We start from the raw sequence: 57220 nt of genomic DNA, 5'->3' as shown, positions 1-57220 counted from the left end.
CTACGACGAGCAGTCGTTCCTCGGCCTGCCGCGCCGTCTGCGCGTGGGCCTGACCGCAGAAGAGCTGCGCATCGAAGACTACGCCGTGGCCTACCTCAACGAGCCGCTGCTGCTGTCGTTCGCCAAGGCTGCGTTACCGAGCCGTGTGCACCGCCCGGCCTACCCGGACTACGTGTCGATCCGCCAGCTGGACGCCGACGGCAAGGTCATCAAGGAACATCGCTTCATGGGCTTGTACACCTCGTCGGTGTACGGCGAAAGCGTGCATGCCATTCCGTATATCCGCGTGAAGGTGGCCGAAGTCGAGCGCCGCTCGGGCTTCGACCCCAAGGCCCACTTGGGCAAAGAGCTGGCCCAGGTGCTGGAAGTCCTGCCACGTGACGACCTGTTCCAGACCCCGATCGACGAGCTGTTCACCACGGTCATGGCGATTGTGCAGATCCAGGAACGCAACAAGATCCGCGTGTTCCTGCGCAAGGACCCGTACGGCCGCTTCTGCTACTGCCTGGCGTACGTGCCGCGGGAAATCTACTCCACCGAAGTGCGGCAGAAGATCCAGCACGTACTGATGGAGCGCCTGAAGGCCAGCGACTGCGAGTTCTGGACTTTCTTCTCTGAGTCGGTGCTGGCCCGTGTGCAGCTGATTTTGCGGGTCGACCCGAAAAACCGCATCGACATCGACCCGCAGCAGCTGGAACGTGAAGTGATCCAGGCCTGCCGCTCGTGGCAAGACGATTACTCGACGCTGGTGGTCGAGAACTTCGGTGAAGCGCAGGGCACCAACATCCTCGCCGATTTCCCCAAGGGCTTCCCGGCCGGCTACCGCGAGCGCTTTGCCGCCCACTCGGCGGTGGTCGACCTGCAGCACGTGGTGAACCTGTCGGAAAGCAAACCGCTGGCGATGAGCTTCTACCAGCCGCTGACCCAGGTGGGCGAGCGCATCCTGCACTGCAAGCTGTACCACGCCGACACTCCGCTGGCGTTGTCTGACGTGCTGCCGATCCTGGAAAACCTCGGCCTGCGTGTGCTGGGCGAGTTCCCGTACCGCCTGCGCCATGCCAATGGCCGCGAGTACTGGATCCACGACTTTGCGTTCACCTACAGCGAAGGCCTGAGCCTGGATATCCAGCAGCTCAACGACACCCTGCAGGACGCCTTCATCCACATTGTCCGTGGGGATGCCGAGAACGACGCTTTCAACCGCCTGGTGCTCACCGCCGGCCTGCCGTGGCGCGACGTGGCCCTGCTGCGTGCCTACGCGCGCTACCTGAAACAGATCCGTCTGGGCTTCGACCTGGGCTATATCGCCAGCACCCTGAACAACCACACCGGCATTGCCCGTGAGCTGACCCGGTTGTTCAAGACCCGCTTCTACCTGGCGCGCAAGCTTACCCAGGACGACCTGGACGACAAGCAACTGCGCCTGGAACAGGCCATCCTCAGCGCCCTGGACGACGTGCAGGTGCTCAACGAAGACCGCATCCTGCGCCGCTACCTGGACCTGATCAAGGCCACCCTGCGCACCAACTTCTACCAGCCGGATGCCAATGGCCAGAACAAGTCGTACTTCAGCTTCAAGTTCAACCCCAAGCTGATCCCCGAGCTGCCCAAGCCGGTTCCCAAGTTCGAGATTTTCGTCTATTCGCCACGGGTCGAAGGCGTGCACCTGCGCTTTGGCAACGTTGCCCGTGGTGGCCTGCGCTGGTCCGACCGCGAAGAGGACTTCCGTACCGAAGTGCTGGGACTGGTGAAAGCCCAGCAGGTGAAGAACTCGGTCATCGTGCCGGTCGGCGCCAAGGGTGGTTTCCTGCCGCGTCGTCTGCCGTTGGGTGGCAGCCGTGACGAGATCGCCGCTGAAGGCGTGGCGTGCTATCGCATCTTCATTTCCGGCCTGCTCGATATCACCGACAACCTGAAGGACGGTGGCGTGGTGCCGCCAGCCAACGTGGTGCGCCATGACGATGACGACCCGTACCTGGTGGTAGCGGCCGACAAAGGTACTGCGACCTTCTCCGACATCGCCAACGGCATCGCCATCGACTACGGTTTCTGGCTGGGCGATGCTTTTGCCTCCGGCGGTTCGGCCGGTTACGACCACAAGAAGATGGGCATCACCGCGCGCGGCGCCTGGGTCGGCGTGCAACGCCACTTCCGCGAACGCGGCATCAACGTGCAGGAGGACCCGATCACCGTCATTGGCGTGGGCGACATGGCGGGCGACGTGTTCGGCAACGGCCTGCTGATGTCCGACAAGCTGCAACTGGTGGCAGCGTTCAACCACCTGCATATCTTCATCGACCCCAACCCGGAGCCCGCTTCCAGCTTCGCTGAACGCAAGCGCCTGTTCGACTTGCCGCGCTCGGCCTGGAGCGACTACGACACCAGCATCATGTCCGAAGGCGGCGGGATCTTCCCGCGCAGTGCCAAGAGCATTGCCATCAGCCCGCAGATGAAAGAGCGCTTCGCCATCGAAGCCGACCGTTTGACCCCGACCGAGCTGCTCAATGCGCTGCTCAAGGCCCCGGTAGACCTGCTGTGGAACGGTGGCATCGGGACCTATGTCAAGGCCAGTACGGAGAGCCACGCCGATGTCGGCGACAAGGCCAACGATGCGTTGCGGGTCAACGGCAACGAACTGCGCTGCAAGGTGGTGGGTGAGGGCGGCAACCTGGGCATGACCCAGCTCGGTCGGGTCGAGTTCGGCCTGAACGGCGGCGCCACCAACACCGACTTCATCGACAACGCCGGGGGCGTGGACTGCTCCGACCACGAGGTCAATATCAAAATCCTGCTCAACGAAGTGGTGCAGGGTGGCGACATGACCGAGAAGCAGCGCAACCAGCTGCTCGGCAGCATGACCGACGAAGTGGGCGCCCTGGTGCTGGGCAACAACTACAAGCAGACCCAGGCGCTGTCACTGGCCGCCCGCCGCGCCCGTGAGCGGATTGCCGAGTACAAGCGCCTGATGGCCGACCTTGAAGCGCGTGGCAAGCTCGACCGCGCCATCGAGTTCCTGCCGTCGGAAGAGCAGCTTGCCGAACGCCTGGCTGCCGGCCAGGGGCTGACCCGCGCCGAGCTGTCGGTGCTGATCTCGTACAGCAAGATCGACCTCAAGGAGCAATTGCTGAAGTCGCTGGTACCGGACGACGACTACCTGACCCGCGACATGGAAACCGCCTTCCCGCCGTCGCTGGTCAACAAGTTTGCCGAGGCCATGCGCCGTCACCGCCTGAAGCGCGAAATCGTCAGCACCCAGATCGCCAACGACCTGGTCAACAACATGGGTATCACCTTTGTCCAGCGCCTGAAAGAGTCGACTGGCATGAGCCCGGCCAATGTGGCCGGGGCCTACGTGATCGTGCGTGACATCTTCCACCTGCCGCACTGGTTCCGTCAGATCGAGGCGCTCGACTACCAGGTGCCGGCGGAAATCCAGCTGACCCTGATGGACGAGCTGATGCGCCTGGGCCGGCGGGCGACCCGTTGGTTCCTGCGCAGCCGCCGTAATGAGCAGGACGCTGGCCGTGACACGGCGCACTTCGGGCCGAAGATCGCGCAGCTGGGGCTCAAGCTCGACGAGCTGCTCGAAGGCCCAACCCGCGAACGCTGGATGGTGCGCTACCAAGGCTTCGTCGAGGCTGGTGTACCGGAGTTGCTGGCGCGCATGGTGGCCGGCACCAGTCACCTGTATACCCTGCTGCCGATCATCGAGGCGGCCGACGTCACCGGGCATGACCCGGCGCAGGTGGCCAAGGCGTTCTTCGCCGTGGGCAGCGCGCTGGATCTGACCTGGTACTTGCAGGAAATCAGTAACCTGCCGGTGGAAAACAACTGGCAGGCACTGGCTCGCGAAGCGTTCCGTGATGATATCGACCTGCAGCAGCGGGCCATCACCATCTCGGTACTGCAGATGGCCGATGCCCCAGAGGACATGGATGCCCGTGTGGCCCTTTGGGCAGAGCAGCATCGGGTGATGGTAGAGCGCTGGCGCGCCATGCTGGACGACCTGCGCAATGCCACCGGTACCGACTACGCGATGTACGCGGTCGCCAACCGCGAGCTGGTCGACCTGGCCATGAGCGGGCAGGCGGCGGTGGTACCGTCCTGAGCCTTGTGGTGCGTTAAAACAAAGCCCCGGCAGTGATGCCGGGGCTTTTCTTTTGTCTGTAGTGGCCTCTTCGCGGGGCAAGCCCGCTCCCACAGGTGCTCTACTGAACCTGAAGGCAATGGAGCACCTGTGGGAGCGGGCTTGCCCCGCGAAGAGGCCGGTACAGGCTTACTTGAACCGCCGCTCCACACCTTTCTCGACCAGGATCTTGGCGGAAATTTCTTCCACCGAAAAATGTGTGGAGTTGATGTTGGGGATGTTCTCCCGGCGGAACAGGCTCTCCACCTCGCGCACTTCGAACTCGCACTGGGCAAAGCTGGAATAACGGCTGTTGGGCTTGCGCTCGTGGCGAATGGCGGTCAGTCGGTCGGGGTCGATGGTCAGCCCGAACAGTTTGTTGTGGTGCTTTTTCAGCACTGCCGGCAACTGCAGGCGCTCCATGTCGTCTTCGGTCAGCGGGTAGTTGGCAGCACGGATGCCGAACTGCATGGCCATGTACAGGCAGGTAGGGGTCTTGCCGCAGCGCGACACGCCCACCAGGATCAGGTCGGCCTTGTCGTAGTAGTGGGTACGTGCGCCGTCATCGTTATCGAGGGCAAAGTTGACCGCCTCAATGCGTTCCATGTAGTTGGAATTGCCGCCGATCGAGTGCGATTTGCCCACGGAATACGACGAATGGGCGGTCAATTCTTGCTCGAGCGGGGATAAAAACGAAGAAAAGATGTCGATCATGAAGCCGTTCGACGTCGCCAGGATTTCGCGGATGTCCTGGTTGACGATGGTGTCGAAGATGATCGGGCGCACCCCGTCACGCTCGGCCGCGGCGTTGATTTGCTGGACCATGGTCCGCGCCTTGTCTGGCGAATCGATGTAGGGGCGAGTGAATTTGTTGAACGGTATGCTCTCGAATTGCGCGAGCAGACTCTGGCCCAGGGTTTCGGCAGTGATACCGGTGCCGTCGGAGATGAAGAACGCGGTTCGTTTCATTTGCGATCTGGGCCTTAAGCTGATGACGATTCTTGGATATGATAGGTTCGGTTTGCCGAATGCGGCTGTTCGGCATTCTGCCACAATTGCAGACCCTATTTTCCAGGTACAGGCCACAAACGCCCGGCCAAGTCACCGAAGACAGGCGGGCGCCTTTTGAGCTTTTCCAACACAGTTAGTGGAGAGATCACCTTGGTAGAGTACGTAGTTTCCCTCGATAAGCTCGGCGTCCATGATGTGGAGCATGTGGGGGGCAAGAACGCATCCCTGGGCGAGATGATCAGCAACCTTGCCGGTGCTGGTGTATCGGTGCCGGGCGGCTTTGCCACTACGGCGCAGGCGTACCGCGATTTTCTCGAACAGAGTGGTCTGAATGACAAGATTCATGCCGCGCTCGATGCCCTCGACGTGGATGACATCAATGCCCTGACCAAGACTGGCGCGCAAATCCGCCAGTGGGTCATGGAAGCCGAATTCCCGCCACGCCTGGATTCGGAAATCCGAACCGCGTTCGCTGCGATGGCTGCCGGCAACGATAATATGGCCGTGGCCGTGCGTTCCTCGGCGACCGCCGAAGACCTGCCGGACGCCTCGTTCGCCGGCCAGCAGGAAACCTTCCTCAACATCCGTGGCGTCGACAACGTGATCCGCGCGGCCAAGGAAGTGTTCGCCTCGCTGTTCAACGACCGCGCCATCGCCTACCGCGTGCACCAGGGCTTCGACCACAAGCTGGTCGCCCTGTCCGCCGGCGTGCAGCGCATGGTCCGCTCCGAAACCGGCACCGCCGGCGTCATGTTCACCCTCGACACCGAGTCGGGCTTCCGTGACGTGGTGTTCATCACCGGCGCCTATGGCCTGGGCGAAACCGTGGTACAGGGTGCGGTCAACCCTGACGAATTCTATGTGCACAAGAACACCTTGCAGGCCGGTCGCCCGGCCATCCTGCGCCGCAACCTGGGCAGCAAGGCGATCAAGATGGTCTATGGCGACGAAGCCAAGGCCGGTCGCTCGGTCAAGACCGTCGAAGTCGACCGCGCCGAGCGCGCACGCTTCTGCCTGACCGATGCCGAGGTCAGCGAACTGGCCAAGCAGGCCATGATCATTGAGCAGCACTACCAGCGCCCGATGGACATCGAGTGGGCCAAGGACGGTGACGACGGCAAGCTGTACATCGTCCAGGCCCGCCCTGAGACGGTGAAGAGCCGTTCCAGCGCCAATGTCATGGAACGCTACCTGCTGAAGGAAAAGGGCACCGTGCTGGTGGAAGGCCGTGCCATCGGCCAGCGCATCGGCGCCGGCAAGGTTCGCGTCATCAACGACGTATCGGAAATGGACAAGGTCCAGCCGGGCGACGTACTGGTTTCCGACATGACCGACCCTGACTGGGAACCGGTGATGAAGCGCGCCAGTGCCATCGTCACCAACCGCGGCGGGCGTACCTGCCACGCGGCGATCATTGCCCGTGAGCTGGGCATCCCGGCGGTTGTCGGTTGCGGCAACGCTACCCAGGTGCTGAAAGACGGCCAGGGCGTGACCGTTTCCTGCGCCGAAGGCGACACCGGCTTCATCTTCGAAGGTGAGCTGGGCTTCGACATCAAGCAGAACTCGGTCGATGCCATGCCCGAGCTGCCGTTCAAGATCATGATGAACGTCGGCAACCCGGACCGCGCCTTCGATTTCGCCCAGCTGCCGAACGCCGGTGTAGGCCTGGCGCGCCTGGAATTCATCATCAACCGCATGATCGGCGTGCACCCCAAGGCACTGCTGAACTACGCGGGCCTGCCAGCCGACCTGAAAGACAGCGTCGACAAGCGCATTGCCGGCTACAACGACCCGGTTGGCTTCTATGTCGAGAAGCTGGTCGAGGGTATCAGCACCCTGGCGGCGGCCTTCTACCCGAAAAAGGTCATCGTGCGCCTGTCGGACTTCAAGTCCAACGAGTACGCCAACCTGATCGGCGGCAAGCTGTACGAGCCAGAAGAAGAAAACCCGATGCTGGGCTTCCGCGGTGCATCGCGCTACATCAGCGAATCGTTCCGTGACTGCTTCGAGCTGGAATGCCGTGCGCTCAAGCGTGTGCGCAACGAGATGGGCCTGACCAACGTCGAGATCATGGTGCCGTTCGTGCGCACCCTGGGCGAAGCCAGCCAGGTCGTCGATCTGCTTGCCGAAAACGGCCTGGCGCGTGGCGACAACGGTCTGCGCGTGATCATGATGTGCGAACTGCCGTCCAACGCCATTCTGGCCGAAGAGTTCCTTGAGTACTTCGACGGCTTCTCGATCGGCTCCAACGACCTGACCCAGCTGACCCTGGGCCTGGACCGTGACTCCGGGATCATCGCCCACCTGTTCGACGAGCGTAACCCTGCGGTGAAGAAGCTGCTGGCCAACGCCATTGCCGCGTGCAACAAGGCCGGCAAGTACATCGGCATCTGCGGCCAGGGCCCGTCGGACCACCCGGACCTGGCCAAGTGGCTGATGGAACAAGGCATCGAAAGCGTGTCGCTGAACCCGGACTCGGTGCTCGAAACCTGGTTCTTCCTGGCCGAAGGCCAAGGCGCGGCCTGACGCAATACAACGCGGGGGGACGTCTGGCGTACCCCCGCCTGGTTTTTTCCAGGGCGAGCTCCAGCAATGGATCCCGCCCTTTTTTGTGCACCAAGCAACCTTATGCAAAGCAGCAGCACTCTATTTCCCGTGGCCTTGCTCAGTGCCGAGCGCCGCGGCGACCTCAGCGAAGACGTGTACCGGATCAAGGCCGGCAACGGCCCTGACCCCAGCGTCGAGCTGGCCGTGACCCGACTGGGGCTGGCCGACCAGGGCGAGGCCCAGGGCGTGCCGGTCATTCTTCTGCACGGCAGCTTTTCCAACCGGCGCTTCTGGTATTCGCCCAAAGGCGTAGGCCTGGGTGCCTATTTGGCGCGCGCCGGTTTCGATGTATGGATCCCGGAAATGCGTGGCCACGGTCTGTCGCCGCGCAACCTTGCCTGGAAGCACAACAGTGTCGCTGCCTACGCCCGTGATGACTTGCCGCTGATCAACGCCTTCGTGCGCGAGCAATCGGGCCAGGCGCCGCACTGGGTGGGCCATTCGTTGGGTGGGACGACATTGGCGGCAGCGCTGGGTGGCGGTTTCCTGGAGCCGGGGCAAGTCGCCAGTGTGGCGCTGTTCGGCACCCAGATCAGCCGTGTGTACTGGCCGTTGAAAGTGCCGCCGCTGGCCTGGGGCGCGAAGCTGGTACTCAAGCGGTGGGGGCAGATTTCGGGCCCGCGCTTCAAGCGTGGGCCCGAGGACGAACCGATTGGGCTGGCCCTGGAAAGCATGCGCTGGCATGGCCTGTTCGGGCGCTTTGGCGACAAGCAGAACGATTGGTGGGCAGGGCTGGCTGAAGTGGACGTACCGCTGTTGGCAGTGGCCGGTGCAGGGGACTTCCAGGACCCAGTGTGGGCTTGTCGAAAGCTGTTCGAGCAGTTGGGTGGCGCGCGCAAGCAATTCCTGCGGCTGGGTCGTGAAGAAGGTTTCGACGCCTTTGGGCACGTCGACATGCTGGTGAGCAAGGCCGCGCAGGTGCAGGTGTGGCCGCTGGTGGAGCGCTGGCTGCGCAACCCGCTGCTGCCGGTGCATGCGTCCACTGTGGCTGCGGAGCCTTTGCCAGCCAGTTGACCTTGCTTTGTCTGCTCGAGCCTCTTCGCGGGCTACAGGATGAAGACAAATGACTGCCCGGTCCCGGATGACTAGGACAGGCTCCAAGGTGTAGCCTTGGCCGATATCCGCTTTCGTTGTGACTGACAGGAGCTTCCCATGCAGCATTACGTAACGCCCGACCTGTGCGACGCCTACCCGGACCTGGTACAAGTGCTGGAGCCGATGTTCAGCAATTTCGGCGGCCGTGATTCGTTCGGCGGCCAGATCGTCACCATCAAGTGCTTCGAAGACAACTCGCTGGTCAAGGAGCAGGTCGAACGCGATGGCAAGGGCAAGGTGCTGGTGGTCGATGGTGGTGGTTCGCTGCGCCGCGCGCTGCTCGGTGACATGCTCGCCGAAAAGGCCGCCAAAAATGGCTGGGAAGGCCTGGTGATCTACGGCTGCGTACGTGATGTCGATGTGCTGATCCAGACCGACGTTGGCGTGCAGGCGTTGGCCAGCCACCCGATGAAGACCGACAAGCGCGGCATCGGCGACCTCAATGTGGCAGTGACCTTCGCTGGCGTGACCTTCCGCCCGGGCGAGTATGTCTATGCCGACAACAATGGCGTGCTGGTCTCGCCAAGCCCGCTGAAAATGCCGGAGTGATGCGCCACACGCGCTGATGGAGCTTTGATGTTCGAGGAAGACAACGCGCAGTGGGGGCTGGTGCATGCCCTGGTGCTCGATGGCAAAGGTGGCGCGCGCTCGATTGCCCGTACCGAACTGGACGACCTGCAGCTGCAACCGGAGCAAAGCCTGTGGCTGCACTGGGATCGCAGCCATCCGCAAACCCGCACCTGGCTGTTGCATGACAGCGGCCTGAGCGAGTTCGCCTGCGAATTGCTGCTGGAAGAGAACACCCGGCCGCGCCTGCTACCCATGGCGGACGAACAGCTGCTGCTGTTTTTGCGTGGGGTCAACCTCAATCCGGGCGCCGAGCCCGAAGACATGGTTTCGGTGCGAATCTTTGCCGAGGCACAGCGGGTTATCTCTTTGCGGCTGCGGCCGCTGCGCGCCAGTGATGAAGTGCTGCAGCAGCTGGAGCAGGGCAGGGGGCCAAAATCGGCATCCGAATTGTTGCTGTTGATGGGCGAGCTGCTGACCGAAAAGGTTCAGGGACTGGTCAGTGACCTGGCCGAACTGGTCGACCTGGAGGAAGAAAAGGTCGAATCCGACGAACGGTACACTCCGGAGCATGGCAGCCTGCAGCAGATCCGCCGCCGCGCCGCCGGCTTGCGCCGGTTCCTGGCGCCGCAACGGGAAATCTATGCCCAGTTGTCCCGCAGCAAATGGAGCTGGTTCGCCAATGCCGATGCCGATTACTGGAACGAGCTCAACAACAGCCTGATCCGCTACCTCGAGGAGCTGGAACTGACCCGGGAGCGCGCCGCGCTGGTGCTGGAAAGCGAAGACCGCCGCCGTAGCGAGCGCATGAACCGCACCATGTACCGCTTCGGCATCATCACCTGCATCTTTTTGCCCATGAGCTTCATCACCGGGCTGCTGGGTATCAATGTCGGCGGCATCCCGGGGGCCGAAAACCCCTTGGGCTTCCTGTTTGCCTGCATTGTGGTACTGGGGTTGGCGGTGGGGCAGTGGTGGTTGTTCCGGCGGTTGCGATGGGTGTAGGTGTGCATTTTGAAACATTCGTCCCAACCCGGTGTGTGACCCATCGCCCGGCCATCTCGTCTCTCACTGACATTGCGCGAGGTGCCCATGCACGATCCGTTTGAAGAATCCCTGCGCGACCTGCTCAAGGCATCACCCTCCGGCAACGACCGGGACGACCGGGACGACGCCGCTTGCCTGGGTCGCGTACTGAAAACCGCCAACCGCCAGGTGGGTGCGGGCGATCTGTTCAGCCTGCTTGGCCGTTGGAGCCAGGCGCTGCTGATTGCCGTGAACAATGGCTCGGCGCATGTCGCGCCGGTGCGCCGACACTCTTCCCGCAACGCTGCCAACGGCAGCAAAGCAGATAAGGCCGATTGAATATGGAACTCGATCTCTGGACCCAGAGCCTGGTCACCGCGATGACCGCCCTTTGGACCAAGGTAGCGAACTTCATCCCCAACCTGTTCGGCGCGCTGGTCGTGGTGCTGCTCGGTTTCGTGGTGGCCAAGCTACTCGACACGCTGCTGTCCAAACTGCTGGCCAAGTTCGGCCTGGACCGCCTGATGGCCGGCACGGGCCTGACCAAAATGCTCGGCCGGGTTGGCATCCAGGTGCCGATCTCGACCTTGATCGGCAAGATCGTCTACTGGTTCGTGCTGCTCATCTTCCTCGTTTCGGCCGCTGAATCGCTCGGCCTGGAGCGGGTTTCGGCAACCCTCGACATGCTCGCCCTCTACCTGCCCAAGGTGTTCGGCGCAGCGCTGGTGTTGCTGGCCGGCGTGCTGCTGGCGCAGGTGGCCAACGGCCTGGTGCGCGGTGCTGCCGAAGGCATCGGCCTGGAATATTCAGCGGGCCTTGGGCGGATCACCCAGGGGCTGGTGATCATCATCAGCATCTCGGTGGCCATCAGCCAGCTGGAGGTGAAAACCGACCTGTTGAATCACGTGATCGTGATCGGGCTGATTACCGTTGGTCTGGCCGTTGCCCTCGCCATGGGCCTTGGCAGCCGCGAGATCGCCGGGCAGATCCTGGCCGGCATCTACGTGCGCGAGCTGTTTCAGGTGGGCCAGCAAGTGCGGATTGGAGAGGTCGAAGGGCTGATCGAGGAAATCGGCACGGTAAAAACCACGCTGCTGACCGATGATGGCGAACTGGTGTCGCTGTCCAACCGCGAGTTGCTCGAGCAGCGTGTCAATAGCCGCTAACCGCTCAAAAGCTGTTAATGTATGCCGCCGCGAATTCGACCCACGGGGTCGCGCGGCGACATTGACCTGACTGTCGGCCAGATCCGTTTTGAATAAAGTTCATTCGCCGCCCATGCGTTATGACCCCCGCGAGCTCACCGATGAAGAGTTGGTGGCGCGTTCGCATGAGGAGCTGTACCACGTTACCCGCGCCTATGAGGAGCTCATGCGGCGCTACCAGCGGACCCTGTTCAACGTCTGTGCGCGTTATCTGGGGAACGACCGTGACGCGGACGATGTCTGTCAGGAAGTGATGCTGAAAGTGCTGTACGGGCTGAAGAACTTCGAGGGTAAATCCAAGTTCAAGACCTGGCTCTACAGCATCACCTACAACGAGTGCATTACCCAGTACCGCAAGGAGCGCCGTAAACGCCGGTTGATGGATGCCTTGAGTCTGGACCCTGTTGAAGAGGCGTCCGAAGACAAGGCCCCGAAGCCGGAAGAAAAAGGCGGGCTGGACAAGTGGCTGGTGCATGTGAACCCGATTGACCGGGAAATTCTGGTGCTGCGTTTTGTCGCAGAACTGGAATTTCAGGAAATTGCCGACATCATGCACATGGGCCTGAGCGCGACGAAAATGCGTTACAAGCGCGCGCTAGACAAGCTTCGGGAGAAATTTGCTGGCCTCGATGAAACTTAGTGGCGTGCAAATATCTCTAACGAATCGGCGAGTTCTGCTAGACTTGCCGTCGAGTTGTCCCCCTTGTTTGTGGTGGGACTGCTTAACTATCACCAGATGGGGATTTAACGGATGAAATTGAAAAACACCTTGGGCTTGGCCATTGGTTCGCTTGTAGCCGCCACTTCGATTGGCGCTATGGCACAAGGTCAAGGCGCCGTCGAGACTGAAATCTTCTACAAGAAGGAATTCTTCGACAGCCAGCGCGACTTCAAGAACGACGGCAACCTGTTCGGCGGTTCGATCGGTTACTTCCTGACCGACGACGTTGAACTGCGTCTGGGCTACGACGAAGTTCACAACGCTCGTGGCGAAGACGGCAAAAACATCAAGGGCTCGAACACCGCCCTGGACGCCGTTTACCACTTCAACAACCCGTACGACGCCATCCGTCCGTACGTTTCCGCTGGTTTCTCGCACCAGTCGCTGGGCCAGACCGGCCGTGGCGGTCGTGACCACTCCACGTTCGCCAACGTTGGCGCTGGCGCCAAGTGGTACATCACCGACATGTTCTACGCCCGTGCCGGCGTAGAAGCTCAGTACAACATCGACCAGGGCGACACCGAGTGGGCCCCAAGCGTTGGTGTTGGCCTGAACTTCGGCGGTAGCCCGAAGCAAGCCGAAGCCGCTCCAGCTCCAGTTGCTGAAGTCTGCTCCGACTCCGACAACGACGGTGTTTGCGACAACGTCGACAAGTGCCCTGACACCCCGGCCAACGTTACCGTTGACGCCGACGGCTGCCCGGCTGTTGCCGAAGTCGTTCGCGTTGAGCTGGACGTCAAGTTCGACTTCGACAAGTCGGTCGTCAAGCCAAACAGCTACGGCGACATCAAGAACCTGGCTGACTTCATGAAGCAGTACCCACAAACCACCACCGTGGTTGAAGGTCACACTGACTCCGTGGGCCCAGACGCTTACAACCAGAAGCTGTCCGAGCGTCGTGCCAACGCTGTCAAGCAGGTACTGACCCAGCAGTACGGCGTAGAATCCAGCCGTGTTGATTCGGTTGGCTACGGCGAAACCCGTCCGGTTGCTGACAACGCCACCGAAGAAGGTCGCGCTGTTAACCGTCGCGTTGAAGCGCAGGTTGAAGCTCAGTCCAAGTAATTGGCCTGATGTTTCACGAAAAACCCGGCCTCGGCCGGGTTTTTCTTTGTCTGGAATTTTCCGGCCTGCCCGCACCCTGCGGGTCGCGAAAGGGCAGCAACGCGGCCCCCCGGTTTCAGCGTTGTTGCAACAGTTGCAGGGGCTGCTGCGCGGCCATTTCGCGATACAAGGCCGCTCCCACAGGCGTTGCGGCTACCTCGCCAATCACCAGAATTGCGGGGCTACGCAACCCAAACCCTCGCGCATCCTCGACCATCCCCCACACATCGCTCCTGCACTCGCGCTGTTGCGGCAACGAGGCATTCTCGATCATCGCCACCGGCGTCCCAGCCGCCATCCCGCCATCCAGCAACCCCTGGCGCACTTGCTCCAGTCGCGCCACCCCCATGTACACCACCAACGTCGTGCCAGCCTGGGCCAATGCTGCCCAGTTCAGCTCGCTGTCATCCTGGGTATGCGCCGTCACCAAGGTGACTCCTCGGCTCACACCCCGCGAGGTGAGGGAGATGCCGCACTGCGTCGCCCCAGCCAGGCCTGCGGTGATGCCGTTGACCACTTCCACGTCGATACCATGCCCCTGCAACCACAGTGCTTCTTCACCGCCACGGCCAAAAATGCACGGGTCACCGCCCTTGAGCCTTACCACGCAACGGCCCTGCCGCGCATGGCGTAACATCAGGCGCTGAATGAACGCCTGCGGCGTCGAGCGGCAGCCACCGCGCTTGCCCACGGCAATCACTCGGGCCTGCGGGCAATGGCCCAGCACCGCCGGGTTGACCAAGTCGTCGATCATCACCACGGCAGCTTGCTGCAAAGCGCGCACGGCCTTGAGGGTGAGCAGTTCAGGGTCACCAGGGCCAGCACCGACCAGCCACACTTTTGCATTCATCAGGTTTTCCTCATCGGCAAGCTGCATTCAGCCCTTGAGCAGGGTGAGTAGCAAAATCAGGTTTATCAGCAACGACAGCAGGGCCAGGGTGCGCCACACCTTCAGCGGTTCGCGCTCCAGCAATGGTCGTGGCCGGCTGGTCAGTTCCTGGCGGTCGCCGCGTTCAAGCAGGAGCAACCAGTGTTCGGCGGTTTCGAAGCGCTGCGCCGGATCGGCGGCCACCGCCTGCTGCAGGTTGTGCTGCAACCATTCCGGCAGGTCTGGGCGGTAACGTGAGGGGTTGATCGGCTGGCTGAAGCGCGGGCGCTGGAAGGCTTCCACTTCGCCATACGGGTAGTGCCCGGTCAGCAGTTGGTACAACGTCACGCCCACGGCATACAAGTCCTGACGCGGGCTGGGTGGCTGGCCGTCGAATGCTTCCGGAGCGAGGTACGAGGGCGTACCGGGCAGATCGTGAAGCGGGTCCTCGGACAGGCCTGGACAATAGGCGAGGCCGAAGTCCAGCAGGCGCAGCTGACCATCGCGGCCAAGGTGCAGGTTGTCCGGCTTGATGTCGCGATGCAGCAGGTTGCGCCGATGCAGTACGCCGACTGCCTGCAGCAATTGCCGGGCGATCTCCAGCCACTGGGTCAGGGGCAACGGGCCGTTTTCGCCCAGCAGTGTAGCCAGGTCTTGCCCGGGGTATTGGCGCATCACGTAGTACAGGTGCTGGCGCTGACTGGCGGCGTGCACTTCTGGAAAGTGCCGGCCGGCAACGCGGCGCAGGAACCACTCTTCCAGCAACAGCCCCTGTGCAGCACCCGGCTCCTGCTCGCGCACGGTGGGCAAGGTCTTCAGCAACCAGGCCTGGTTCTGGCTGTCGCGCACCTGGTAGAGCAGGGACTGGCGGCTGTGGGCATGGCGTTTTTCAACCTGCCAACCGTCGATTAGCTGGCCCGGCCTTAGCGGGCCGGGTATCGGCCATTGCTGCAGCTGCGCGAGGGTATCGCCCAGGTTGGCGGTGCCCAGTTGCTCGACCTGCACCAGCAAGGCGCTGGCGTTGTCCTGGCTGCCATTGAGGTGGGCGCTGGCAACCAGCGTGTCGGCGGCCAATTGCAGGTCGGGCTGGTCGCGCAGCACGGCCTGGATGTGCTGGTCACCCAAGCTGGCCCAGACACCGTCGCTAAGCAGCAGGAAGCACTCGCCCGGCTGCAACTCGCCTTCCAGGTAATCCACCAGCAGGTGCTGGTCCAGGCCCAGCGCGCGCTTCAGCACATGCTGCATGCCTGGCTGGTCCCACACATGGTCCTCGCTCAGGCATTGCAGATGGCCGTCGTGCCAGCGGTACACGCGGCAGTCGCCGACATGGGCGAGGGTAAAGCGCCGGCCGCGCAGAACTAGCGCGCTGAGGGTGGTCAGCAACGGCTGGCCGCTGCCTTGGGCGCGCAGCCAGCGGTTTTGCGCCAGCAACAGCCGGTCAAGGGCCTGGGCCACGCTCCAGGTGGCTGGGGTGGCGTAGTAGTCCAGGGCCAGGGCCTGCAGACTGGCCCGGGCCGCCAAGCCACCGTCGGCGCACTGGCTGACGCCATCGGCCAAGGCGAACAAGTAGCCCTTGCTGGCGGCCAGCTCCGGCGCCGGAGTCACCAGGCGCAAGGCATCCTGGTTTTCCGTGCGCGGCCCGGTAGCGCTGGCCTGGGCAAAGCTCAGTTGCAGGCTCATCAGCGTGCCTCAGACCCGTGCCGCAGTAACGGCAGCCGAGCCCCAGGTGGTGCGCCAGCGTTGTTTCACGCCGTGCAGTCCGAACCAGGCCAGCAGGCCCAGGCTGGCGAACAGCCACAGCCCCAGCTGGTAATCGCCGGTATGCTGCTTGATGGTGCCAAGCCCGGCTGCCAGCAGAAAGCCGCCGATGCCGCCGGCCATGCCGATCAGCCCGGTCATCACGCCGATCTCCTGGCGGAAGCGCTGCGGCACCAACTGGAAGACCGCGCCATTGCCTGCGCCCAGGCCGAGCATGGCGCTGACGAACAGTGCCAAGGCGGCAGCGGCGGACGGCAGGTTGAAGCCCACTGCAGCAATGCAGATGGCCGCCACGCTGTACATGCCCAGCAGGGTACGGATGCCACCGAAGCGGTCGGCCAGGGCGCCGCCGAGTGGGCGCATCAGGCTGCCGGCGAACACACAGGCTGCGGTGTAGTAGCCAGCGGTGACCGGGCTCAGGCCGTACTGGTCGCTGAAGTAGCCGGGCAAGGCGCTGGCCAGGCCGATGAAGCCGCCGAAGGTGACGCTGTAGAAGAACATGAACCACCAGCTGTCGCGGTCGCCCAAGGCCTTTAGGTAGTCGGCCATGGCTTTTGGCTTGGGCCGTTGCGGGGCATTGCGCGCCAGCAGGGCGAATACCACCAGCGCCAGCGACAGCGGGATCAGCGCAAAGCCGAACACGTTGTTCCAGCCAAAGCCCGCTGCCAATGCGGGCGCCAGCAGGGCGGCGAACACCGTACCGGAGTTGCCGGCGCCAGCGATACCCATCGCCTTGCCCTGGTGTTGCGGTGGGTACCACTGCGAGGCCAGTGGCAGCGACACGGCGAACGAGGCGCCGGCAAAGCCGAGGAATACCCCCAGCAGCAGCGCCTGTTCGTAGCTGTGCACGCCCAGGTGCCATGCAGCGGCCAAGGCAACGATAACGATCACCTGGCCAATCAGGCCGGCGGTTTTGGGTGACAGGCGGTCCACCAGTACGCCCATGGCGAAGCGCAGGATCGCCCCGGCGAGGATCGGCATCGCCACCATCAGGCCCCGTTGTTGTGCACTCAGTTGCAGGTCGGCGGCAATCTGCACCGCCAACGGGCCCAGCAGGTACCAGACCATGAAGCTGAGGTCGAAGTACAGGAACGCGGCGAACAGCGTGGGCACATGCCCGGATTTCCAGAAGCTGGTACTCATCGAACACCTCACTCGGCAATGCAACGGAACGAAAAAGACGCCGCCACCCGCTCCATGGTTGTGGAGGGGAGAGCGACGTCTTTGTCGGGATTAAGTGGGGCAACCGCCGTTGGCTACCGGTGAGATTTGTTCAGCAAGAGACGGGCCAACTGTTGGGAGGGTTTGTCTCGAGGTGCTCGGTGCCTGTTGAATCGAGCGCCGCGCGGGCGGCGCTCGATCTGCCAGGCGCCAAGATTCTCAGGCCCAGCGTATCAGCCGAGCATCTCGTGCATGGCAATGATCTGCTCGGCCACCTGGATGAGTTTCTGCTGCCGGCTCATGGCCTGGCGGCGCATCAGGGTGTAGGCCTGCTCTTCATTGCAGTCCTTCATTTTCATCAGCAAACCCTTGGCCTGCTCGATGCGTTTGCGTTCGGCCAGTTGCTGGTCGCGCGCCAGCAGTTGGGCTTTCAATGCCTGGTCGCTTTCAAAGCGGGCCATGGCCACATCCAGAATCGGCTGCAGCCGGGCAGCATGGATGCCTTCGACGATATAGGCGCTGACCCCGGCCTGGATCGCCTGGCGCATCACCCCCGGGTCGTGCTCGTCGGTGAACAGCACAATGGGCCGCGGCTGGTCACGGCTGACCAGTACCACTTGCTCCATCACATCGCGGTCCGGGGAATCGGTATCGATCAGCACCACGTCCGGACGCACCGTTTCGACACACGCGGGCAGGTCGATGGTCAGGCCTGGGGCTTCGGTGACCTCGAAGCCGGCCTCGATCAAGGCTGCCTTGAGGCGGCCGAGTTTGCTCTGGGTGTCGTCGATCAACAGTATGCGCAGCATGTTCGTCCCTCTCACAGGCCAACACGTGCATCGGGCAGCTCGCCCAGCGCATGCAGGCTGAAGCTACGGGCATAATCGTAGGGGGCGCTGCCGTCCCAGCGGGTACCGTCGATCAGCAGGCTGCTGCGCATCGGCTGGTCGGGGCAGGTGACGCCCAGGCTGTTCGCCGCCTCGGTGTACAGCGCCAGTTGCTGGACCTGGCGCGCTACGCCAAGGTAGTCGGGGTCTTCGCGCAGCAGGCCCCAGCGGCGGAACTGGGTCATGAACCACATGCCGTCGGACAAGTACGGCAGGTTGACCCGGCCATGGTCGAACAGGCGCAGGGCATGCGGGTCTTGCCACTGGTTGCCGAGGCCATCGTGATAGTCGCCGAGCAGGCGCGGCGCGATGCTGCCCAGCGGGGTGTCCAGGTAGGCGCTGCCGCTCAGCAGCTGTGCAGTGCCGCGGCGGTTTTCCGGGCTTTGTTCGATGAAGCGGCTGGCGGCGAGGACTGCCTTGATCAACGCGCGGGCGCTGTTGGGGTATTGCTCTGCAAAGGCTCGGGCACAGGCCAGGACCTTTTCCGGGTGGTCCGGCCAGATCGACTGGCTGGTGGCCAAGGTGAAACCTTGGCCTTTGGCCACCGCGTCGGCAGCCCAGGGCTCGCCGACGCAGAAACCGTCGATACGCCCGGCCTGGATGTGCGCGGCCATCTGGGCAGGCGGTACCACTACACTGTCGACATCGCGCAGCGGGTGGATGCCCTGGCTGGCCAGCCAGTAATACAACCACATGGCGTGTGTGCCAGTGGGGAACGTCTGGGCGAATGTCAGTCGTGCGCCATGCTGGTGCACCAGCCGGGCCAGTGCTTCAGGGTTGGTCACGCCTTTGCGTTGCAAGGCCGGGGACAGGTTGATGGCCTGGGCGTTCTGGTTAAGGCCCATGAGTACTGCCATGTCGCTGGCGGCTACACCGCCGATGCCCAGGTGCACGGCGTAGACCAGGCCATACAAGCAGTGCGCGGCATCCAGTTCGCCACTGACCAGCTTGTCGCGCAGCCCGGCCCACGAGCCCTGGCGCTTGAGGTTGAGGGTAAGGCCGTGCTGCTGGGCGAAGCCCTGGGTGGCGGCAACCACCACTGAGGCGCAGTCGGTCAGGGCCATGTAGCCGATGTTCAGGCTGGGTTTTTCCGGCGCGTCGCTGCCGTTGACCCAGGCCAGGGGCGTTGCTCGGGGTGCAGTGTTCACAAGGTTCCTCGCCCGTACTGATAAGGCTGTGGGCATGACTGGTGCAACCGATGTGCCAGGCGTACCACGATTTGCTGTCCTGCCAGCCCCGCGCTGGCTATAATCGCCCCCTCACTCACCCTGAGCCTTGCCCGCCCATGTATACCCTGGCCCGCCAGCTGCTGTTCAAGCTTTCCCCGGAAACGTCCCATGACCTGTCCCTGGACCTGATCGGCGCCGGTGGCCGTCTTGGCCTCAATGGCATGCTGTGCAAGCAACCGGCCGCCTTGCCGGTTTCGGTCATGGGCTTGAACTTCGCCAACCCGGTGGGCCTGGCCGCTGGCCTGGACAAGAACGGCGCGGCCATCGACGGGTTCGCCCAGCTGGGCTTCGGTTTTGTCGAAATCGGCACCGTCACCCCGCGTCCGCAACCGGGCAACCCAAAACCGCGGCTGTTCCGCCTGCCGGAAGCCACGGCCATCATCAACCGCATGGGCTTCAACAACCTGGGCGTCGATCACCTGCTTTGCCGTGTACGCGCTTCGCGCTACAACGGGGTACTGGGTATCAACATCGGCAAGAATTTCGACACCCCGGTCGAGCGCGCCGTCGATGACTACCTGATCTGCCTGGACAAGGTATACACCGCGGCCAGCTACATCACCGTCAACGTCAGCTCGCCCAACACCCCTGGCCTGCGCAGCCTGCAGTTCGGCGACTCGCTCAAGCAACTGCTGGATGCCCTGGCCGAGCGCCGCGAGCAACTGGCCGCCACGCACGGCAAGCGCGTGCCGCTGGCAATCAAGATTGCACCGGACATGAGCGACGAAGAAACAGCCCTGGTGGCAGCCGCGCTGATGGCGTCGGGCATGGATGCAGTGATCGCCACCAACACCACGCTGGGCCGTGAGGGTGTCGAGGCATTGCCGCATGGTGGCGAGGCGGGCGGCCTGTCGGGCGCGCCGGTGCTGGAAAAGAGCACCCATATCGTCAAGGTGCTGGCCGGCGAACTGGGCGGCAAGTTGCCGATCATTGCCGCAGGTGGCATCACCGAAGGCAGCCATGCTGCGCAGAAGATCGCGGCGGGTGCGAGCCTGGTACAGATTTATTCGGGCTTCATTTATAAAGGGCCGGCGCTGATCCGCGAGGCGGTGGACGCCATCGCTGCGATGCCGCGGTGACCTGACACGGCCCTTTCGCGGGCAGCGCTGAGAAGGTTTGCCAAGGCATAAAAAAGGGCCCCTTGAAGGGGCCCCTGGGCCTTCGCCCGCCGCCCGGATAGGGCGTGCATGGTAAATCGAATTCAGTGTCCTCGATCAGCCAACGGCGTGATTTTCGTTGAGTCTATGGATGCCAGCGGTGCCAGTCATTCCGTCCCAGTTATCACCGCGACCTTCGCGCCAGCCGTTGATCCAGGCTTGGCGTACAGAAGGAAGATTGAAGGGGCAAAGTTCGCGGGATTTGCCGGTGACCCCGTATTGGTAGCCACGTGAATATGCTCTTTCCAACGGATCACGCTTAAGTCTTCTCATAGGGTGTTGCCCTCACTTGTTGACTGTAATGTCCCGTCGGCCTCTCCGAGGCCGGGCAGAGTCTTTCTGCCGGTTTGCGCTCGCTGCCGGCGTCGCGAGCTGAAGGTGCCGCCTCGTTGCGAAGCGGCCTGAGACCAGTTCTAACGAATGCGAGTCACGGTGTGAATGATCGATTTGTCATAAGGGCGTAACGTTTGTGAGGGTGAGGGGATAAGTAAATAAATGCGACTCAACCTTGTTTGGCGTTGAGCCCGCTATGATCGGGGTTTGCCGATCTTTGACGTCATTTCGCCAGCGTGGCGTGTGGCTGACAGAATCAATTTGAAATGCGACGAAGGGTCACAGACACCCGGGTATCGCGAGAATTTTTAGTACTGCCCGATGATCTAAGCTGTCTTTGCTGCTTGGATCGATCAGGCGGCCCGGCCCTTGGCCGCACACATGTGCCGTGAAGGGCCACCCGCATGCCTGTTGGAAAGGGGTGCGGGCAAACATCGCGGGGCGATGCGTCGCCCCGTCAGTCAAATAGCCCAAGGCTCTGGAATATTCATGTCGGACCGTTTCGAACTTTATCTCACCTGTCCCAAAGGCCTTGAAGGCCTGCTTGCCGAAGAGGCCAAGGGCCTTGGCCTTGACGAAGTGCGTGAGCACACCTCGGCCATTCGCGGCGCCGCCGACATGGAAACCGCCTACCGCTTGTGCGTCTGGTCACGCTTGGCCAACCGCGTGCTGCTGGTGCTCAAGCGCTTCTCGATGAAGAACGCCGACGACCTGTACGATGGCGTGCACGCGGTCGACTGGGCCGACCACCTGGCAGCCGATGGCACCCTGGCGGTGGAATTCAGCGGCCATGGCTCGGGCATCGATAACACCCATTTCGGTGCATTGAAGGTCAAGGACGCGATCGTCGACAAGCTGCGCAACCGTGAAGGCCTGCGCCCATCGGTTGAAAAAATCGACCCTGACGTGCGTGTGCACCTGCGCCTGGACCGTGGCGAGGCCATCCTTTCCCTCGACCTGTCCGGTCACAGCCTGCACCAGCGAGGCTACCGCCTGCAGCAAGGCGCCGCGCCGCTGAAGGAAAACCTCGCGGCAGCCGTGCTGATCCGCGCTGGTTGGCCGCGCATTGCCGCCGAAGGTGGCGCGCTGGCTGACCCGATGTGCGGTGTCGGTACCTTCCTGGTCGAAGCAGCCATGATCGCTGCTGATATCGCGCCCAACCTCAAGCGTGAACGCTGGGGCTTCAGTGCCTGGCTCGGCCATGTGCCGGCGCTGTGGCGCAAGGTGCACGACGAGGCACAGGCCCGCGCGCAGGCCGGCCTGGCCAAGCCACCGCTGTGGATCCGTGGCTACGAGGCTGACCCGCGGCTGATCCAGCCCGGCCGCAACAACGTCGAGCGTGCCGGCCTGGGCGACTGGGTCAAGATCTACCAGGGTGAAGTCAGCACCTTTGAGCCGCGCCCGGACCAGAACCAGAAAGGCCTGGTCATCAGCAACCCGCCCTACGGCGAGCGACTGGGTGACGAAGCCAGCCTGCTGTACCTCTACCAGAACCTCGGCGAGCGCCTGCGCCAGGCCTGTATGGGCTGGGAGGCAGCGGTATTCACCGGCGCGCCGCAACTGGGCAAGCGCATGGGCATTCGCAGCCACAAGCAGTATGCGTTCTGGAACGGTGCCTTGCCGTGCAAGCTGCTGCTGTTCAAGGTGCAACCGGACCAGTTCGTGACCGGTGAGCGTCGCGAAGCGCAGGCTGAAAACGCTGAAACCCGCCAGCAGACGCCAGTGGCCAGCGAGCCGGCGCGCCTGTCGGAAGGGGCACAGATGTTTGCCAACCGGCTGCAGAAGAACCTCAAGCAACTGGGCAAGTGGGCCCGGCGCGAGCAGGTTGATTGCTACCGCTTGTACGACGCCGATATGCCCGAATATGCCCTGGCGGTCGACCTGTATCAGGATTGGGTACATGTGCAGGAATACGCAGCTCCTCGTTCGATCGACCCGGACAAGGCCCAGGCGCGTCTGCTCGACGCCCTGGCGGCCATTCCACAGGCCCTGGGTATTTCCCCTCAGCGGGTCGTGCTCAAGCGTCGCGAGCGCCAGAGCGGCACCCGTCAGTACGAACGCCAGGCTACTGAAGGGCGCTTCCAGGAGGTGAACGAAGGCGGTGTCAAGCTGCTGGTCAATCTCACCGACTACCTTGATACCGGGCTGTTCCTGGATCATCGCCCGATGCGCATGCGCATCCAGCGCGAGGCTGCTGGCAAGCGCTTCCTCAACCTGTTCTGCTACACCGCCACGGCAACGGTGCATGCAGCCAAGGGCGGTGCCCGCAGCACCACCAGCGTCGACCTGTCGAAAACCTACCTGGACTGGGCGCGGCGCAACCTGGCACTGAATGGCTTCTCCGAGCGTAACCGGTTGGAGCAGGGCGATGTGATGGCCTGGCTGGAAGCCTGTCGCGAAAGCTACGAGATGATCTTCATCGACCCGCCGACCTTCTCCAACTCCAAGCGCATGGAAGGCGTGTTCGATGTACAGCGTGACCACGTGCAACTGCTGGACCTGGCCATGGCTCGACTGGCACCGGGGGGCGTGTTGTATTTCTCCAACAACTTCCGCAAGTTCCAGCTGGACGAGCACCTGACGGCGCGTTACGCCGTGGAGGAAATCACTGCCCAGACCCTGGATCCGGACTTCGCCCGCAACAGTCGCATCCATCGCGCCTGGCGTTTGCAGCTGCGCTGAGGCGACGAGGTACATTGCGCGGCTGATGGCCAATAGCTATAACTGAACGCAGGGCAAGATAATCCGCAGGACGCTGACGTGACGAGATGGGTGTATGTCGAAGTGTGGCGTGCGTGCGCGGTTACTTGGCCTGTGCACAGAGGCGGTGTCCGCCTGGGCGGTGGCGCTGGTCGCAGTGGTCGCGGGCGGTATGCTCACAGCCGTCCTGGCGCTTGCTGCGCAGACCTTCTACAAGCAGCAGTTGCGCCAACGCTTCGAGCTGATGGCCAACGAGCGTTTCAGCCGTATTGCCGAACGCTTTGATGAGCAGCAGCAGCGCCTGGATGGGCTGCGGCAGTTCTTCAGCTTCTCCAATGACATCACCCTGCGTGAGTTCGACGGCTATGCCCGACCCTTGCTGCAGCGTACCCTGGCCTATGCCTGGGCGCCGCGCGTCGAGGCGGGGCAGCGTGCCGAGTTCGAACGCCAGGCCAGCGCCCCTTCCGGCCCAGGCTATGTGATCCGCGATCAGGACGAGCAAGGCCAGTGGCGACGCGCGCCGCTACGCGACCATTACTTTCCGGTGCTGTACAGCCAATCGGGCGAGCTGCCTGGGTTGCCGCATGGTATGGACCTGGCCGGCCAGGCCGTAGCTCAGGCGGCCCTTGCGCGGGCGCTGGGGCCGGGCAGCATGGCGTTATCCGAGCCGCTGGCCATGTTCGATACCCAGTCGGACGCGAGGGGCCTGCTGATGGTGGCACCGGTGTTTACCGATGCCAACCCGCAGGGCGCCCTGGCGGGGTATGTGATGGCGTTGCTGAGCATGCGTGAGCTGGTCAGCGATGGCAAACCGCTGTCGGCTGAAGACCAGCTGGTGGTGCGCATTGTTGACCCGTCCGGGCTGCATGGGCCGCAAGTCATGTTCGATTCGCAGAACCAGGTTGCCCCGTTGCCATTGTCCAGTCACCAGTTGTTGCACCTGGCCGACCGCCATTTTCAGCTGATTATCCGGCCAAGCAGGGCCTTCATGCAGGCCAACCCTTCCTCGGCGGTACTTGCGGTCGCGTTGCTGGGCGGGTTGTTGAGCCTGCTGCTCAGCGCGTTGCTCTACAGCCTGTTCAGCCAGCGTCAGCGTGCCCTGGCCCTGGTCGAACAGCGGACGGCCGAGCTGCGGGTCAGCGAGCAGTCGCTGCGTGGCACCCATAATCAGTTGCGCAGCGTGCTGGATGCCGCGACGCAGGTGGCGATCATCGCCACCAACCTCAAGGGTGAAGTCAGCACCTTCAACGCGGGTGCCGAACGCATGCTCGGTTACCCGGCCAGGGAGGCGATCGGCCGGTTGCGGCTTGAGCATCTGGTGCTACCTGAGGAACTGGATGCGCGCGCCCATGCGTTGAGCCTGCACTATGGTCGACCGATTGCCGGTGGCCAGGCCATGTTCGCCGAAACGGTCCAGGAGCAAGGTGCCGAGCCGGGGGAGTGGACCTTGGTACGTGCCGACGGCAGCCAGCTGGTGGCGAACATGCTGGTCACTGCCATGCTCGACGAGCAAGGGTTGTGGGTTGGCTACCTGGCCATCTGCATCGACGTGACCGAGCGGCGGCGGGTGCATGAGGCGCTCGCGGCACGAGACCGCTTGCTGGAAAAACTCAGCGCCGAAGTACCGGGTGGCATCTATCAGTACCGTCTGGATGCCAATGGCCATTCGTGTTTCCCCTACGCCAGCATGGGCCTGTACGACATCTACGAAGTCGACCTGCAGCAGTTGCGCGAGGATGCCACGGTGGTGTTCGAGCGCATACACCCAGATGACCTGGACCGTGTACGCCGTTCGGTACGCTACTCGGCCGAGCACCTGTCGCCCTGGCGTGAGGAGTATCGGGTCTGTCTGCCACGGGCGGGTTTGCGCTGGGTACGCGGTGAGGCGACCCCGGAAGTGGGCGAGCAGGGCTGTACCCTGTGGCACGGCTACTTGACCGACATCTCCGACCTCAAGGGTGTGGAGGAAGATTTACGTACGCTGTCGGTAACCGACTCGCTGACCGGTATTCACAACCGCCGCTATTTCCAGGAGCGGCTGAAGATCGAGTTGGAGCGGGCACAGCGCGATGGCCTGGCGCTGGCGGTGATCATGCTCGACATCGATCACTTCAAGCGGATCAATGACCGCTTCGGCCATGCTGTCGGCGATCGGGTGCTGCGCAGCCTGTGTCAGCGTATTGGTCAGCGTCTACGGCGTACCGATGTGTTCTGCCGGTTGGGCGGGGAGGAGTTCATGGTGCTGTGCCCAGGCAGCGATGCCGAGCAGGCGCGGCTGTTGGCGGTGGAGTTGTGGCAAGGGGTGCGCAATGTGCCGGTAGAAGGCGTCGGCAAGGTCACGGCGAGTTTCGGTGTGGCTGGCTGGCGACCGGGTGAGGGCGCTGATGCCTTGCTGGTACGCGCCGATGCGGGGGTGTATGCAGCCAAGCAGGCCGGGCGAGACCGGGTGGAGGGCGAGTCGGCCTGAGAGCTGTCGGTTGCCAGTACCGGCCTTTTCACGGCTAGAGCCGCCCCCACAGGGCTTGCACGGTTTTGCAAGCGCTGCAATGCCTGTGGGGGCGGTTTTACCCGCGCACTGCAATCAATTGGCTGCAGTGCTGCCAGCCAGTTTCGGCTGGCGATACAGGTCCAGCAGCACCTGGTCCAGCACCTGCGAGGCACCCCACGGTTTCGGGTCGTTGAGGATCGCCGCCACCGCCCAGGTATGGCCGTTGCTGTCCCGGCTGAAGCCGGCAATCGCCCGCACGGTGTTCAGTGTGCCGGTCTTGATGTGCCCTTCACCGGCCATGGCGGTGCGCTTGAGGCGCTTGCGCATGGTACCGTCCATGCCCACCAGTGGCATCGAGCTCATGAACTCGGCCGCGTAGGGGCTCTTCCAGGCAGCCCGCAGCATCTCGGCCATTTCCCGGGTGCTGACCCGCTCGGCGCGCGACAGGCCAGAACCGTTTTCCATCACCAGGTGCGGCGCGGTAATGCCTTTCTTCGCCAGCCACTGGCGCACCACGCGCTGGGCAGCGCGGGCGTCGTCGCCATCGGCATCGGTGCGGAACTGTGCGCCAAGGCTCAGGAACAGCTGCTGGGCCATGGTGTTGTTGCTGTACTTGTTGATGTCGCGGATCACTTCGACCAGGTCCGGCGAGAACGCGCGGGCCAACAGGCGGGCACTCTTCGGCACATTCTCGATGCGGTCAGCACCCTGGATGGTGCCGCCCAGTTCGTTCCAGATCGCTCGCACGGCACCGGCGGCGTAGGTCGGGTGGTCGAGCAGTGACAGGTAGGTCTGCGAATTGCAGCCGTCACCCAGTTGGCCGCTGACCGTTACGCTGATGCCATCGGCCTGGGGCACCGGGTTGTAGCGCACATCACCGCTGCACTGTTTCGACGCCACGGCTTTGACCTGGTTGTCGATGCGGATGCTGGCAATTGGCGGCTCGACCGCGACAGTGACTTTGCCGCCGTCGTTGCGGGCCACGAAGCGCAAGGCCTTGAGGTTGACCAGCAGCGAGTCGGGCTTGACCAGGAACGGCTTGTTGACGTCGCCGCCATCATCATTGAACTGCGGCAGGTTGGGTTGCACGAAGTGGCTACGGTCCAGCACCAGGTCACCGGTAACCGTGCGCACGCCATTGGCGCGCAGGTCACGCATGAGCAGCCAGAGCTTTTCCATGTTCAGTTTCGGGTCACCGCCACCTTTCAGGTACAGGTTGCCGTTGAGCACGCCGTTGCTCAGGGTACCGTCGGTGTAGAACTCGGTTTTCCACTGGAAGGTTGGGCCAAGCAGCTCAAGGGCGGCATAGGTGGTGACTAGTTTCATGGTCGAGGCCGGGTTCACCGACACATCGGCATTGAACACGGTCGGGGTGCCAGGCCCGTCCAGCGGCAGCATCACCAGCGATAGCGCGGTGTCCTGCAACTTGTTGGCCTTGAGCGCCTGTTGAACCTTGGCAGGCAGGGTAGTGTTGACAGCGGCGGCATGGCTGGGCAAGGCGATTGGCAACAGCAGGCCGGCAAGAACGAAGGGACGAAGCGTTTTGATCATAATGGATAAATACCCTGCAGCGAGGGAAAAGGGCTTTGGGGCTGTAAGGAGATGATGGCCCCACGACGTAAAGAGTACGCATTATGCCCCAAGCGTGGCGACGATGCGCCACGTTCGACGGAAAAGCATCGCCAATAAAAAAGGCCACCTCAGTGAGGTGGCCTTTTGATCGATCAAGCCGGGCTGAGTATCACTCGGCCTTGTTGATCGGTTTTTCCGGGTACCAGGCGTCCAGCAGTGGGCTGACTTCGATTTTGGTCAGTTCGCTGCGGCCTTTGAGCCAGGCTTCAACGGCAGCGCGCTGTTCTTCGGTAACCGAGCCACGCTTGACCGAGCACACCAGGCCATAATCGTCACCGCCTACATAGTCCAGGCCGTTGGCATCCATGGCGTCTGCCAGGAACGCATCGAGGAAAGCATCGATTGCCTGGTCATCCAGATCTTCCTTGAATTCCAGGTTCAGCTCGAAGCCCAATTCCTGAAACTCGTCGACACACAGCTTTTTGCGCAGACGACGGGAGCGGTTTGTGGCCATGAAACAATCCTCTTAGGTAATAACGCCGCGCAGTCTACCAGTTAACACGTCTGGCTGCCTGCCTGAGTGCATGTGCTTGCATTCAGGTCCCTGGCCAGTGCCCGTTCGACCCGGCACATATGCCGGGCCAGTGCCTGGCGCAGTTGGCGTTGCTGTGCGGTGGTCAAATCGCTGGCCTGCAGCGCTTCGCAGGCCGCCATCAGGTAGGGCGCGTCCAGCATGCGTGCGGCACTCAGCACCTTGTGCGCCTGCTCGGCAATGGCGCTGTCGCCTTGCTGCGGATGCAGTGCCATCAGGCTTTCCAGGTCGGCCCGCAGGCTTTGCTGCAAGGCTTGCAGGAAGCGCTGGCGGTCGCCAGGGTCTGGCCCGACCACTGCAGCCAAGCCGTCCAGCTGGTACAGCTTGCGCCGGAGGGGGTGCTGGTGGCGCGGGCGCACGCCAGCCAGACGCTGGCTCAGGGTGCTCAGGCTGATGGGCTTGAGCAGGCAGTCGTCCATGCCGGCGCTCAGGCACTTGCGGCGGACTTCTGGCTGGGCGTTGGCGGTGTAGCCAAGGATGGTGCAGCGCGGGCGCTTGCCATGGCGTTCTTCGGTACGGATGGCGGTCGCCAGCTGGTAACCGTTCATGTGCGGCATATTGCAGTCGAGCACCAGCACGTCGAAGTTGCCCGCCCGCCAGGTGGCCAAGCCCTCGCGGCCATCACGGGCGCTGGCGTGTTGCAGGCCCAGGTAGCCAAGCTGTTGCGCCATCAATTGCAGGTTGGCCGGGTGGTCATCGATTACCAGCACGTTCAACCGTGGGTCGGGCACGTCGAGGTTTTCTAGCTGCGGGGCCGGCAGTGCCTCGGCGTCAACCCGTTGCAGAGGCATTTTCAGGCGCACTTGGGTGCCGACATCCTCCAGGCTCTTGATGCTCAGGCTGCCACCCATCATTTCGCACAGGTTGCGGCAGATCGCCAGGCCCAGCCCGGTGCCTGCACGGGCGCCCTGGCTATGGGGGTTGGCCTGGATGAACGGGTTGAACAGACGCTGTAGGTCGTCGGCGTGGATGCCGATGCCACTGTCACGCACCTCCAGCTCCAGGATTGCCGGTGTGCTGGTGCCGTCATCCAGCAGCCTGGCATGGATACGCACCTGGCCGTGTTCGGTGAATTTGATGGCATTGCTCACCAGGTTCGACAGCACCTGCTTGAAGCGCAGGGGATCGAGCAGCGCGTGGCAGCGTGCGGCGGGCGCGATCATCACTTCCAGTGCCAGGCCTTTTTGCCGCGCCTGGCCGTCGAAGATACGCCCCACCGATTCGATCAGGGCAGCCAGGTCGACCGCCTCAGGAGCCAGCGACAAGTGCCCGGACTCGATGCGCACGATATCGAGAATGTCGCCGATCAGGCCCAGCAGGTCCTTGGCCGAATGGTGCGCCAGCTCCAGCGCATTGCGGTCAACCCGACCCTGGTCAGCCCGCTTGACCGCCAGTTCGAGCATGCCGATGACCGCGTTCATCGGCGTGCGTATTTCGTGGCTGATGGTGGCCAGGAAGGTGCTTTTGGCACGGTTGGCATCGTCGGCCTGCTGCTTGGCCTGACGCAGCTCCGTGACCAGCTGGCGACGGTCGCTGATATCGATCCAGCCACCGATGATGCCCTGCACCTCACCCAGCGAGTCGCGATACGGCAAAATCCAGTGGTAGATGGTCATGTCCCGGCCCCTGATGCGTAATGGCCGGTCCATGATCAGTGGCGAACCCTCAGCCATGACTTTCAGGTAGTCGGCCTGGATCTGCCGGCTTTGCGCGGGGGCGGCGAACAGGCTGGCGTCCAGCCGCTTGCCGATAACCTGATCGGAGCGGGCTTGCACGGCTTCCAAATAGCTGTAGTTGCAACTTTGCAGGCGGCACTCGCGGTCCCGAACGTAAATCGGGTGAGGGGTGCCGTTGAGCAGGGCGCGCATGAACGCCAACTGGTCGTTCAGCGCCCGTTCCGCTTGCTGGCGCTGGCGAATTTGCAGGCGCAGGCGCGCGTTCCAGAGCAAGGCCAGCAGCAACAGTACCGCCGTGCCCAGCACTACTTGCAGCGCAAGCCGCCGGTAACCCTGGCTTTTACTGTCCTCATGGAGGCTGAACCCGCGCCAGCGGTTGTTGATTACCCCCAGTTCTTCCGGCGAGATGCTCTGCAGAGCCTTGTCGAGGATCGATACCAGCGCCGGTGACGGGGCACTGGTGACCATGGCGTAGTTGGCAGGTTCGCTGCCTATCGCGGTGCGGATGACCAGTTCGGGGTTGCTGGACAAGGCATGGTTGGCATCGATCAAGGTGGTGATGACTGCATCGACAGCGCCGCTGTTGAGCAGCGCCATGGAGTAGAACGCGCTCTCGCTCTTGACCCAGCCGATTTGCGGATAATGCCGCGACAGCATGGTATCCATGGCGCTGTAGCGGGTAATGGCGATGCGATGCCCTTGTAACTGTTCGAGTGAACTCGAGGCCAGGTTGTCCTTGCGGCTGACCAGTACGTAGGTGCTTTCCAGGTAGGACCGGCTGATTTGCAGGTCCTCCTCGCCCTCGCCTGTGATGGCCAGTGCGGCGATGACATCGGCGCGGCCATCCTTCAGGCGGGCAATCATGTCGGCGATGCCAGTGGCACGCTGTACTTCGAAGCGCAAACCGGTGCGCAGGCGAATGAGTTCCAGCAGATCGGCGGTGATGCCGCGAAAATGCCCCGAGCCGTCGAAATAGGATAACGGGGCCGCGGTGTCGTCGATGGCCACGCGCATTACCGGGTGATCCTGAAGCCACTGCTCCTCGCTTTCGCTCAGTCGCAGCTTGCGGTCGGTGAGCAGCAAGTCGCTGCCGGCGCTCCAGCGCTTGAAGATGCTGGCACGCAGGGTGGCGGGCTGGCTATCGAGGATGGTGTTCACCAACGCCCTCAGCAGGGTGTCCTGTTGGCGCAGGGCAAAGCCGAAACCAATGGCCTCGTGCTTGCCGAAGTTGGCCATGCGCAGCCGCGGCAGATGGCCACGGTTGAGCAGGTAGTGGGTAGAGATGGTGTCGCCGATGAACACGTCAGCCTGGCCGAATGCGACGGCATTGAGTGCCTGGCTGGAGGAACTGAAGGCTAACAGTTCGGCCTTCGGGTAGGCGCCGAGGACCTCCTCCTTGGGCAAATAGTGGTAAAGCATGCCCAAGCGCATACCGTCCAGGCCCGTGTCCAGCGGTCGGCTTTCGTCTTCGCGCGTCACCATCACCGGTTGGTCGATGGCATAGGGGTGCGACAGCGCCAGGCCGTCGCTGCTGGCCTCGTAGCCATTGGCGCTGCCCAGCAGGTCGATATCGCCGTGCCTGAGTGCCTCCACCGCGGCCTGGCGGCTGGAGAACCGCAGTACCCGCACTGGCAATCGCAAGGCTTTGCCGATCAGGCTGGCGTACTCGGCGGTGAGTCCCTGGTAGTCACGGCCGCCACTGGTGATGTCGAAGGGGGGGTAATCGGGTGCCGAGGTACCCAGCACCAGCTCGTGCCGGTCTTCCAGCCATTGTTGTTGCTCGGCCGTGAGCACAGGCTGGACCGGCCGGGCGGAGGAGCGCGCCAGCAACGCATAAGATGAGACTTCGGGTTGTGCTGCACGTGCCAGGCCGCTGAACAGCAGCAGGGCGAGCATGAGGCAGACGGCAGGGCGGGCCATGATCACCCTCAGACCAGTGCGTTGCGCTTGGCCATCTCGATCAGGTCGACCAGCGTATTGACCTGCAACTTGTGCATGAGGCGTTTTTTGTAGGTACTCACCGTCTTGCTGCTGAGGAACATGCCCTTGGCAATTTCCTTGTTGCTGCGGCCTTGGGCGAAAAGTTGCAGGACCATCAGTTCACGATCATTTACCTGGCGGAAAAGTTGCAGGTCGGTGTTGGTCACCTGGTTGTGCTTTATTGCCTGGCTAGGGAAGTAGTTATAACCCGCGAGGACGGCCTTGATTGCACTGAGCAGTTCACTCAGGTCTTCCTGCTTGCACACGTAACCGGCAGCGCCTGAATGCATGCAGCGCACGGCAAACAATGCCGGGGACTGTGCAGTGAGTACCAGAACCTTCATGGGCAGGGCCATGGCCTGGAAACGGGCGAGTACCTCCAGGCCGTCTAGCTTGGGGATGCTGATGTCGAGGATGACCAGGTCGGGGTTGCTCTCACGGATCATCTGCATAGCGTCCACACCGTTGTCCGACTCGCCGACAATCTTGTAGTTCTGGTTTTCCAGCAGCATACGGACGGCCAGGCGGATGACCGGGTGGTCGTCGACAATAAATATGGAATGCATGTTCAAATTCCCTGCGGTCGATGAGGGTGACAGCGCGCACCTTATCGCAGTTGGAAGTCGCCGGGCATGCGAGGAAGGGCTATAAGCCCCATATGGGAAATGGCTTACAAGATAAAACAAAACGGGCTACGAAATAGGCGCGTTCAACTCAATGTCAAAGTGTGTTTGGTCACTTTTCATTGCATTTTATTCGTGCTGTTTAATCACCCATCAACAAATGTAGGAAGTTTCCTGCAACGCGCGGTGCAGCGCCGGGCTGGGCCCAGGCTGCACCAACGCGGTCAGGTGGGGCTGGAGCGCCCGGTCATTTCACGGGCCATTTCACTGGCGTAGCTGTCGGTCATGCCGGCGATGAAGTCGATCATGCGCAGGAACGCGCTGTGCAGCGAGGCGTGCGGGTCTGGAGCATTGTTGCCGATCAGGTCCAGTACCCGCCGGCTCTTGAACGATGGGGTGCGCCCACCATGCTGTTCAAGCGCTGCACCGCAGAAGGTATTCAGCAAGATCTCCAGTGTGGTGTAGGCGCCGATCTCGTGCAGGGTCTTGCGCTTGTCCTGGAAGATCTTGTTGCGCGCCATGTCCTTGGCCTGCAGCACGCAGCGCTTGGCCGGGCCGTGCATGTGCTCGACCAGGTCGCCCGCCAGTTGACCGGCCAGCAAGGCCTTTTGCTGTTCGACGAAGGCTTGGGCGGCGGCATTGGTCAGGTGTTCGATGGCCTTGCCGCGCAGGATTGCCAGCTTGCGCCGACGGGAGTCGCGGGGGCCGAGCTGGCGGTAGGTTTCCGGCAGGTCGTCGCCGACAAGATCGAGCAGCAGCGCTTCGACTTCGGCGTATTCCAGCAGCTCCATCTCCAGGCCGTCTTCCAGGTCGATCAGCGCGTAGCAGATGTCATCGGCCGCCTCCATCAGGTACACCAGCGGGTGACGTGCCCAGCGTTGGTGCTCCAGTTGCGGCAGGCCGAGCTTGCGGGCGATTTGTTCAAGCAGGGGCAGTTCGCTCTGGTAGCTGCCGAATTTGTGTTTCTTGTAGCCCAAGGCATCGGCGTGACGGGCGCTCCAGGGGTACTTGAGGTAGGTGCCGAGGGTGGCGTAGGTCAGCCGGGTACCACCGTCGAACTGGTGATACTCCAGTTGGGTGAGGACGCGAAAGCCCTGGGCGTTACCTTCGAAGTTGAGGAAGTCGGCTCGCTCGTCGTCGCTCATGTCATCGAGCCAGCCACGTCCGGCTGCCTGCTGGAACCAGTGGCGGATCGCATCTTCGCCGGAGTGGCCGAACGGCGGGTTGCCGATGTCGTGGGCCAGGCAGGCTGACTGCACGATCATCCCCAGGTCACTGGGCGCACACCAGTCCGGCAGGCTGTCGCGCAGGGTTTCGCCGACGCGCATGCCCAGCGAACGCCCGACGCAGCTGACTTCCAGCGAATGGGTCAGGCGCGTGTGGATGTGGTCGTTGCTGGTAACCGGGTGCACTTGGGTCTTGCGCCCGAGGCGGCGGAAGGCACCGGAGAAGATGATGCGGTCGTGGTCTTTGTGGAAGGGGCTGCGCCCGAGTTCATCGGCGCTGTACAGCGCTTTGCCCAGGCGCTCGCGGGTAAGCAGGGTATGCCAGTCCAAGGCGCAGTCTCCTGTGGTTCGAGAGCAGCAGCATATCCTGTAGCAGCAGCCTTGTGCGGCGAAGCGGCCCGTTTATCGATACCGAGGTATCGTCGCGACAGGCGCCTTCGCGGCGCAGGGCTGCTTCTACCGGAAGCGCGCAGTGCTCAGGGGCGGCGGTTGCCTTGCAGATACAGGCGCACCAACGGCAGCAGGCTGCTGCCAAGGCGTACCAGGCGCGCCAGATTGCCACTGCGCACCCCCTTGCCAGTGAGGAAACCCAGCGCCACCACTGCGCCGATCCCCCACAGGGGAGCATGCTTGATCCCTAGCCCATCCTGCAGCGAGTTGCCCATGCCACGCACACGGCGCAGCGGCTCCAGCATCTGTCCGGATTCGTGGCGGATTTCCTGGCGGTGCATCTCCATGCGCAAGCGCAGCAACGCCTTGCGCAGTTCGCGCGGGTTACGCGTGTTCGGCAGTTCTGGCAGGCTCATGGCAACAGGCGCTCCCGGTCCTTGGCAAGTTCTTCGAGGGTGGCGCCGAACGGCGACGATTCGTCGAACACCGCCGCCTTCAGGCGCAACCCGCAATACAGTGCGGCAATGCCATAAAACACGCACAGGCCGATGATGCCGGCGAGGCGATAGCTGTCCCACAGCAGTACCAGCAACAACCCGGACAGTGCGGTCAGCAGCAGCAGGGCGAACACCAGTGCCAGGCCTGCGAACAGCAACAGGCTCAGCGTACGGCCTTTCTGCTCCTGCAACTCGATGCCGAACAGTTCGATGTGGCTGTGCAGCAGCCCCAGCGCGGCAGCGCCCAGGCGCCTGCCCGAGGCGCTGGCGCCGTTGGCTTCATTCTCCATGGGAACCCCTTTAGCGCCGGTTGGCCAGCAGGCCGATCAACAGGCCGACGCCAGCGGCGATGCCAATGGCCTGCCATGGGTTTTCCTGGACGTACTGTTCGGCATTGCCCAGCGCCGCCTGGCCACGATCGCGCAGTGAGTCCTGGGTCAGTTGCAGGCTTTCGCGGGCCTGGGCCAGGCGCTCGTGAATCTGCCCGCGCAGTTCGTCGGCCTGGTCGCCGGCCAGGTTGGCGGTGTCGGCCAGTAGCTTCTCGGTGTCTCGCACCAAGGCTTGAAAGTCAGCCATCAATATCTCTTGCGCAGTCTTTGCCGATTTGCTGGCCATGGGCCTCTCCCTGTCAATGAGTGTTGGTGTTTCGAGTAACGGCATGCATGGAAGGTTCAAGTGGCGGCGCTGGTATGGGCCTTGCTAAGTCTTTGCCACGTTGCGGGGCGCCGGCGGCAGGTTTTGCGCCGATACAGGGCGCCAGCGCTGCGAATACCGATAAACCTTAACCCAATCCACGACAAACCCAAGAAAAAACCACGCAGGCCTCGCCCGGCTTATCGCAACAGGGCAGGGGGTTGGCACCGATTCGGTGCAGGGATGCAGGTTCTTGAACTGTCCTGGTGCCTTTTTCAGCAGGTCTGCCTATTTCATGGAAAACATGCACAGCGCGATGGACTCCCTGGTCCACGGCTCCAATACCTTGTTCATTCTCATGGGCGCCATTCTGGTGCTGGCCATGCATGCCGGCTTCGCCTTTCTCGAAGTGGGCACGGTCCGCCACAAGAACCAGGTCAACGCCTTGTCGAAGATCCTCAGCGATTTTGCCATCTCGGCGCTGGTGTACTTCTTTATAGGCTACTGGATCGCCTACGGGGTCAACTTCTTCCAGCCGGCGGCGACGTTGGCTGCCGATCATGGTTATGCACTGGTCAAGTGCTTCTTCCTGCTGACCTTTGCCGCAGCGATCCCGGCGATCATCTCCGGTGGCATTGCCGAGCGCGCGCGGTTCGTGCCGCAACTGTGTGCCACGGCGTTGATCGTGGCGTTCATCTACCCGTTCTTCGAGGGCGTGGTGTGGAACGGCAACCTGGGCGTGCAGGCCTGGCTGCAGGCGCGCTTTGGCGCGCCGTTCCATGACTTTGCCGGGTCCGTGGTGGTGCATGCCATGGGCGGCTGGCTGGCGCTGGCAGCGGTGCTACTGCTCGGCGCGCGCCGCGGGCGCTACCGCGACGGCCGGCTGGTGGCGTTTGCGCCGTCCAGCATCCCCTTCCTGGCCCTGGGCTCCTGGATCCTGATCATCGGCTGGTTCGGCTTCAACGTCATGAGCGCCCAGACCTTGCAGGGCGTCAGCGGCCTGGTGGCGATCAACTCGCTGCTGGCCATGGTTGGCGGCACCTTGTCGGCCCTGCTGGCCGGGCGCAATGACCCAGGCTTCCTGCACAACGGGCCGCTGGCCGGGCTGGTGGCGATCTGCGCCGGCTCCGACCTGATGCACCCGATTGGGGCGCTGGCCACGGGCCTGGTGGCGGGCGCCCTGTTCGTCTGGACGTTCACCGCGGCGCAGAACCGCTGGAAGATCGACGACGTGCTGGGTGTGTGGCCATTGCATGGGCTGTGCGGCATATGGGGTGGAATTGCCTGCGGTATCTTCGGCCAGGTCGCACTCGGCGGCATGGGCGGTGTCAGCCTGGCCAGCCAGTTGCTGGGCAGCCTGATGGGCGTGGTGGTGGCACTGGCCGGCGGCTTTGCCGTGTATGGCACCATCCGCGCGCTGCATGGCCTGCGCTTGAGTCATGAACAGGAATTTCAGGGCGCGGACCTGTCATTGCACCGTATCGGCGCCACCAGCCAGGATTGATCCAGGCCAGGTGCACGACGGCGGAGGTCGACCTAGAATAGGCTTCTCTGCATGCAAATCCGGACTTGCCCCATGCTGCCTGAATGCCAACTGTTCGGCACCCTCGGCTGCCACCTGTGCGAAGTGGCCGAGGCCGTGCTGATGCCTTTCGTCGATCATGGCCTGTTGGTAGAACTGGTCGATGTCGCCGAAGCCGACCACTTGTTCGACCGCTACGGCCTGATCATTCCAGTGTTGCGTCGCTGCGACACCGGTGCCGAACTGCATTGGCCGTTCGATGCCGAACAGGTGGTGACGTTCCTGGGGCAATGACAGTGGCAGGGGAGATGCAACCCTGCTCCATGGCGGTTGATGCGAGCTGATGATCAGGTGCCGGCGCACAGTTGCCGGTGTCCTTAGCCATCATCGGAACAGTCTGCCATGTTGATCACTCCACATTTCACGCTCGATGAAATGACCGTTTCCCAGCTTGCCGCCAGGGACGGGTTCGATAACACCCCCCCGCCTGAAGCCAGGGCCAACCTGCAACTGCTGTGTTGTGCGCTGGAGCAGGTACGCGCATTGTTCGACGCGCCCATCATCGTCAGCAGCGGATACCGCAGCGATAAGGTCAACCGGCTGATCGGCGGTGCTTCGAACAGCCAGCATGTACATGGGCTGGCGGCGGACTTCACGGTGATCGAGGTCAGCCCGCGGGAAACCGTGCGGCGCATCAGCGAAAGCAGCGTGCCGTTCGATCAACTCATTCTCGAATTCGACAAGTGGGTGCACCTTTCCGTGGCGCGCGGCACGCCGCGGCGGCAGGTGCTGACCGTTCGCAAGGGCAGCGGCTACCTGGCGGGGCTGCAATGAAGCGCATTGACGGCAACAAGGGGATGTTCGTATGCTGTATATAAATACAGTATCGAGGTAAAGCCATGCTCAACGTCGAGCAACTTAAGTACAGCGTCAACCGCATGCCCGCAGAACGGGTGGCCGACGCCGTTCTGGAACTGCGCCTCGAAGGCCTGGTAACCGATGACCGCACACCGTTCGGCAAGGTCCACTTCAATACCTGCTTCGCCGAGATTGAAGCCCTGTTCCAGCGGGCTGGTTATCACCGTGGGCTGGATGTGGTCGGTTACCAGGGGTTGCTCTACGCCTTGTACGACCCCGGCCGCTGGGAGCCGGTGCAGGTGCTGCGCTGGCTGAAGGAGCGCAGCGAGGCGCTGGCTCAGGCTGGTTGAGGGCGCGCGCTTGGGCGATAATGCGCGGCCGTGAACGTTTCGAGCCTTGCCATGACCACGCCTTTCGACCCCGCCCGCCAGCAAGCCAGCACGGTGTGCCTGCCACCCGGTAACTGGGCGACGGTGCTCGATTGCCTGTGTGATCATTTCAAGGCCATCGACCGCGCCCAATGGCTTGACCGCTTTGCCCGTGGCCGGGTGCTGGATGCAGAGGGGCGGGCGATTGTGGCCGAGTTGCCCTACAAGCGGGGCATGCGCTTGCACTACTTCCGCGAGGTCCCGAACGAGCGGCCGATCCCGGTGCAGGAGGTGGTTCTGCATGTGGACGAGCACCTGGTGGTAGCCGACAAGCCGCATTTCCTGCCGGTGACGCCGACAGGTGAATATGTCGAGCAGACCTTGCTGCGTCGCCTGATCCGCAGGCTGGATAACCCGCACCTGGTGCCGTTGCATCGCATTGACCGGCATACCGCCGGGCTTGTGCTGTTCTCCGCCAACCCACTCACGCGCAGCGCTTATCAGCGGCTGTTCCCCGAGCGACGCATCGACAAGCGCTACCAGGCCATCGCTGCAGCCATGCCGCAGCATGCGTTTCCGCTGGTGCACAAAAGCCGCCTGGTACATGGCGAGCCGTTTTTCCGCATGCACGAGGTTGAGGGCGAGGCCAACAGTGAAACCCAGGCCGAGGTGCTGGAAAAGAACGGTGAGTTGTGGCGGTATGGGTTGTCGCCGGTGACCGGCAAGACCCATCAGTTGCGCGTGCACATGGCGGCGTTGGGGGCAGGGATCAGCAATGACCCGTTTTACCCGCAGTTGCTCCAGGAAGAGGATGACTACCAGCGGCCGTTGAAACTGCTGGCGCAAAGTCTGCGGTTCACCGATCCGTTGAATGGCGAAGAGCGCTATTTCGAGAGCCGTCTGAGCCTCGACTGGTAACCCGGGCAGGGTGGCTTGCGCGGTCGCTGCAGAAGCGGCCGCGCAACCCTGTGGTCAGCGGTTGAACCGCTCCACCAGTGAATACTGAGTGCCTGCCGTGCTGGTCAGCTCTTCGCTCAGCAGTGCCGAATGCTGCGCCTGTTCGGCGGTCTGGTCGGCCAGTTCGGCGATGGTGCTGATGTTGCGGCTGATCTCGTCAGCCACTGCGGTCTGTTCTTCGGTCGCGGCGGCAATCTGGGTGGCCATGTCGGTGATGTTGGCTACCGCTTCGCTGATCCCTACCAGTGCCTCGTCAGCCTGCATCACCCGCTCGACACCTTCCTGCGCCTGACGGTGGCCGGTTTCCATGGTCAGTACGGCATTGCTGGCGGTTTGCTGAAGCTTGGCGATCAGGCCGTGGATCTGCCCGGTGGATTCGGCCGTACGCTGGGCCAACTGGCGTACTTCATCGGCCACCACGGCAAAGCCACGGCCCATTTCCCCAGCACGCGCCGCTTCGATGGCCGCGTTCAGTGCCAGCAGGTTGGTCTGGTCGGCGATGCCCTTGATCACGTCGACCACACCACCAATTTCGTCGCTGTCCTTGGCCAGTTGCGTGACCGTCTGGCCGGTTTCGCCTACTGCTGCCGACAGGCGCTCGATGGCCTCGCGGGTTTCCCCGGCAATCTGCCGGCCCTGGCTGGTCAAGCGGTTTGCTTCCTGGGTGGCGTCGGCAGTGCGCTGCACGTGGTTGGCGACTTCCTGGGTGGTGGCGGCCATCTGGTTGACGGCGGCTGCGACCTGCTCGGTCTCCACGCGCTGGCGCTCCAGCCCGGAGGAGCTCTTGTGTGCCAGTGCATCGGACTGGCGCGCTTGGTCGCTGAGGTGTTCGGCGCTGTCCTGCAGGCGGGTCAGGCAGGTCTTCATGCGTGCGTCCTGGCTAAGCATGGCCATTTCCAGGCGCGCCTGCACGCCACGGCTGTCGGTGTACATCTGCGCGATCAGCGGGTCGGAGGTGGTTTGTTCGGCCAGGCGCAACAGGCGCTTGAGGCCGCGCTGCTGCCAGCCCAGGCCGAGCAGCCCCAGCGGTACCGAAAGCCCGGCAGCCAAGACAAAGCCCCAGGAATGGCCCAGCCAGTTGCCAATCAGGAAGCCTACCTGGCTGATCAGGATGAACGGCAGCCAGTCCTGCAGCACCGGCAGCCACTTGTCACGGCGCGGCACAGGCGGCTTGTTCTGGTTGATGCGCTGGTACAGGGCTTCGGCGCGGCGGATCTGTTCGGCGGTCGGCTTGACCCGCACCGACTCGAAGCCGACCACTTGGTTGTTATCGAAGATTGGCGTGACGTAGGCGTTGACCCAATAATGGTCGCCGGACTTGCAGCGGTTCTTGACGATCCCCATCCACGGCTGGCCCTGCTTGAGGGTCTGCCACATGTGGGCGAACACCGCAGGCGGGACGTCGGGGTGGCGTACCAGGTTGTGGGCCGCGCCGATCAGTTCCTCGCGGGTGAAGCCACTGATATCGACGAAGTCATCGTTGCAGTAGGTGATCACGCCCTTGGCGTTGGTGGTGGAGATCAACCGCTGCTGAGCAGGGAAAGTCCGTTCTCGCTGGGTAATCGGCTGGTTGTTACGCATGGGGTGATAGTCCGCAGGGCTTTCGACAGGTATCGGCAAGCCACTGGTTTTATTGAATGAATATTTAACGTGGCTGCGTTTGGTTCGGCGCTGGAGCTCTGGCGCCTGTGAAATCGAGCGCCGCCCGCGCGGCGCTCGGTCTCGAGAGCGCCGCAAATCTCCAGCCGTACCTCCCAGCCTCAGCCGGCGATCATCTGTCGCAGCACGTAATGCAGAATCCCCCCTGCCTTGAAGTACGCCACCTCATTCAAGGTATCAATCCGGCACAGCACCTCGATCTGTTCCTGTTGGCCATCCTCGCGGGTGATGCGTAACGTCAGGCTCATCCCTGGGCGCACCTGCGCACCGTCCAGGCCCAGCACATCGATTTGCTCCTTGCCGGTCAGCCCCAGTTGCTTGCGGTCGTGCCCGGCCGTGAACTGCAGCGGCAATACGCCCATGCCCACCAGGTTGGAGCGGTGAATACGCTCGAAGCTTTCCGCCAGCACCGCCTTGACCCCCAGCAGGTTGGTGCCTTTGGCTGCCCAGTCGCGGCTGGAGCCGGTGCCATATTCCTGCCCGGCGATCACAACCAGCGGGGTACCTTCCTGCTGGTAACGCATGGCCGCGTCATAGATCGACAGTTTTTCCCCTGTGGGCACGTGCAAGGTGTTGCCGCCTTCCTCGCCTGCCAGCATTTCGTTGCGGATACGGATGTTGGCAAAGGTGCCGCGCATCATCACTTCATGGTTGCCGCGCCGCGACCCATAGGAGTTGAAGTCGCGTGGTTCTACACCCTGTTCGCGCAAGTAGCGCCCCGCCGGGCTGTCGGCCTTGATGTTGCCGGCCGGGGAGATGTGGTCGGTGGTCACCGAGTCGCCCAAGAGCGCCAGCACGCGCGCGCCGTGGATGTCGGCGATGGCGGGTGGCGGCCCACCAATGCCTTCGAAGAACGGTGGGTGCTGGATGTAGGTGGAATCAGCCTGCCACACGTAGGTGGCGGCCTGTGGCACTTCGATAGCCTGCCACTGCGCATCCCCGGCGAACACTTCGGCGTATTCCTTGTGGAACATTGCCGTGTCGACCTTGGCCACGGCCGCAGCAATTTCCTGCTGGCTTGGCCAGATATCGCGCAGGTACACCGCTTTGCCGTCCTTGCCGGTACCCAACGGGTCGCGGGTCAGGTCCACGCGCACGCTACCGGCCAGCGCGTAAGCCACTACCAGCGGTGGCGAGGCCAGCCAGTTGGTCTTCACCAGCGGGTGCACGCGGCCTTCGAAGTTGCGGTTGCCGGACAGCACCGAGGCCACGGTGAGGTCGGCGCTGCCGATGGCCTTCTCGATGGCCTCGTCCAGTGGCCCGGAATTGCCGATGCACGTGGTGCAACCATAGCCGACCAGGTCAAAACCCAGTTGATCAAGGTAGGGGGTGAGCCCGGCGGCATTGAAGTACTCGGTAACCACCTTGGAACCCGGCGCCAGCGAGCTCTTGACCCAGGGTTTGCGTTGCAGGCCCTTCTCCAGGGCTTTTTTCGCCACCAGGCCGGCAGCCATCATCACACTGGGGTTGGAGGTGTTGGTGCACGAGGTGATCGCGGCGATCACCACGGCGCCATCGCGCAGGGTGTGGGTCTGGCCTTGATGGCTGTAGTCGATCTCGCCGGCCTGGTCGGCGTTGCCGACTGCCACACCGCCACCCCCTTCGCTTTCCAGGCGACCCACCTCCTTGGCCAGCGGTTTGGGTTGCAGTTCGATGAAGTGGTCGAAGGCCTGGCTGACCTGGCCCAGTGCCACACGGTCCTGAGGCCGCTTGGGCCCGGCCAGGCTCGCTTCGACCTCGTGCATGTCCAGCGCCAGCGTGTCGCTGAACAGCGGCTCCTGGCCGGGCAGGCGCCACATGCCCTGGGCCTTGCAGTACTGCTCGACCAGTTGCACGGTCGTTTCGGGGCGGCCCGAGAGGCGCAGGTAGTCGAGGGTGACATCATCGACCGGAAAGAAACCGCAGGTAGCGCCGTATTCCGGTGCCATGTTGGCGATGGTCGCGCGGTCGGCGAGCGGCAGTTCGGCCAGGCCGTCGCCGTAGAACTCGACGAACTTGCCCACCACACCCTTTTTGCGCAGCATCTGCGTTACCGTCAGCACCAGGTCGGTGGCGGTGATGCCTTCACGCAGCTTGCCGGTCAGCTTGAAGCCGATCACTTCGGGGATCAGCATCGACACTGGCTGGCCGAGCATGGCCGCTTCTGCCTCGATGCCGCCAACCCCCCAGCCGAGCACGCCAAGGCCGTTGATCATGGTGGTGTGCGAGTCGGTGCCCACCAGGGTATCGGGGAAGGCGTAGGTGCAGCCGTCGGCCTCTCGGGTCCAGACGGTGCGGCCGAGGTACTCCAGGTTGACCTGGTGGCAGATACCGGTACCCGGTGGTACTACGCGGAAATTGTCGAAGGCGCTCTGGCCCCAGCGCAGGAACGCGTAGCGCTCGCCGTTGCGCTGCATTTCGATGTCGACGTTTTCGCCGAAGGCCTGCGGCGTGCCGTAGTGGTCGACCATCACCGAGTGGTCGATCACCAGGTCAACGGGCGACAACGGGTTGATACGTTGTGGGTCGCCACCGGCCTTGGCCATGGCGGCACGCATGGCTGCCAGGTCGACCACCGCCGGTACGCCGGTGAAGTCCTGCATCAGCACCCGAGCCGGGCGGTACTGGATTTCGCGGTCTGAGCGGCGCTCTTTCAGCCACTGGGCGAGGGCATCCAGGTCATCGCGGGTTACAGTCTGGCCGTCTTCCCAGCGCAGCAGGTTTTCCAGCAGCACCTTCAGCGACATGGGCAGGTGTTGCAGGTCACCCAGCTGGCGGGCGGCTTCGGTTAGGCTGAAGTAATGGTAGGTCTTGTCGCCGACCTTGAGCGGCTTGAGGGTGTTCAGGCTATCGAGCGAGGGCATTGCCAACTCCTTCTGCGCCGGTGCCCGGCAACTCGTATGGTTTGCCAGTGGCACCGTTTAGTTTCGGTCCGCACGGCACGGACCTAGGCTGAATGGTCAGGTTAGACCGGTTTAGGCCACCTGACCCTTTTCTGGACCGGCGGGGCGTGTCGCTGGTTCCGAACTTCCTTTATCATCGCCGCCCTGCCGGCGCCTGTTGCGCGCCAGCCGTAGTGGAGTGAGAGATGAATACCCTGTTCATGCATTGCCGGCCCGGTTTCGAGGGTGAGGTTTGCGCTGAAATCAGCGAACACGCCGCCCGCCTGGGTGTTGCTGGCTATGCCAAAGGCAAGCCGCAAAGTGCCAGTGCCGAGTTTGTCTGCAGCGAGGAGGGCGGTGCCGAGCGCTTGATGGGGGAGCTGCGTTTCAACCAGCTGATTTTCCCGCGGCAGTGGGCCCGTGGTGGATTTGTCGAGCTGCCGGAAAGCGACCGTATCAGTGTCCTGCTGGCACACCTGGCCGACTTGCCGGTGTTCGGCAGCTTGTGGCTGGAGGTGCTGGACAGCAACGAGGGCAAGGAGTTGTCCACCTTCTGCCGCAAGTTCGAAGTGCCGCTGCGCAAGGCCCTAGAAAAGGCCGGCCGCCTGGTTGACGACACCAGCCGCCCCCGCCTGCTGCTCACCTTCATCAGCGGCCGGCGGGTATTTGCCGGTATTGCCCCTGTCAACAACAGCGCGCTGTGGCCGATGGGCATCCCGCGGCTGAAATTCCCTCGAGAAGCACCCAGCCGTTCGACCCTCAAGCTGGAAGAGGCCTGGCACCAGTTCATTCCGCGTGAACAGTGGGACCAGCGCCTGGGGGATGACATGACTGGCGTCGACCTCGGGGCTTCGCCGGGTGGCTGGACCTACCAGCTGGTGCGGCGCGGCATGCTGGTGACGGCCATCGACAACGGGCCGATGGCCGAGAGCCTGATGGATACCGGGCTGGTGCAGCACCTGATGGCCGATGGCTTTACATGGCAGCCGAAGCAGCCGGTGGACTGGATGGTGTGCGATATCGTTGAAAAGCCGGCGCGTACCACCTCGCTGATTGAAACCTGGCTGGGTGAGGGGCTGTGCCGCGAGGCGGTGGTCAACCTGAAGTTGCCGATGAAGCAGCGTTATGCCGAGGTGCGGCGGTTGCTCGATCGTATGGAGGCGACGTTCAAGGCGCGCAAGATTCGGGTTTCGATTGCTTGCAAGCAGCTGTATCACGACCGTGAAGAAGTGACGTGCCACCTACGGCGGCTCGATTTGAAGGCACGTTGAGCGTTTCGGGTAGATGGCTTGCATGTGTGGTTTGGATTGAGAACCAGCGCCGCCCGCGCGGCGCTCGGTCTCAACGTTCACACACAACTGAGCGCATGCCTCTGACCCCCCTTGGACCGCGTGGCGCTATGCGCGACAATAGCGATCATTTTCGGAGCTCCCCATGACCGATTTCACCCCCGACGCCATCCTCGATGCCACCGGCCTGAACTGCCCGGAACCCGTCATGATGCTGCACCAGCACGTACGCAATCTGGCCGCCGGCGGCCTGCTCAAGGTCATCGCCACCGACCCGTCGACCCGTCGCGATATCCCCAAATTCTGCAACTTCCTCGGTCACGAACTGCTGCAACAGCAAGAGGACGCCGGCACCTTCCTTTACTGGATCCGCAAGAAAGCCGACTGAAGCGCTCTGGAACACGCCCGACGTTGCGCCTACACTGCGTTCCCCAGACAGGAGAGCGCCATGCTGATAGTTGCCGACGAGAACATCCCGCTGCTCGATGCCTTCTTCCAGGGTTTCGGTGAAATACGCCGCTACCCCGGCCGAAGTCTCGATGCCGACAGCGTCAAGGACGCCGATATCCTGCTGGTGCGCTCGGTAACCAAGGTCGACCGGCAATTGCTCGAAGGTAGCCGCGTACGCTTCGTCGGCACTTGCACCATCGGTACCGATCACCTCGACCTGGACTACTTTGCCGAAGCCGGCATCCGCTGGAGCAGCGCACCAGGCTGCAACGCCCGTGGCGTGGTCGACTATGTGCTGGGCAGTCTGCTGACCCTGGCCGAGCTGGACGGCGTGGCGCTGCCCCAGCGTGTTTACGGTGTGGTCGGGGCAGGTGAGGTAGGGGGCCGCCTGGTGCGGGTGCTGCACGGCCTGGGCTGGAAAGTGCTGGTGTGCGACCCGCTGCGTCAGGCCGCCGAGGGCGGTGACTATGTCAGCCTCGAAACCATCCTCCAGCAGTGCGATGTGATCAGTCTGCATACCCCATTGCAACGTGGCGGCGAGCACCCGACCTGGCACCTGCTGGGCCAGGCGCAACTGAAGCAGTTGCGCCCGGGTGCCTGGCTGGTCAATGCCAGCCGTGGCCCGGTGGTGGACAACGCCGCCCTGCGCGAGCTGCTGCTGGACCGTGAAGACGTACATGCGGTGCTGGATGTGTGGGAAGGCGAGCCGCAAGTCGACCTGCAACTGGCCGACCTGTGCACACTGGCTTCGCCGCACATCGCCGGCTATAGCCTCGATGGCCGCCAGCGCGGTACGGCGCAGATCTACCAGGCGCTGTGCCGCTTCCTGGAGGTGGACGAGCAGGTACAACTGGCCGACCTTCTCCCGCGACCGCCGCTGGCGCAAATTGAGCTGGATGCTGCTGCCGACCCGGCCTGGGCCTTGGCTACGCTATGCCGCGCCGTCTACGACCCGCGTCGCGATGATGCCGACTTCCGCCGCAGCCTGAGCGATGACCCGCAGCAACAGCGCGCGGCGTTCGACCAGTTGCGCAAGCAATACCCGCCGCGGCGCGAGATCGAGGGCTTGGCAGTGCGCCTGCGTGGCGAGTCGCCGCAGCTGGCGCAACTGGTCAGTGCCCTGGGTGGGGTAGTGGTCTGATAGCACCGTATCCAGGCAAATAAAAACCCGGCGCAAGCGCCGGGTTACAAGGAATTCGCCGATCAACCTTTGCGTACACGCTCGGCCCGGCTTTGTTCCAGGGCTTTGCACGCCTGCTGGATCATCTGCTCGGTGATCGGTACCTCGCGCCCCTGGGCGTCGATGATCGAACCGCACACCTGTGGTTGCGGGGTCGGCCGGGGCTGCTGGTTGTCGCTGCTATGCTGCAAGCTCATGCATGGTCTCCTCATCAGGTGGAAGCTCAGGGTAGCCTTGCACCGTGACTGGCCTGTGACGATGCCCGTATCACGGCAGTACCAGTCCAACAGAAACGCGGTGAAAGCTCCAGAGCCTGGTTAGATCAATAGGCTATAGCAGCCAGCGAGCGTTCCCCGGGCGCTGATGAGTGGTAGTCTGCGGCTTCTCCACCACTGTGGTCGTCGTCATGCCCGAATCGGTTTCCCCGCGTCAACGCCGCGCCTTGCGCCTGGCCTGGCAGTTCGTTCGCCCATACCGCAGGCAGGTGCTGCTGGCCTTGCTGGCGCTGGTGGTGACTGCTGCCATCACCCTGTCGATGGGCCAGGGCATCCGCCTGTTGGTAGACCAAGGCTTCATGACCCGCTCCGCACACCAGCTCAACCAGACTATCGGGCTGTTCCTGCTGCTGGTGCTGGCCCTGGCGGTGGGCACCTTCAGCCGCTTCTACCTGGTGTCGTGGATTGGCGAGCGCTGCGTGGCGGACATCCGGCGTGCCGTGTTCGACCACCTGATCGGCCTGCATCCGGGCTTTTTCGAAGACAACCGCAGCTCGGAGATCCAGTCGCGGCTGACGGCAGACACCACCCTGCTGCAATCGGTCATTGGTTCGTCGCTGTCGATGTTCTTGCGCAATGCGTTGATGGTCATCGGCGGTGTGGTGCTGCTGTTCATCACCAATCCCAAGCTCACCAGCATTGTGGTCGTGGCATTGCCACTGGTGCTGGCGCCGATTTTGCTGTTCGGGCGCCGGGTCCGCAGCCTGTCGCGGCAGAGCCAGGACCGGGTTGCCGATGTGGGCAGCTATGTGGCTGAGACCCTTGGGCAGATCAAGACCGTGCAGGCCTACAACCACCAGGCGCACGACCGCCAACTGTTTGCCGGTACGGTCGAAGCGGCATTTGATGTGGCGCGCAAGCGGATCGCCCAGCGTGCCTGGCTGATCACCCTGGTGATCGTGTTGGTGCTGGGCGCCGTGGGGGTGATGCTGTGGGTCGGTGGCATGGATGTGATCGCTGGGCGGATTTCCGCAGGCGAGCTGGCGGCATTCGTGTTTTACAGCCTGATTGTCGGCAGCGCCTTCGGCACCCTCAGCGAGGTGATCGGCGAGCTGCAGCGTGCCGCGGGCGCCGCCGAGCGCATTGCCGAACTGCTGGCGGCGCGCAGTGCCATCTTGCCTCCCGCCGCTGCACAGGTGCTGCCCCAGCAGCGGGCCCGCGGGCGTATCGAACTTGAGGAGGTGGTGTTCGCCTATCCGTCACGGCCCACGGTGGCGGCGGTCGACGGTCTGAGCCTGGCCATCGAACCCGGGCAGACCGTTGCCTTGGTAGGCCCTTCTGGGGCAGGCAAGTCGACCTTGTTCGACCTGTTGCTGCGCTTTTACGACCCTCAGCAAGGGCGCATCCTGCTCGATGGCCAGCCGCTGACCGAACTGCACCCGGACCAGCTGCGCCAACAGTTCGCCCTCGTTGCCCAGAACCCCGCGCTGTTTCGTGGCACCGTCGAGGCCAACATCCGCTATGGCCGGCCCGCCGCGACATTGGCCGAAGTCGAAGCTGCGGCCCGCGGTGCCCATGCCGACGAATTCATCCGGCAATTACCGCAGGGCTACCAGACACCGCTGGGGGAGGGCGGCATAGGCCTGTCCGGTGGCCAGCGTCAGCGCCTTGCGATTGCCCGGGCCTTGCTGGTCGATGCGCCGATCCTGTTGCTGGACGAAGCCACCAGCGCACTCGACGCGCAAAGCGAATACCTGATCCAGCAAGCATTACCCAGCCTGATGGCCGGGCGTACCACGCTGGTCATCGCCCATCGCCTGGCCACCGTACAGCATGCCGAACGCATCGCGGTCATCGACCAGGGCCGGCTGGTGGCAGTGGGTACCCACCGTCAGTTGATCGAAGACAGCCCGCTGTATGCACGGCTGGCGGCTTTGCAGTTCACCAGTGGCTAGGATGTCGTGGCTTTGTAATATTTCTGTAGCAATTGCTTGAGAGTATCTGCCCCAACTGTTGCGTAAGTGCTCGACCTGGCTGCCATTGCTTGATGGCAGCTTTTTTTTGGCCTGCCAGTCATGGGGGCCGCCCAGCGGCCTCAGCCTTCCCCTCTGGTTCCGAGACCCTCGATGTTGCGTAAATCCCTCAGAGTGCAAATTCTCTCGCTGCTCGGTGGCAGCCTGGTGGCGATGCTGCTGATCGCCCTGGTGTGTTTCCAGTTCCTGTCGTCCAGCGTGCGCGGTTATGCCGAGCTGGTCGACGGGCCTCTGCGGGCTTCGCAATTGATCGACGAAGCCAACCTGCAGTTCAAGATCCAGGTCCAGGAATGGAAGAACGTGCTGCTGCGCGGGCGCCAGCCGGCCGAGCTGGACAAGTACTGGCAGCAGTTCCAGGCGCGTGAGCAACAGGTGCAACAGCTGCTGGGGCAGTTGATCGACAGCAGCGACGCCAGCCTCAAGGCGCCGCTGCAGCAATTGCGTGACAGCCACCAGCAGTTGGGCCGTGCCTATGAGCAGGGCCGCCAGGCGTTTATCGCTGCGGGGGGCGACCCGGTAGCCGGCGACCAGGCAGTGAAGGGGGTGGACCGCGCCGCCAGTGAGCAGATGAGCGAACTGGTCGAGCAATTGCGTGGCGATGCCCGCCAGCGTGCAGCCAGCATCAGTGCCAGTGCCGAGCGCACGGTCTGGCTGGGCGTGCTGGTGATGCTGGCGTCGGCGCTGCTGGTGGGACTGCTCAGCCTGTGGCTGCTCAACCGTAACCTGATCGAGCCGATTCGCCAGTTGATCGAGTACGTTGCGCAGCTCAGCCAGGGCCGTTTTGCCGCGCGGGTCGACAGCCGTCGCGAGGACGAGCTGGGGCGCCTGGCGCGGGCAGCCAATACCTTGCGTGACTTCCTGGCCGACACCGTTGGCCGGCTGCAGGACAACGCCCAGGAACTGGAAGGCGCCAGTGGGCAGTTGCGCAGCATTGCCGGTGACATGGCCCGTGGCACCCACGACCAGTTCCAGCGTACCGACCAGGTGGCCACGGCCATGCACGAAATGTCCGCCACCGCCCAGGAAGTCGCCCGTCACGCCGCCGAAGCTGCGCGCGCGGCGGACGACGCCGACCACAGCGCCCAGGCTGGCGAGCAGGTGATGCAGCAAACCATCGACATCATTGGCCTGGTCAACCGCGAGATTGCCGGCACGGCGGCGGTGATCCGCGACCTGGAGCATGACAGCACGCGCATTGGCAAAGTACTGGAAGTGATCCGCGGCATTGCCGAGCAGACCAACCTGCTGGCGCTCAACGCAGCCATCGAAGCGGCCCGTGCCGGCGAAGCCGGGCGCGGGTTCGCGGTGGTCGCAGATGAAGTGCGTAGCCTGGCCCAACGTACGGCAGCCTCGATTGCCGAGATTCACCAGATCATCGAAGCAGTGCAGTCGGGAGCGGTGGAAGCGGTCAAGGCCATCGAAAGTGGCCAGCAGCGCAGCCAGGAAGGGGCTGAACAGGTCGAGCAGGCCGGGCAGATGCTGCAGCGCATTACCCTGGCCGTGGAAGCAATCCGCGACATGAACCGGCAGATCGCCACGGCGGCCGAAGAGCAGACCAGCGTGGCCGAAGACATTTCCCGCAACCTGATCGAAATTACCCGTATCGCCACGGCCAACCAGGAAGCGGTACAGCATACCGAACAGGCCGGCCAGCGTTTGCATGGCTTGTCGGGGCAACTGGGCGAAGTGACCTCGCGCCTGACCGCTTAAGCGATTGCAGGCCCATCACGGACCCCGGCAGAGCCTGGTGTCGAGGTGGGCCGCAAAGCGCCTGAGGCAAGGCCCGCACCTCGGCTGATGCATTTCCCGGAGACAACAAAAAGCCCGCACAAGGCGGGCTGATTGAGCAGGATCTGGTCGGAGAGACAGGATTCGAACCTGCGGCCTTCTCGTCCCGAACGAGACGCGCTACCTGGCTGCGCTACACTCCGATGAAGAAAATCCTACTGCATCCCGTTTTGGCCGGCAAGCCCTTGTTGTTTAAAGGGTGATTGCCAAACGGGGCGCGGGTCAGAGCTCCTTGACGGTGCGGATCTGGTCCTTGTTCAAGCGCGTGCGCTTGCCATCCAGTTGCTCGAATTCATAGAAGCCGGAGTCTTCGTCGTAGGACGGTTTATCCGTTGCCTGGATCTCGCGGCCATCGTTGAGGGTGATGACGGTTGGGGTCGAGCAGCCGGCAAGAGCGCCCAGGCCCAAAGCGAGCAAAAAGGCAGGAAGGGTCCGTTTGATCATCGTGTTTCTCCAAGTGCGATGGTGCTGGATGACATTTATGACGCGAGACGTTAGTGCAAGTTCATTCCAAGTGCAGCATAGCGACAAATCCATGCTCTTGACCCAGCGCAACCCCGACGGCCGCAACGCGGTAAAAGGTGCGCTGTGATATAACTGCGGCCATCCATCTTCTGGTGACCGACACCCATGAAAGCCAAGGCAGATACCCCCTTCGTGCCGCTGAACATCGCCGTGCTCACGGTCAGCGACACCCGCACTTTCGACACCGACACTTCCGGCCAGATGTTCGTCGACCGCTTGAGCGCAGCCGGCCACCGTTTGGCCGAACGCGTGCTGCTCAAGGACGACTTGTACAAGATTCGCGCTCAGGTCGCTACCTGGATCGCCGACGACACCGTGCAGGTGGTGCTGATTACGGGGGGTACTGGTTTTACCGGCCGCGACAGCACCCCCGAGGCCGTGGCCTGCCTGCTGGACAAGCAGGTGGACGGCTTTGGTGAGCTGTTCCGGCAGATTTCGGTACCCGACATCGGTACCTCCACGGTGCAGTCGCGAGCCCTCGCCGGGCTGGCCAACGGCACCCTGGTGTGCTGCCTGCCGGGCTCGACCAATGCAGTACGTACCGGTTGGGACGGTATCCTCGCCGAGCAGCTCGACGCCCGCCATCGCCCGTGCAACTTCGTGGCGCACCTGAAGCAGGCAGCGGCCTGCGACAGCCGTGGCTGAGGTCCGCCAGGCCCGGCCACTGATGCCGGTGGAGCAGGCCCTGGAGCAACTGCTGGCGTTGGCCGAGGCCGCACCGATCCGGGAGACCGAGAACGTGCCACTGGCGGCGGCCGAAGGCCGCGTGTTGGCCTGCGACCTGATGGCCTCGCTCGACCTGCCGCCCTGGCCGAACAGCGCCATGGACGGTTATGCGTTGCGCCTGGCCGACTGGCACGGCGAGCCGCTGCAGGTCAGCCAGCGGGTTTTCGCCGGCCATGCGCCGCAGCCGCTGCAGCCGGGCACTTGTGCGCGGATCTTTACCGGTGCACCCGTGCCGGAAGGTGCCGACTGCGTCGAGATGCAGGAAAACACCGAAGTACTCGAGGATGGCCGGGTGCGCTTCCTTGAAGCGCTGCAGGCTGAACAGAACATTCGCCCACAAGGCCAGGAAACCCGCAAGGGTGAACAGGTGATGAACGCGGGCACCCGCCTTGGCCCGATCGAACTGGGCCTGGCTGCGACCCTGGGGCATGGCAGCCTGGACGTGGTGCGCAAGGTGAAGGTAGCGGTGCTGTCCACAGGTGACGAACTGGTCGAGCCTGGCCTGCCGCTGGGCCCCGGGCAAATCTACAACAGCAACCGCCGGTTGCTGGTCAGCTGGTTGCAGCGGCTGGGTTGCGACGTGGTTGACGCAGGGATCCTGCCCGATGACCTGGCGCGCACCCGCGCGTGCCTGGCCGGGTTGGGCGATGTCGACCTGATCCTCTCCACCGGCGGGGTTTCGGTGGGCGAGGCCGACTACCTTGGGGCTGCCCTGCGCGAAGCCGGTGAGCTGGCGTTGTGGAAGCTGGCGATCAAGCCGGGCAAGCCGCTGACCTTTGGCCACTTCCAGGGTGTGCCGGTGATCGGCCTGCCGGGTAACCCAGCGTCGACCCTGGTTACCTTCGGCCTGCTGACCCGTCCGTACCTGTTGCGGCGCCAGGGGGTGGCCGATGTGACCCCCCTGCGTTTCGACATGCCGGCGGGTTTTGACTGGCCCAAGCCTGGTACGCGCCGCGAATACTTGCGTGCGCGCATCGAGCAGGGCCAGGTGCGCATCTACAAGAACCAGAGCTCGGGTGTGTTGCGTAGCGCAGCCTGGGCCGAAGGGCTGGTGGAAGTGCGCGAAGGCAGTACGCCGAAACCGGGCGACAGCGTCCCCTTCATCCCTTTCAGCGAGCTACTTGGCTGAGCGGCCTAGCCAGGAACCACCCAGCGGTGCGGCTTCGGCCGGCGCTGTCTGGGTCAGGCGCATGTGCACGTTTTCCAGCTGCTGGGCGGCTACGCTCCAGTCGTGACGCTGGCGGGCGAACTGGCGACCGGCATCGCTCAACTGGCTCATGCGCCAAGGCTGGTTAAGCAGTTGGGTGATCAGCAACGCCAGTTGGTCACCATCATCACTGCCCAGGTAGTGCTCGCCATTGTTCGCAGCCAGGCCTGAAACGCCTTTGCCGGTGGTGATCACCGGCAAGCCGGCAGCCATCGCTTCGAGAATCTTCACCTTAGAGCCACCGGCGTAGCGCAGTGGGGCGAAGAACAGTGCCGAGCGCCGTTGCAGCTCTCGCAGGTCCGGGCGGTAACCAAACCATTCGATGCGCGGGTCGTTCCAGTGCAGTTTCCAGCTGGCCGGCATGGCATGCCCGGCAATGGCCAGGCGAACCGCAGGGTTGCTCATCCACACTTGCGGCATGATATCTTCCAGCGCCCATTCTATGGCCTCCAGGTTGGCGCCATACTCAAAATTGCCGACAAACAACAGGCGCTGGCTGTGCAGTGCAGGTTGTACGTGCTGATAGAAATCACAGTCCACGCCATTGACCACCACGTTGACCGGGCGCCCGCTGATCTGCGCAATCAGCTCGGCATCGTGGGCACTCACTGCCACCAGCTCGGTGGGCTGGCGCAGCACGCGGTGCTCCCAGCGCCGGTAGCGCCAGCGGTCGAATGCGTTGAGCGGTCGTAGCCACAGCGGCAGGCGGTCGTGGCAGGCGCCACCCATGACCGACTCCAGGGTGTGCTCGCTGAGCATGTAGGGCACACTGCGGGCCTGCAGGGCCTTTTCGAAAGGTTGGAAACTGTAGCTGTGCTCGATCTGGATCACGTCCCAAGGTTCGTCCAGCAGTTGTTCGAAGCGGTGCCGCAGGCAAGGCGACAAGCCGTTGATGATTGCCCGCATGGGGTAGTCGATGATCGGAGACGCGAGCAGGTTGAGCGGGCTGTGCAGCGGCCGCCGCGGCACAACGATCAAGCGCTCGAGCAACGGTTCCAAGGCATCGCGCGCACTGTCGTTGAGGGGGATTTTCGACTGCACCAGCAAGGTAATCCGGTGGCCGCGCTGGGCCAGTGCACGCATCAGGTGGTATTGCCGGGTCTTGCTGCCGCTGGTGGTTGGCCAGGGCAGGTAAGGCAGTGTCCAGAGAATGCGCATGACCCGGAATCCTCATTGACGGCAGCAGATGGCAAGACGCGCCCGCGGCAGTGTTCAGGCAACACTGCCGGGAGGCGCGTCCATGGCTAAGATCGAGGCAGGCCTGGGCATCGGAAAGTCAAAAGGCTGACTCGCCTGAGTTGATTCCCTGCTCAGGTCAAAAACTTGTCAAAGGTTCATTAGCAGAGCATAGCCGCGCATTGCCGGCCGTGTGAAAAATGCCAGCATTTTCCTGAGCCCGGAGACCCTGTTTTTTGGGGCGCATGCAACGATCCCTGTATGCCTGTGGTCGAGATAGGGGTTGGCCAACTTCACGGAGACGCGCACATGCAAGAGCGCAAGGCAATGCTGGTCCTGCATGGCAAGCAGGCAATGAACGAAGAGTTGCGCAGTGCCGTGAGCGACCTGCGCGACAGCGGCTGGGTGCTCGATGTGCGGGTTACCTGGGAGGCGGGTGACGCCCAGCGCCTGGTGGCCGAGGCGCTGGCGGCGGGCTACACGCATATCGTCGCCGGTGGTGGCGATGGCACGTTGCGTGATGTGGCCGAGGCCATGGGCCAGGCGGGTACCGATGCCAGCCTGGTCTTGCTGCCGCTGGGCACGGCCAACGATTTCGCCAAGGCTGCCGGCATCCCCCTGGAGCCAGCTTCGGCGCTGGCCCTGCTGAATGTCGACCCGCAGCCGATAGACCTGGGGCAGGCCGGCGACCAACTGTTCCTGAACATGGCCACGGGCGGCTTTGGCAGCCAGGTCACGGCCAATACCTCCGAAGACCTGAAGAAAGTGCTGGGTGCTGCTGCCTACCTGTTCACCGGCTTGTCGCGCTTCAGTGAACTGCAGGCCGCGTCGGTAGAGCTGCAAGGGCCGGAATTTCACTGGCAGGGGCCACTGCTGGCGCTGGGTATCGGTAATGGCCGCCAGGCTGGCGGAGGGCAAGTGCTGTGCCCCGAGGCGGTGGTCAACGACGGCTTGCTGGATATCGCCATCCTCCCTGCACCGCAAGAGGTGGTCGGGGCGTTACGCGACCTGTTGGCTGGCGATGGCCTTTTCGTCCGGGCGAGGTTGCCTTGGGTCGAGATCAAGAGCTCTCAGGGGCTGGATATCAACCTCGATGGCGAACCCTTGCAGGCTGACAACCTGCGCTTTCAGGCCCGGCCCGCAGCGTTGCGCCTGCACTTGCCGGCCGGGTCGCCGTTGCTCAGTCGTCCAGGCTGATGATCTTTTCGCGCACGGCGAACAGCACCAGGCCTGCCACGTCATGAATCTGCAGGCGCTTCATGATCTGCGAGCGGTGGGTTTCCACGGTCTTGATTGAAAGGCTCAGGCCCGCAGCGATTTCCCGGGTCGATTTACCCCGCACGATGAGGCGCAGGATTTCCAGCTGCCGCGCAGTCAGTGTGTGCCGTTCGCCGGCCACTGGCTTGCCCTGCCTGGAGTGCCGCAGTGCCTGGTTGATGACCGTGTGGGCGATGGCCGGGCTTAGGTAGCGCTCGCCGTTGCGCACTGCCACCAGTGCTTGCTCCAGTTCGGTGGCGCTGGTGTCCTTGAGCAAATAGCCGTGGGCACCGCTTTCCAGAGCGCGCATGATCAGGTCCGGGTCGGTATGCATCGAAAGGATCAGCACCTTGCAGGTGTTGCCGCTGGCCCGCAGGTGAGTGAGGGCATCCAGGCCGCTGGTCGAACGCATCGAGATGTCCAGCAAGACAATGTCAGGCGCCAGCGTGCGAACCTGGTCCAGCAGCTGGCTGCCATCGTCGGCTTCACCGATCACTTCATAGCCCGGGATGTCGCAGACCAGCGCGCGCACCCCGGCGCGGATCAGCGAGTGATCGTCTACCAGCAGCAGTCTATAGGTCATGGGCGGCACTACTCCGGGCGCGTTGCTGGGTGCGCGGCGGCCATGGAAACACCGCCTCGATCTGCGTGCCGAGGCCAGGCTGGCTGGTGATGTCGAGGCTACCCTGCAGCGCGGTTACCCGCTCCTGCATGCCGGCCAGGCCGCGCTGGCCAGCCTCGGCCGGGTGGCGAGCGGGCACAAAGCCGACGCCATCGTCGTGGATCGCCAACGCCAGCCCCTCGGGCGTGCGCTGCAGGCGGATGACCAGGTTGTGTGCCTTGGCGTGACGCAGCATGTTGGTAACCGCCTCCTGGGTGATACGGAACACGGCCATGGCCACAGCCTCGTCAATGCCGCCCAGGCGCTGGTTGCAAGCCAGGCTCCAATGCACGCTGGAGCTGGCCAGGGTACGTACCAGATGGGCGCGCAGGCTGGGTTCCAGGCCAAGGCTGGCCAGCTGCCGGGGGTTGAGCAGGGCGGATACGTCGCGCACGTTGCCCAGGGTGTCATCCAGGGTGTTGCGCAGGGCGTCGCAGTGGCCTTGCAGTTCGTCGGGCATGCGCCGTTGCAGCCATTGCAATTGCAGCTTGGCGGCGGTGAGCGACTGGCCGATGTCGTCGTGCAGCTCCCGGCTCAGGTGCTGGCGTTCATCTTCCTGCACCTTGAGCATGCGCTCGGCCAGCTCTGCCGGGCGCAGGCTGATCGACCTGGCGCCCAGGCCCAGCTGCACGGCGGCGCCCACCGTGGCGGCCAGTTGCAGCAGCAGCAAGCTGGCCGGGATCGCCTGGCTGGCCAGGTACAGCGCCACATTGGCCCCCAGCGAGGCCACCCACAGCCCGGCCGTTGCCCAGCGCAGCAGGGCAGTGCGGGAGACGCAACGCAAAGTAGTCTTCAAGCGTGGGAACATAGTTAGGGAAGCCACTGAAGTATTGCTGATGGTGGGCCTTGCACAATGCTGGTCAGAGGCTTTGGCGCAGTACTTTCGATGTTTTTCTGAGCGCGTGATCTTGCAACTTTTGTGCGGCTCGCAAGCGTTTGTGGGGGCGCATGTTACCACTTCGGATTGCATCGGTCGCGGCTGGGAAACCCTTTGAAACGCCTACTGGCCGGGCATTTTGGGGTAGCAAAGTGCCACCCTTGAATCGAGTGCTGCGCACCGTACGGCAACTAGCGTGGCAACGGTGCAACTTCGCCCATGAAGAACTTGCAGAACTTTCCAAGTTCGACCGGTGCCGGGCTGCAATACACGTACTTAGTTGCACTTGGCTGCAGGTTGATGCGACGGGTGCGGGCGCCCGGCACGCGTGCCGGCTGCCACGTCAGCATGCGGGTGAATGCAAGGGCTACCGTGCTCA

General features: G+C 63.3%; 48 protein-coding genes, 1 tRNA gene and 1 pseudogene (2 of these 50 running past the window's edge). 26 read left to right on the top strand and 24 right to left on the bottom strand.

Features of this window, described 5'->3' with window-relative positions:
- Positions 1 to 4108: the 3' portion of an NAD-glutamate dehydrogenase gene (locus OO258_RS13225; protein ID WP_266030948.1), read on the top strand. It extends 758 nt beyond the left edge of the window; the window shows 4108 of its 4866 coding nt (coding positions 759-4866); its start codon lies beyond the left edge, outside the window; the stop codon is at positions 4106 to 4108.
- Positions 4109 to 4276: 168 nt separating this feature from the next.
- Here the strand turns inward: OO258_RS13225 and OO258_RS13220 are convergent, their stop codons facing one another.
- Entirely contained in the window at positions 4277 to 5095 is an 819-nt protein-coding gene (locus tag OO258_RS13220) for a pyruvate, water dikinase regulatory protein (protein ID WP_012271263.1), read from the bottom strand.
- Positions 5096 to 5287: 192 nt separating this feature from the next.
- On the opposite strand from OO258_RS13220, the gene ppsA reads away from it, so the two are divergent.
- From ppsA to OO258_RS13180, 8 genes are all read left to right on the top strand, one after another.
- Positions 5288 to 7663: a phosphoenolpyruvate synthase gene (gene ppsA / locus OO258_RS13215; RefSeq protein WP_110745839.1), complete on the top strand. Its 2376-nt coding sequence runs from the start codon at positions 5288 to 5290 to the stop codon at positions 7661 to 7663.
- 102 nt (positions 7664 to 7765) lie between these two features.
- Positions 7766 to 8758, top strand: coding sequence for an alpha/beta fold hydrolase (locus OO258_RS13210; protein WP_266030942.1), 993 nt, complete (start codon positions 7766 to 7768; stop codon positions 8756 to 8758).
- 138 nt (positions 8759 to 8896) lie between these two features.
- A complete protein-coding gene (rraA, locus tag OO258_RS13205; protein WP_266030939.1) occupies positions 8897 to 9388 on the top strand; it encodes a ribonuclease E activity regulator RraA in 492 nt (163 codons plus the stop codon).
- A 27-nt stretch (positions 9389 to 9415) separates the two neighbouring features.
- Positions 9416 to 10411 carry a zinc transporter ZntB gene (locus OO258_RS13200; protein WP_266030937.1) on the top strand — a complete coding sequence of 332 codons (996 nt, stop codon included), beginning with the start codon at positions 9416 to 9418 and terminating at the stop codon, positions 10409 to 10411.
- A gap of 87 nt (positions 10412 to 10498) precedes the next feature.
- Positions 10499 to 10771 carry a hypothetical protein gene (locus tag OO258_RS13195; RefSeq protein ID WP_010953087.1) on the top strand — a complete coding sequence of 91 codons (273 nt, stop codon included), beginning with the start codon at positions 10499 to 10501 and terminating at the stop codon, positions 10769 to 10771.
- Between the two features lie 2 nt (positions 10772 to 10773).
- Entirely contained in the window at positions 10774 to 11598 is an 825-nt protein-coding gene (locus tag OO258_RS13190; RefSeq protein ID WP_110745835.1) for a mechanosensitive ion channel family protein, read from the top strand.
- A 112-nt stretch (positions 11599 to 11710) separates the two neighbouring features.
- Positions 11711 to 12277, top strand: coding sequence for an RNA polymerase sigma factor SigX (gene sigX, locus OO258_RS13185; protein ID WP_003248665.1), 567 nt, complete (start codon positions 11711 to 11713; stop codon positions 12275 to 12277).
- 111 nt (positions 12278 to 12388) lie between these two features.
- Complete coding sequence (locus tag OO258_RS13180) at positions 12389 to 13423, top strand: OmpA family protein (RefSeq protein WP_110745834.1); 1035 nt, start codon at positions 12389 to 12391, stop codon at positions 13421 to 13423.
- Between the two features lie 115 nt (positions 13424 to 13538).
- Here OO258_RS13180 and cobA read toward each other — a convergent pair whose 3' ends face one another.
- The 5 genes from cobA to OO258_RS13155 form a co-directional block, all read right to left on the bottom strand.
- The gene (gene cobA / locus OO258_RS13175) at positions 13539 to 14312 is read right to left on the bottom strand and encodes a uroporphyrinogen-III C-methyltransferase (protein ID WP_266030931.1); all 774 of its coding nucleotides are present in this window, start codon (positions 14310 to 14312) and stop codon (positions 13539 to 13541) included.
- A gap of 27 nt (positions 14313 to 14339) precedes the next feature.
- On the bottom strand, positions 14340 to 16010 hold the full coding sequence (locus tag OO258_RS13170; protein ID WP_266030928.1) for a bifunctional protein-serine/threonine kinase/phosphatase: 1671 nt from the start codon (positions 16008 to 16010) through the stop codon (positions 14340 to 14342).
- A gap of 9 nt (positions 16011 to 16019) precedes the next feature.
- A complete protein-coding gene (locus tag OO258_RS13165) occupies positions 16020 to 17231 on the bottom strand; it encodes a nitrate/nitrite transporter (protein WP_110745832.1) in 1212 nt (403 codons plus the stop codon).
- A gap of 251 nt (positions 17232 to 17482) precedes the next feature.
- Positions 17483 to 18058 carry an ANTAR domain-containing response regulator gene (locus OO258_RS13160; protein WP_110745831.1) on the bottom strand — a complete coding sequence of 192 codons (576 nt, stop codon included), beginning with the start codon at positions 18056 to 18058 and terminating at the stop codon, positions 17483 to 17485.
- Positions 18059 to 18069: 11 nt separating this feature from the next.
- On the bottom strand, positions 18070 to 19284 hold the full coding sequence (locus OO258_RS13155) for a CmpA/NrtA family ABC transporter substrate-binding protein (protein ID WP_266030924.1): 1215 nt from the start codon (positions 19282 to 19284) through the stop codon (positions 18070 to 18072).
- 137 nt (positions 19285 to 19421) lie between these two features.
- Here OO258_RS13155 and OO258_RS13150 point away from each other — a divergent pair, with 137 nt between their 5' ends.
- On the top strand, positions 19422 to 20444 hold the full coding sequence (locus OO258_RS13150; RefSeq protein ID WP_266030921.1) for a quinone-dependent dihydroorotate dehydrogenase: 1023 nt from the start codon (positions 19422 to 19424) through the stop codon (positions 20442 to 20444).
- Between the two features lie 135 nt (positions 20445 to 20579).
- Here the strand turns inward: OO258_RS13150 and rmf are convergent, their stop codons facing one another.
- On the bottom strand, positions 20580 to 20795 hold the full coding sequence (gene rmf, locus OO258_RS13145) for a ribosome modulation factor (RefSeq protein WP_003248687.1): 216 nt from the start codon (positions 20793 to 20795) through the stop codon (positions 20580 to 20582).
- Positions 20796 to 21344: 549 nt separating this feature from the next.
- Here rmf and rlmKL point away from each other — a divergent pair.
- The gene (rlmKL, locus tag OO258_RS13140; RefSeq protein WP_266030918.1) at positions 21345 to 23537 is read left to right on the top strand and encodes a bifunctional 23S rRNA (guanine(2069)-N(7))-methyltransferase RlmK/23S rRNA (guanine(2445)-N(2))-methyltransferase RlmL; all 2193 of its coding nucleotides are present in this window, start codon (positions 21345 to 21347) and stop codon (positions 23535 to 23537) included.
- 94 nt (positions 23538 to 23631) lie between these two features.
- A complete protein-coding gene (locus OO258_RS13135) occupies positions 23632 to 26022 on the top strand; it encodes a diguanylate cyclase (protein ID WP_266030915.1) in 2391 nt (796 codons plus the stop codon).
- 114 nt (positions 26023 to 26136) lie between these two features.
- On the opposite strand, the gene dacB is transcribed toward OO258_RS13135, so the two are convergent.
- The 8 genes from dacB to OO258_RS13095 all read right to left on the bottom strand — a co-directional run bounded on the left by dacB (position 26137) and on the right by OO258_RS13095 (position 35214).
- Positions 26137 to 27594 carry a D-alanyl-D-alanine carboxypeptidase/D-alanyl-D-alanine-endopeptidase gene (gene dacB, locus OO258_RS13130; protein WP_110745826.1) on the bottom strand — a complete coding sequence of 486 codons (1458 nt, stop codon included), beginning with the start codon at positions 27592 to 27594 and terminating at the stop codon, positions 26137 to 26139.
- A 190-nt stretch (positions 27595 to 27784) separates the two neighbouring features.
- Entirely contained in the window at positions 27785 to 28129 is a 345-nt protein-coding gene (locus OO258_RS13125) for a YggL family protein (protein ID WP_110745825.1), read from the bottom strand.
- A 41-nt stretch (positions 28130 to 28170) separates the two neighbouring features.
- The gene (locus OO258_RS13120; RefSeq protein ID WP_266030908.1) at positions 28171 to 31803 is read right to left on the bottom strand and encodes a transporter substrate-binding domain-containing protein; all 3633 of its coding nucleotides are present in this window, start codon (positions 31801 to 31803) and stop codon (positions 28171 to 28173) included.
- An 8-nt stretch (positions 31804 to 31811) separates the two neighbouring features.
- Positions 31812 to 32429, bottom strand: coding sequence for a response regulator transcription factor (locus tag OO258_RS13115; protein ID WP_110745824.1), 618 nt, complete (start codon positions 32427 to 32429; stop codon positions 31812 to 31814).
- A 281-nt stretch (positions 32430 to 32710) separates the two neighbouring features.
- Entirely contained in the window at positions 32711 to 34042 is a 1332-nt protein-coding gene (locus OO258_RS13110; protein WP_266030906.1) for a deoxyguanosinetriphosphate triphosphohydrolase, read from the bottom strand.
- 146 nt (positions 34043 to 34188) lie between these two features.
- On the bottom strand, positions 34189 to 34518 hold the full coding sequence (locus OO258_RS13105; RefSeq protein ID WP_110745822.1) for a hypothetical protein: 330 nt from the start codon (positions 34516 to 34518) through the stop codon (positions 34189 to 34191).
- On the bottom strand, positions 34515 to 34889 hold the full coding sequence (locus OO258_RS13100; protein ID WP_110745821.1) for a phage holin family protein: 375 nt from the start codon (positions 34887 to 34889) through the stop codon (positions 34515 to 34517). Before OO258_RS13100 ends, OO258_RS13105 begins: the two co-directional genes overlap by 4 nt.
- A 10-nt stretch (positions 34890 to 34899) precedes the next feature.
- Positions 34900 to 35214, bottom strand: a complete 315-nt coding sequence (locus OO258_RS13095) for a DUF883 family protein (RefSeq protein WP_110745820.1) — start codon at positions 35212 to 35214, stop codon at positions 34900 to 34902.
- 313 nt (positions 35215 to 35527) lie between these two features.
- On the opposite strand from OO258_RS13095, the gene OO258_RS13090 reads away from it, so the two are divergent.
- From OO258_RS13090 to OO258_RS13070, 5 genes are all read left to right on the top strand, one after another.
- Positions 35528 to 36736, top strand: coding sequence for an ammonium transporter (locus tag OO258_RS13090; protein WP_266030903.1), 1209 nt, complete (start codon positions 35528 to 35530; stop codon positions 36734 to 36736).
- Positions 36737 to 36808: 72 nt separating this feature from the next.
- Complete coding sequence (locus OO258_RS13085) at positions 36809 to 37048, top strand: glutaredoxin family protein (protein ID WP_110745818.1); 240 nt, start codon at positions 36809 to 36811, stop codon at positions 37046 to 37048.
- A gap of 108 nt (positions 37049 to 37156) precedes the next feature.
- Complete coding sequence (locus OO258_RS13080) at positions 37157 to 37588, top strand: D-Ala-D-Ala carboxypeptidase family metallohydrolase (RefSeq protein WP_266030899.1); 432 nt, start codon at positions 37157 to 37159, stop codon at positions 37586 to 37588.
- Positions 37589 to 37653: 65 nt separating this feature from the next.
- Positions 37654 to 37962 (top strand): transcriptional regulator, encoded by a 309-nt coding sequence (locus tag OO258_RS13075; protein WP_266030897.1) that lies wholly within the window; start codon positions 37654 to 37656, stop codon positions 37960 to 37962.
- Positions 37963 to 38013: 51 nt separating this feature from the next.
- Positions 38014 to 38898, top strand: coding sequence for a pseudouridine synthase (locus tag OO258_RS13070; protein ID WP_266030896.1), 885 nt, complete (start codon positions 38014 to 38016; stop codon positions 38896 to 38898).
- Positions 38899 to 38952: 54 nt separating this feature from the next.
- On the opposite strand, the gene OO258_RS13065 is transcribed toward OO258_RS13070, so the two are convergent.
- Together OO258_RS13065 and acnA are read right to left on the bottom strand one after the other, a co-directional pair.
- A complete protein-coding gene (locus OO258_RS13065) occupies positions 38953 to 40518 on the bottom strand; it encodes a methyl-accepting chemotaxis protein (protein WP_266030895.1) in 1566 nt (521 codons plus the stop codon).
- A 179-nt stretch (positions 40519 to 40697) separates the two neighbouring features.
- On the bottom strand, positions 40698 to 43439 hold the full coding sequence (gene acnA, locus OO258_RS13060; protein ID WP_266030894.1) for an aconitate hydratase AcnA: 2742 nt from the start codon (positions 43437 to 43439) through the stop codon (positions 40698 to 40700).
- A gap of 224 nt (positions 43440 to 43663) precedes the next feature.
- On the opposite strand from acnA, the gene rlmM reads away from it, so the two are divergent.
- The 3 genes from rlmM to pdxB all read left to right on the top strand — a co-directional run bounded on the left by rlmM (position 43664) and on the right by pdxB (position 46337).
- Positions 43664 to 44728, top strand: a complete 1065-nt coding sequence (gene rlmM, locus OO258_RS13055; RefSeq protein ID WP_266030893.1) for a 23S rRNA (cytidine(2498)-2'-O)-methyltransferase RlmM — start codon at positions 43664 to 43666, stop codon at positions 44726 to 44728.
- A 163-nt stretch (positions 44729 to 44891) separates the two neighbouring features.
- Positions 44892 to 45134, top strand: a complete 243-nt coding sequence (gene tusA / locus OO258_RS13050) for a sulfurtransferase TusA (RefSeq protein ID WP_003248727.1) — start codon at positions 44892 to 44894, stop codon at positions 45132 to 45134.
- Between the two features lie 60 nt (positions 45135 to 45194).
- Entirely contained in the window at positions 45195 to 46337 is a 1143-nt protein-coding gene (gene pdxB / locus OO258_RS13045) for a 4-phosphoerythronate dehydrogenase PdxB (protein ID WP_266030891.1), read from the top strand.
- A gap of 62 nt (positions 46338 to 46399) precedes the next feature.
- On the opposite strand, the gene OO258_RS13040 is transcribed toward pdxB, so the two are convergent.
- Positions 46400 to 46573 carry a PA1571 family protein gene (locus OO258_RS13040; RefSeq protein ID WP_177410763.1) on the bottom strand — a complete coding sequence of 58 codons (174 nt, stop codon included), beginning with the start codon at positions 46571 to 46573 and terminating at the stop codon, positions 46400 to 46402.
- Between the two features lie 209 nt (positions 46574 to 46782).
- Here OO258_RS13040 and OO258_RS13035 point away from each other — a divergent pair, with 209 nt between their 5' ends.
- The 3 genes and pseudogenes from OO258_RS13035 (at position 46783) to OO258_RS27680 (ending at position 50334) form a co-directional block, all read left to right on the top strand.
- Positions 46783 to 48546, top strand: a complete 1764-nt coding sequence (locus tag OO258_RS13035; RefSeq protein WP_266030888.1) for an ABC transporter transmembrane domain-containing protein — start codon at positions 46783 to 46785, stop codon at positions 48544 to 48546.
- A gap of 120 nt (positions 48547 to 48666) precedes the next feature.
- Positions 48667 to 49401: pseudogene (locus OO258_RS27685) on the top strand (methyl-accepting chemotaxis protein); the annotation flags it as partial.
- A 165-nt stretch (positions 49402 to 49566) separates the two neighbouring features.
- Positions 49567 to 50334: a methyl-accepting chemotaxis protein gene (locus tag OO258_RS27680; RefSeq protein ID WP_416309208.1), complete on the top strand. Its 768-nt coding sequence runs from the start codon at positions 49567 to 49569 to the stop codon at positions 50332 to 50334.
- Between the two features lie 144 nt (positions 50335 to 50478).
- On the opposite strand, the gene OO258_RS13025 is transcribed toward OO258_RS27680, so the two are convergent.
- Positions 50479 to 50555: transfer RNA gene (locus tag OO258_RS13025), tRNA-Pro, on the bottom strand.
- Positions 50556 to 50634: 79 nt separating this feature from the next.
- Positions 50635 to 50856, bottom strand: a complete 222-nt coding sequence (locus OO258_RS13020) for a YgdI/YgdR family lipoprotein (protein WP_003248738.1) — start codon at positions 50854 to 50856, stop codon at positions 50635 to 50637.
- A 186-nt stretch (positions 50857 to 51042) separates the two neighbouring features.
- Here OO258_RS13020 and moaB point away from each other — a divergent pair, with 186 nt between their 5' ends.
- A complete protein-coding gene (gene moaB, locus OO258_RS13015) occupies positions 51043 to 51582 on the top strand; it encodes a molybdenum cofactor biosynthesis protein B (protein ID WP_110745809.1) in 540 nt (179 codons plus the stop codon).
- A gap of 22 nt (positions 51583 to 51604) precedes the next feature.
- A complete protein-coding gene (gene glp, locus OO258_RS13010; RefSeq protein ID WP_266030995.1) occupies positions 51605 to 52792 on the top strand; it encodes a gephyrin-like molybdotransferase Glp in 1188 nt (395 codons plus the stop codon).
- On the opposite strand, the gene OO258_RS13005 is transcribed toward glp, so the two are convergent.
- Positions 52781 to 54028, bottom strand: a complete 1248-nt coding sequence (locus tag OO258_RS13005) for a glycosyltransferase family 4 protein (RefSeq protein ID WP_266030882.1) — start codon at positions 54026 to 54028, stop codon at positions 52781 to 52783. The two genes, glp and OO258_RS13005, sit on opposite strands and share 12 nt — an antisense overlap.
- Before the next feature lie 327 nt (positions 54029 to 54355).
- Between OO258_RS13005 and yegS the strand changes: the two genes are divergently transcribed.
- Complete coding sequence (gene yegS / locus OO258_RS13000; protein ID WP_266030879.1) at positions 54356 to 55243, top strand: lipid kinase YegS; 888 nt, start codon at positions 54356 to 54358, stop codon at positions 55241 to 55243.
- Here the strand turns inward: yegS and OO258_RS12995 are convergent.
- The 3 genes from OO258_RS12995 to OO258_RS12985 form a co-directional block, all read right to left on the bottom strand.
- On the bottom strand, positions 55227 to 55886 hold the full coding sequence (locus tag OO258_RS12995; protein WP_266030877.1) for a response regulator: 660 nt from the start codon (positions 55884 to 55886) through the stop codon (positions 55227 to 55229). The two genes, yegS and OO258_RS12995, sit on opposite strands and share 17 nt — an antisense overlap.
- Entirely contained in the window at positions 55876 to 56772 is an 897-nt protein-coding gene (locus tag OO258_RS12990) for a sensor histidine kinase (protein WP_266030993.1), read from the bottom strand. The genes OO258_RS12995 and OO258_RS12990 overlap by 11 nt, the downstream gene beginning before the upstream one ends.
- Before the next feature lie 345 nt (positions 56773 to 57117).
- Positions 57118 to 57220, bottom strand: partial view of a histidine kinase gene (locus tag OO258_RS12985; protein ID WP_266030875.1) — the final stretch only. 428 nt of this gene lie beyond the right edge of the window; 103 of the gene's 531 nt are visible here — the last part of the coding sequence; its start codon lies beyond the right edge, outside the window; it ends in the stop codon at positions 57118 to 57120.

It is taken from the genome of Pseudomonas sp. DCB_BI, from assembly GCF_026240995.1.
Lineage (GTDB): Bacteria > Pseudomonadota > Gammaproteobacteria > Pseudomonadales > Pseudomonadaceae > Aquipseudomonas.
Note: the sequence above shows the minus strand (reverse complement) of the source record. Positions and strands in the feature narration are given on the sequence as shown.

Excerpts from the sequence above, each read along its gene's own strand:
- OO258_RS13220 (WP_012271263.1), bottom strand. The coding sequence starts at position 5,095 with ATGAAACGAACCGCGTTCTTCATCTCCGACGGCACCGGTATCACTGCC.
- OO258_RS13210 (WP_266030942.1), top strand. The coding sequence starts at position 7,766 with ATGCAAAGCAGCAGCACTCTATTTCCCGTGGCCTTGCTCAGTGCCGAG.
- rraA (WP_266030939.1), top strand. The coding sequence starts at position 8,897 with ATGCAGCATTACGTAACGCCCGACCTGTGCGACGCCTACCCGGACCTG.
- OO258_RS13200 (WP_266030937.1), top strand. The coding sequence starts at position 9,416 with ATGTTCGAGGAAGACAACGCGCAGTGGGGGCTGGTGCATGCCCTGGTG.
- OO258_RS13195 (WP_010953087.1), top strand. The coding sequence starts at position 10,499 with ATGCACGATCCGTTTGAAGAATCCCTGCGCGACCTGCTCAAGGCATCA.
- OO258_RS13190 (WP_110745835.1), top strand. The coding sequence starts at position 10,774 with ATGGAACTCGATCTCTGGACCCAGAGCCTGGTCACCGCGATGACCGCC.
- sigX (WP_003248665.1), top strand. The coding sequence starts at position 11,711 with ATGCGTTATGACCCCCGCGAGCTCACCGATGAAGAGTTGGTGGCGCGT.
- OO258_RS13180 (WP_110745834.1), top strand. The coding sequence starts at position 12,389 with ATGAAATTGAAAAACACCTTGGGCTTGGCCATTGGTTCGCTTGTAGCC.
- cobA (WP_266030931.1), bottom strand. The coding sequence starts at position 14,312 with ATGAATGCAAAAGTGTGGCTGGTCGGTGCTGGCCCTGGTGACCCTGAA.
- OO258_RS13170 (WP_266030928.1), bottom strand. The coding sequence starts at position 16,010 with ATGAGCCTGCAACTGAGCTTTGCCCAGGCCAGCGCTACCGGGCCGCGC.
- OO258_RS13165 (WP_110745832.1), bottom strand. The coding sequence starts at position 17,231 with ATGAGTACCAGCTTCTGGAAATCCGGGCATGTGCCCACGCTGTTCGCC.
- OO258_RS13160 (WP_110745831.1), bottom strand. The coding sequence starts at position 18,058 with ATGCTGCGCATACTGTTGATCGACGACACCCAGAGCAAACTCGGCCGC.
- OO258_RS13150 (WP_266030921.1), top strand. The coding sequence starts at position 19,422 with ATGTATACCCTGGCCCGCCAGCTGCTGTTCAAGCTTTCCCCGGAAACG.
- rmf (WP_003248687.1), bottom strand. The coding sequence starts at position 20,795 with ATGAGAAGACTTAAGCGTGATCCGTTGGAAAGAGCATATTCACGTGGC.
- rlmKL (WP_266030918.1), top strand. The coding sequence starts at position 21,345 with ATGTCGGACCGTTTCGAACTTTATCTCACCTGTCCCAAAGGCCTTGAA.
- OO258_RS13135 (WP_266030915.1), top strand. The coding sequence starts at position 23,632 with ATGTCGAAGTGTGGCGTGCGTGCGCGGTTACTTGGCCTGTGCACAGAG.
- dacB (WP_110745826.1), bottom strand. The coding sequence starts at position 27,594 with ATGATCAAAACGCTTCGTCCCTTCGTTCTTGCCGGCCTGCTGTTGCCA.
- OO258_RS13125 (WP_110745825.1), bottom strand. The coding sequence starts at position 28,129 with ATGGCCACAAACCGCTCCCGTCGTCTGCGCAAAAAGCTGTGTGTCGAC.
- OO258_RS13120 (WP_266030908.1), bottom strand. The coding sequence starts at position 31,803 with ATGGCCCGCCCTGCCGTCTGCCTCATGCTCGCCCTGCTGCTGTTCAGC.
- OO258_RS13115 (WP_110745824.1), bottom strand. The coding sequence starts at position 32,429 with ATGCATTCCATATTTATTGTCGACGACCACCCGGTCATCCGCCTGGCC.
- OO258_RS13105 (WP_110745822.1), bottom strand. The coding sequence starts at position 34,518 with ATGAGCCTGCCAGAACTGCCGAACACGCGTAACCCGCGCGAACTGCGC.
- OO258_RS13100 (WP_110745821.1), bottom strand. The coding sequence starts at position 34,889 with ATGGAGAATGAAGCCAACGGCGCCAGCGCCTCGGGCAGGCGCCTGGGC.
- OO258_RS13095 (WP_110745820.1), bottom strand. The coding sequence starts at position 35,214 with ATGGCCAGCAAATCGGCAAAGACTGCGCAAGAGATATTGATGGCTGAC.
- OO258_RS13090 (WP_266030903.1), top strand. The coding sequence starts at position 35,528 with ATGGAAAACATGCACAGCGCGATGGACTCCCTGGTCCACGGCTCCAAT.
- OO258_RS13085 (WP_110745818.1), top strand. The coding sequence starts at position 36,809 with ATGCTGCCTGAATGCCAACTGTTCGGCACCCTCGGCTGCCACCTGTGC.
- OO258_RS13080 (WP_266030899.1), top strand. The coding sequence starts at position 37,157 with ATGTTGATCACTCCACATTTCACGCTCGATGAAATGACCGTTTCCCAG.
- OO258_RS13075 (WP_266030897.1), top strand. The coding sequence starts at position 37,654 with ATGCTCAACGTCGAGCAACTTAAGTACAGCGTCAACCGCATGCCCGCA.
- OO258_RS13070 (WP_266030896.1), top strand. The coding sequence starts at position 38,014 with ATGACCACGCCTTTCGACCCCGCCCGCCAGCAAGCCAGCACGGTGTGC.
- OO258_RS13065 (WP_266030895.1), bottom strand. The coding sequence starts at position 40,518 with ATGCGTAACAACCAGCCGATTACCCAGCGAGAACGGACTTTCCCTGCT.
- acnA (WP_266030894.1), bottom strand. The coding sequence starts at position 43,439 with ATGCCCTCGCTCGATAGCCTGAACACCCTCAAGCCGCTCAAGGTCGGC.
- rlmM (WP_266030893.1), top strand. The coding sequence starts at position 43,664 with ATGAATACCCTGTTCATGCATTGCCGGCCCGGTTTCGAGGGTGAGGTT.
- tusA (WP_003248727.1), top strand. The coding sequence starts at position 44,892 with ATGACCGATTTCACCCCCGACGCCATCCTCGATGCCACCGGCCTGAAC.
- pdxB (WP_266030891.1), top strand. The coding sequence starts at position 45,195 with ATGCTGATAGTTGCCGACGAGAACATCCCGCTGCTCGATGCCTTCTTC.
- OO258_RS13040 (WP_177410763.1), bottom strand. The coding sequence starts at position 46,573 with ATGAGCTTGCAGCATAGCAGCGACAACCAGCAGCCCCGGCCGACCCCG.
- OO258_RS13035 (WP_266030888.1), top strand. The coding sequence starts at position 46,783 with ATGCCCGAATCGGTTTCCCCGCGTCAACGCCGCGCCTTGCGCCTGGCC.
- OO258_RS27680 (WP_416309208.1), top strand. The coding sequence starts at position 49,567 with ATGGCCCGTGGCACCCACGACCAGTTCCAGCGTACCGACCAGGTGGCC.
- OO258_RS13020 (WP_003248738.1), bottom strand. The coding sequence starts at position 50,856 with ATGATCAAACGGACCCTTCCTGCCTTTTTGCTCGCTTTGGGCCTGGGC.
- moaB (WP_110745809.1), top strand. The coding sequence starts at position 51,043 with ATGAAAGCCAAGGCAGATACCCCCTTCGTGCCGCTGAACATCGCCGTG.
- glp (WP_266030995.1), top strand. The coding sequence starts at position 51,605 with ATGCCGGTGGAGCAGGCCCTGGAGCAACTGCTGGCGTTGGCCGAGGCC.
- OO258_RS13005 (WP_266030882.1), bottom strand. The coding sequence starts at position 54,028 with ATGCGCATTCTCTGGACACTGCCTTACCTGCCCTGGCCAACCACCAGC.
- yegS (WP_266030879.1), top strand. The coding sequence starts at position 54,356 with ATGCAAGAGCGCAAGGCAATGCTGGTCCTGCATGGCAAGCAGGCAATG.
- OO258_RS12995 (WP_266030877.1), bottom strand. The coding sequence starts at position 55,886 with ATGACCTATAGACTGCTGCTGGTAGACGATCACTCGCTGATCCGCGCC.
- OO258_RS12990 (WP_266030993.1), bottom strand. The coding sequence starts at position 56,772 with ATGTTCCCACGCTTGAAGACTACTTTGCGTTGCGTCTCCCGCACTGCC.